This window comes from Aestuariivirga sp. (assembly GCF_047602625.1).
GTDB lineage: Bacteria > Pseudomonadota > Alphaproteobacteria > Rhizobiales > Aestuariivirgaceae > Aestuariivirga.
The window spans coordinates 333,751-388,486 of the sequence record NZ_JASGGV010000002.1 but is presented as its reverse complement, the minus strand read 5'-3'; the positions used below and the strand labels follow the sequence as shown (position 1 = coordinate 388,486).

The 54,736-nt window shown below is 61.0% G+C and carries 63 protein-coding genes, 1 tRNA gene and 3 pseudogenes (2 of these 67 running past the window's edge); 21 read left to right on the top strand and 46 right to left on the bottom strand.

The window, feature by feature from the left end; translation table 11 throughout:
- A protein-coding gene (locus QM694_RS06710) for an Nramp family divalent metal transporter (RefSeq protein ID WP_415006173.1) crosses the window boundary here: on the bottom strand, positions 1–411 show its 5' portion. 921 nt of this gene lie to the left of the window's left edge; 411 of the gene's 1,332 nt are visible here — the first part of the coding sequence; it begins with the start codon at positions 409–411; the stop codon falls past the left edge of the window.
- Positions 412–469: 58 nt separating this feature from the next.
- On the opposite strand from QM694_RS06710, the gene mntR reads away from it, so the two are divergent.
- A complete protein-coding gene (gene mntR / locus QM694_RS06705; RefSeq protein WP_415006172.1) occupies positions 470–901 on the top strand; it encodes a manganese-binding transcriptional regulator MntR in 432 nt (143 codons plus the stop codon).
- A 584-nt stretch (positions 902–1,485) separates the two neighbouring features.
- Here the strand turns inward: mntR and QM694_RS06700 are convergent.
- From QM694_RS06700 to QM694_RS06675, 6 genes and pseudogenes are all read right to left on the bottom strand, one after another.
- The gene (locus QM694_RS06700) at positions 1,486–2,223 is read right to left on the bottom strand and encodes an SDR family NAD(P)-dependent oxidoreductase (RefSeq protein WP_415006171.1); all 738 of its coding nucleotides are present in this window, start codon (positions 2,221–2,223) and stop codon (positions 1,486–1,488) included.
- A gap of 5 nt (positions 2,224–2,228) precedes the next feature.
- Positions 2,229–3,689, bottom strand: a complete 1,461-nt coding sequence (gene purF / locus QM694_RS06695; RefSeq protein ID WP_415006170.1) for an amidophosphoribosyltransferase — start codon at positions 3,687–3,689, stop codon at positions 2,229–2,231.
- Positions 3,686–4,366, bottom strand: coding sequence for a CvpA family protein (locus QM694_RS06690; RefSeq protein ID WP_415006169.1), 681 nt, complete (start codon positions 4,364–4,366; stop codon positions 3,686–3,688). Before QM694_RS06690 ends, purF begins: the two co-directional genes overlap by 4 nt.
- 251 nt (positions 4,367–4,617) lie before the next feature.
- A pseudogene (gene radA, locus QM694_RS06685) lies at positions 4,618–6,010 on the bottom strand (DNA repair protein RadA).
- A gap of 200 nt (positions 6,011–6,210) precedes the next feature.
- Positions 6,211–7,476: a sensor histidine kinase gene (locus tag QM694_RS06680; RefSeq protein WP_415006168.1), complete on the bottom strand. Its 1,266-nt coding sequence runs from the start codon at positions 7,474–7,476 to the stop codon at positions 6,211–6,213.
- The gene (locus QM694_RS06675) at positions 7,476–9,185 is read right to left on the bottom strand and encodes an amidohydrolase (protein ID WP_415006167.1); all 1,710 of its coding nucleotides are present in this window, start codon (positions 9,183–9,185) and stop codon (positions 7,476–7,478) included. The genes QM694_RS06680 and QM694_RS06675 overlap by 1 nt, the downstream gene beginning before the upstream one ends.
- Before the next feature lie 157 nt (positions 9,186–9,342).
- Here QM694_RS06675 and QM694_RS06670 point away from each other — a divergent pair, with 157 nt between their 5' ends.
- On the top strand, positions 9,343–9,684 hold the full coding sequence (locus QM694_RS06670) for a hypothetical protein (protein ID WP_415006166.1): 342 nt from the start codon (positions 9,343–9,345) through the stop codon (positions 9,682–9,684).
- A 273-nt stretch (positions 9,685–9,957) separates the two neighbouring features.
- Here the strand turns inward: QM694_RS06670 and QM694_RS06665 are convergent, their stop codons facing one another.
- From QM694_RS06665 to QM694_RS06655, 3 genes are read right to left on the bottom strand one after another with little or no spacing between them, the layout of a single operon-like run.
- Positions 9,958–10,242, bottom strand: a complete 285-nt coding sequence (locus QM694_RS06665) for a DUF3303 domain-containing protein (protein ID WP_415006165.1) — start codon at positions 10,240–10,242, stop codon at positions 9,958–9,960.
- Positions 10,243–10,262: 20 nt separating this feature from the next.
- Positions 10,263–10,907, bottom strand: coding sequence for a DUF3011 domain-containing protein (locus tag QM694_RS06660; protein WP_415006164.1), 645 nt, complete (start codon positions 10,905–10,907; stop codon positions 10,263–10,265).
- Positions 10,904–11,389 (bottom strand): hypothetical protein, encoded by a 486-nt coding sequence (locus QM694_RS06655; RefSeq protein WP_415006163.1) that lies wholly within the window; start codon positions 11,387–11,389, stop codon positions 10,904–10,906. Before QM694_RS06655 ends, QM694_RS06660 begins: the two co-directional genes overlap by 4 nt.
- Positions 11,390–11,649: 260 nt before the next feature.
- Here QM694_RS06655 and QM694_RS06650 point away from each other — a divergent pair, with 260 nt between their 5' ends.
- Entirely contained in the window at positions 11,650–12,006 is a 357-nt protein-coding gene (locus QM694_RS06650; RefSeq protein ID WP_415006162.1) for a mannan-binding protein, read from the top strand.
- A 43-nt stretch (positions 12,007–12,049) separates the two neighbouring features.
- Here the strand turns inward: QM694_RS06650 and QM694_RS06645 are convergent, their stop codons facing one another.
- The 5 genes from QM694_RS06645 to alr are packed head-to-tail and all read right to left on the bottom strand — an operon-like array spanning position 12,050 to position 15,519.
- Positions 12,050–12,391: a DUF6717 family protein gene (locus QM694_RS06645; RefSeq protein ID WP_415008584.1), complete on the bottom strand. Its 342-nt coding sequence runs from the start codon at positions 12,389–12,391 to the stop codon at positions 12,050–12,052.
- A gap of 24 nt (positions 12,392–12,415) precedes the next feature.
- A complete protein-coding gene (locus tag QM694_RS06640) occupies positions 12,416–12,835 on the bottom strand; it encodes a hypothetical protein (RefSeq protein WP_415006161.1) in 420 nt (139 codons plus the stop codon).
- Positions 12,832–13,605, bottom strand: a complete 774-nt coding sequence (locus QM694_RS06635; protein WP_415006160.1) for an ABC transporter ATP-binding protein — start codon at positions 13,603–13,605, stop codon at positions 12,832–12,834. Before QM694_RS06635 ends, QM694_RS06640 begins: the two co-directional genes overlap by 4 nt.
- A gap of 4 nt (positions 13,606–13,609) precedes the next feature.
- Entirely contained in the window at positions 13,610–14,353 is a 744-nt protein-coding gene (locus tag QM694_RS06630; RefSeq protein WP_415006159.1) for an MlaE family ABC transporter permease, read from the bottom strand.
- A 26-nt stretch (positions 14,354–14,379) separates the two neighbouring features.
- Positions 14,380–15,519 carry an alanine racemase gene (gene alr, locus QM694_RS06625; protein WP_415006158.1) on the bottom strand — a complete coding sequence of 380 codons (1,140 nt, stop codon included), beginning with the start codon at positions 15,517–15,519 and terminating at the stop codon, positions 14,380–14,382.
- Between the two features lie 172 nt (positions 15,520–15,691).
- Here alr and QM694_RS06620 point away from each other — a divergent pair, with 172 nt between their 5' ends.
- From QM694_RS06620 to QM694_RS06610, 3 genes are read left to right on the top strand one after another with little or no spacing between them, the layout of a single operon-like run.
- Positions 15,692–17,155, top strand: a complete 1,464-nt coding sequence (locus QM694_RS06620) for a hypothetical protein (protein WP_415006157.1) — start codon at positions 15,692–15,694, stop codon at positions 17,153–17,155.
- 49 nt (positions 17,156–17,204) lie between these two features.
- The gene (locus tag QM694_RS06615) at positions 17,205–18,449 is read left to right on the top strand and encodes a M10 family metallopeptidase C-terminal domain-containing protein (protein ID WP_415006156.1); all 1,245 of its coding nucleotides are present in this window, start codon (positions 17,205–17,207) and stop codon (positions 18,447–18,449) included.
- 52 nt (positions 18,450–18,501) lie between these two features.
- Positions 18,502–20,253, top strand: coding sequence for a chloride channel protein (locus tag QM694_RS06610; RefSeq protein ID WP_415006155.1), 1,752 nt, complete (start codon positions 18,502–18,504; stop codon positions 20,251–20,253).
- Between the two features lie 219 nt (positions 20,254–20,472).
- On the opposite strand, the gene QM694_RS06605 is transcribed toward QM694_RS06610, so the two are convergent.
- From QM694_RS06605 to QM694_RS06590, 4 genes are all read right to left on the bottom strand, one after another.
- Positions 20,473–21,447 carry a CorA family divalent cation transporter gene (locus tag QM694_RS06605; RefSeq protein ID WP_415006154.1) on the bottom strand — a complete coding sequence of 325 codons (975 nt, stop codon included), beginning with the start codon at positions 21,445–21,447 and terminating at the stop codon, positions 20,473–20,475.
- Between the two features lie 79 nt (positions 21,448–21,526).
- Complete coding sequence (locus tag QM694_RS06600) at positions 21,527–22,831, bottom strand: esterase-like activity of phytase family protein (protein ID WP_415006153.1); 1,305 nt, start codon at positions 22,829–22,831, stop codon at positions 21,527–21,529.
- A gap of 74 nt (positions 22,832–22,905) precedes the next feature.
- Positions 22,906–24,129: a glutamine-hydrolyzing carbamoyl-phosphate synthase small subunit gene (carA, locus tag QM694_RS06595; RefSeq protein WP_415006152.1), complete on the bottom strand. Its 1,224-nt coding sequence runs from the start codon at positions 24,127–24,129 to the stop codon at positions 22,906–22,908.
- 51 nt (positions 24,130–24,180) lie between these two features.
- Entirely contained in the window at positions 24,181–24,762 is a 582-nt protein-coding gene (locus QM694_RS06590; RefSeq protein WP_415006151.1) for a hypothetical protein, read from the bottom strand.
- Between the two features lie 15 nt (positions 24,763–24,777).
- On the opposite strand from QM694_RS06590, the gene QM694_RS06585 reads away from it, so the two are divergent.
- Genes QM694_RS06585 through QM694_RS06575 form a run of 3 tightly spaced genes read left to right on the top strand, consistent with a single transcriptional unit; the run spans position 24,778 to position 26,731 of the window.
- On the top strand, positions 24,778–25,008 hold the full coding sequence (locus tag QM694_RS06585; RefSeq protein WP_415006150.1) for a hypothetical protein: 231 nt from the start codon (positions 24,778–24,780) through the stop codon (positions 25,006–25,008).
- Between the two features lie 42 nt (positions 25,009–25,050).
- The gene (locus QM694_RS06580) at positions 25,051–25,506 is read left to right on the top strand and encodes a GatB/YqeY domain-containing protein (protein ID WP_415008583.1); all 456 of its coding nucleotides are present in this window, start codon (positions 25,051–25,053) and stop codon (positions 25,504–25,506) included.
- 16 nt (positions 25,507–25,522) lie between these two features.
- Positions 25,523–26,731 carry a class I SAM-dependent methyltransferase gene (locus QM694_RS06575; RefSeq protein ID WP_415008582.1) on the top strand — a complete coding sequence of 403 codons (1,209 nt, stop codon included), beginning with the start codon at positions 25,523–25,525 and terminating at the stop codon, positions 26,729–26,731.
- Here QM694_RS06575 and QM694_RS06570 read toward each other — a convergent pair.
- The 4 genes from QM694_RS06570 to QM694_RS06555 form a co-directional block, all read right to left on the bottom strand.
- Complete coding sequence (locus QM694_RS06570) at positions 26,723–27,121, bottom strand: VOC family protein (RefSeq protein WP_415006149.1); 399 nt, start codon at positions 27,119–27,121, stop codon at positions 26,723–26,725. The two genes, QM694_RS06575 and QM694_RS06570, sit on opposite strands and share 9 nt — an antisense overlap.
- A gap of 71 nt (positions 27,122–27,192) precedes the next feature.
- Positions 27,193–28,083 carry a DMT family transporter gene (locus tag QM694_RS06565; protein ID WP_415006148.1) on the bottom strand — a complete coding sequence of 297 codons (891 nt, stop codon included), beginning with the start codon at positions 28,081–28,083 and terminating at the stop codon, positions 27,193–27,195.
- 60 nt (positions 28,084–28,143) lie between these two features.
- A complete protein-coding gene (locus QM694_RS06560; protein ID WP_415006147.1) occupies positions 28,144–28,869 on the bottom strand; it encodes a VPLPA-CTERM sorting domain-containing protein in 726 nt (241 codons plus the stop codon).
- Between the two features lie 89 nt (positions 28,870–28,958).
- Positions 28,959–29,489, bottom strand: coding sequence for a GNAT family N-acetyltransferase (locus QM694_RS06555; protein ID WP_415006146.1), 531 nt, complete (start codon positions 29,487–29,489; stop codon positions 28,959–28,961).
- A 106-nt stretch (positions 29,490–29,595) separates the two neighbouring features.
- Between QM694_RS06555 and QM694_RS06550 the strand changes: the two genes are divergently transcribed.
- From QM694_RS06550 to QM694_RS06535, 4 genes and pseudogenes are all read left to right on the top strand, one after another.
- Entirely contained in the window at positions 29,596–30,081 is a 486-nt protein-coding gene (locus tag QM694_RS06550; protein WP_415008581.1) for a GFA family protein, read from the top strand.
- Between the two features lie 69 nt (positions 30,082–30,150).
- Entirely contained in the window at positions 30,151–32,097 is a 1,947-nt protein-coding gene (gene dnaG, locus QM694_RS06545; RefSeq protein ID WP_415006145.1) for a DNA primase, read from the top strand.
- A gap of 119 nt (positions 32,098–32,216) precedes the next feature.
- On the top strand, positions 32,217–34,307 hold the full coding sequence (gene rpoD / locus QM694_RS06540; RefSeq protein ID WP_415006144.1) for an RNA polymerase sigma factor RpoD: 2,091 nt from the start codon (positions 32,217–32,219) through the stop codon (positions 34,305–34,307).
- 1 nt (position 34,308) lies between these two features.
- A pseudogene (locus QM694_RS06535) lies at positions 34,309–35,141 on the top strand (DNA adenine methylase).
- Positions 35,142–35,163: 22 nt separating this feature from the next.
- Here the strand turns inward: QM694_RS06535 and QM694_RS06530 are convergent.
- Both QM694_RS06530 and QM694_RS06525 read right to left on the bottom strand, forming a co-directional pair.
- Positions 35,164–35,991 carry a hypothetical protein gene (locus QM694_RS06530; protein ID WP_415006143.1) on the bottom strand — a complete coding sequence of 276 codons (828 nt, stop codon included), beginning with the start codon at positions 35,989–35,991 and terminating at the stop codon, positions 35,164–35,166.
- Entirely contained in the window at positions 35,988–36,941 is a 954-nt protein-coding gene (locus tag QM694_RS06525) for a ParB/RepB/Spo0J family partition protein (RefSeq protein WP_415006142.1), read from the bottom strand. Before QM694_RS06525 ends, QM694_RS06530 begins: the two co-directional genes overlap by 4 nt.
- Positions 36,942–37,056: 115 nt before the next feature.
- On the opposite strand from QM694_RS06525, the pseudogene QM694_RS06520 reads away from it, so the two are divergent.
- Positions 37,057–37,680: pseudogene (locus QM694_RS06520) on the top strand (sigma-70 family RNA polymerase sigma factor); the annotation flags it as partial.
- Positions 37,681–37,747: 67 nt separating this feature from the next.
- Here QM694_RS06520 and QM694_RS06515 read toward each other — a convergent pair.
- The gene (locus QM694_RS06515) at positions 37,748–37,987 is read right to left on the bottom strand and encodes a DUF2798 domain-containing protein (RefSeq protein ID WP_415006141.1); all 240 of its coding nucleotides are present in this window, start codon (positions 37,985–37,987) and stop codon (positions 37,748–37,750) included.
- A 227-nt stretch (positions 37,988–38,214) separates the two neighbouring features.
- On the opposite strand from QM694_RS06515, the gene QM694_RS06510 reads away from it, so the two are divergent.
- From QM694_RS06510 to QM694_RS06490, 5 genes are read left to right on the top strand one after another with little or no spacing between them, the layout of a single operon-like run.
- A complete protein-coding gene (locus tag QM694_RS06510; RefSeq protein ID WP_415008580.1) occupies positions 38,215–38,589 on the top strand; it encodes a thiol-disulfide oxidoreductase DCC family protein in 375 nt (124 codons plus the stop codon).
- A 5-nt stretch (positions 38,590–38,594) separates the two neighbouring features.
- The gene (locus tag QM694_RS06505) at positions 38,595–39,014 is read left to right on the top strand and encodes a secondary thiamine-phosphate synthase enzyme YjbQ (protein WP_415006140.1); all 420 of its coding nucleotides are present in this window, start codon (positions 38,595–38,597) and stop codon (positions 39,012–39,014) included.
- 58 nt (positions 39,015–39,072) lie between these two features.
- A complete protein-coding gene (locus QM694_RS06500; protein WP_415006139.1) occupies positions 39,073–39,897 on the top strand; it encodes a phytanoyl-CoA dioxygenase family protein in 825 nt (274 codons plus the stop codon).
- A gap of 12 nt (positions 39,898–39,909) precedes the next feature.
- A complete protein-coding gene (locus QM694_RS06495) occupies positions 39,910–40,704 on the top strand; it encodes a class I SAM-dependent methyltransferase (RefSeq protein WP_415006138.1) in 795 nt (264 codons plus the stop codon).
- A gap of 54 nt (positions 40,705–40,758) precedes the next feature.
- A complete protein-coding gene (locus QM694_RS06490; RefSeq protein ID WP_415006137.1) occupies positions 40,759–41,040 on the top strand; it encodes an HlyU family transcriptional regulator in 282 nt (93 codons plus the stop codon).
- A gap of 3 nt (positions 41,041–41,043) precedes the next feature.
- Here QM694_RS06490 and QM694_RS06485 read toward each other — a convergent pair whose 3' ends face one another.
- Positions 41,044–41,664 (bottom strand): TIGR02466 family protein, encoded by a 621-nt coding sequence (locus tag QM694_RS06485; RefSeq protein ID WP_415006136.1) that lies wholly within the window; start codon positions 41,662–41,664, stop codon positions 41,044–41,046.
- A 20-nt stretch (positions 41,665–41,684) separates the two neighbouring features.
- Here QM694_RS06485 and QM694_RS06480 point away from each other — a divergent pair, with 20 nt between their 5' ends.
- Positions 41,685–42,158: a hypothetical protein gene (locus QM694_RS06480; protein ID WP_415006135.1), complete on the top strand. Its 474-nt coding sequence runs from the start codon at positions 41,685–41,687 to the stop codon at positions 42,156–42,158.
- Positions 42,159–42,203: 45 nt separating this feature from the next.
- Here QM694_RS06480 and QM694_RS06475 read toward each other — a convergent pair whose 3' ends face one another.
- The 3 genes from QM694_RS06475 to QM694_RS06465 form a co-directional block, all read right to left on the bottom strand.
- Positions 42,204–43,151 (bottom strand): hypothetical protein, encoded by a 948-nt coding sequence (locus tag QM694_RS06475; RefSeq protein ID WP_415006134.1) that lies wholly within the window; start codon positions 43,149–43,151, stop codon positions 42,204–42,206.
- Between the two features lie 63 nt (positions 43,152–43,214).
- On the bottom strand, positions 43,215–43,928 hold the full coding sequence (locus QM694_RS06470; protein WP_415006133.1) for an SIMPL domain-containing protein: 714 nt from the start codon (positions 43,926–43,928) through the stop codon (positions 43,215–43,217).
- Between the two features lie 72 nt (positions 43,929–44,000).
- Positions 44,001–45,458: an AMP nucleosidase gene (locus QM694_RS06465; RefSeq protein WP_415006132.1), complete on the bottom strand. Its 1,458-nt coding sequence runs from the start codon at positions 45,456–45,458 to the stop codon at positions 44,001–44,003.
- Between the two features lie 53 nt (positions 45,459–45,511).
- Between QM694_RS06465 and QM694_RS06460 the strand changes: the two genes are divergently transcribed.
- Positions 45,512–45,587 (top strand) — tRNA-Ile (locus tag QM694_RS06460).
- 24 nt (positions 45,588–45,611) lie between these two features.
- Here the strand turns inward: QM694_RS06460 and xerC are convergent.
- The 16 genes from xerC to QM694_RS06380 all read right to left on the bottom strand — a co-directional run.
- Positions 45,612–46,682, bottom strand: coding sequence for a site-specific integrase (gene xerC, locus QM694_RS06455; protein ID WP_415006131.1), 1,071 nt, complete (start codon positions 46,680–46,682; stop codon positions 45,612–45,614).
- The gene (locus QM694_RS06450) at positions 46,682–46,831 is read right to left on the bottom strand and encodes a hypothetical protein (protein WP_415006130.1); all 150 of its coding nucleotides are present in this window, start codon (positions 46,829–46,831) and stop codon (positions 46,682–46,684) included. The genes xerC and QM694_RS06450 overlap by 1 nt, the downstream gene beginning before the upstream one ends.
- Positions 46,832–46,866: 35 nt before the next feature.
- Entirely contained in the window at positions 46,867–47,475 is a 609-nt protein-coding gene (locus tag QM694_RS06445) for a hypothetical protein (protein WP_415006129.1), read from the bottom strand.
- 1 nt (position 47,476) lies between these two features.
- Positions 47,477–47,857: a hypothetical protein gene (locus QM694_RS06440; protein WP_415006128.1), complete on the bottom strand. Its 381-nt coding sequence runs from the start codon at positions 47,855–47,857 to the stop codon at positions 47,477–47,479.
- A complete protein-coding gene (locus QM694_RS06435; RefSeq protein ID WP_415006127.1) occupies positions 47,850–48,038 on the bottom strand; it encodes a hypothetical protein in 189 nt (62 codons plus the stop codon). The genes QM694_RS06440 and QM694_RS06435 overlap by 8 nt, the downstream gene beginning before the upstream one ends.
- Positions 48,035–48,595: a hypothetical protein gene (locus QM694_RS06430; RefSeq protein ID WP_415006126.1), complete on the bottom strand. Its 561-nt coding sequence runs from the start codon at positions 48,593–48,595 to the stop codon at positions 48,035–48,037. Before QM694_RS06430 ends, QM694_RS06435 begins: the two co-directional genes overlap by 4 nt.
- Positions 48,592–48,897, bottom strand: a complete 306-nt coding sequence (locus QM694_RS06425) for a hypothetical protein (RefSeq protein WP_415006125.1) — start codon at positions 48,895–48,897, stop codon at positions 48,592–48,594. Before QM694_RS06425 ends, QM694_RS06430 begins: the two co-directional genes overlap by 4 nt.
- A complete protein-coding gene (locus QM694_RS06420; protein WP_415006124.1) occupies positions 48,894–50,576 on the bottom strand; it encodes an ATP-binding protein in 1,683 nt (560 codons plus the stop codon). Before QM694_RS06420 ends, QM694_RS06425 begins: the two co-directional genes overlap by 4 nt.
- A gap of 31 nt (positions 50,577–50,607) precedes the next feature.
- Positions 50,608–51,369 carry a DNA cytosine methyltransferase gene (locus tag QM694_RS06415; RefSeq protein WP_415006123.1) on the bottom strand — a complete coding sequence of 254 codons (762 nt, stop codon included), beginning with the start codon at positions 51,367–51,369 and terminating at the stop codon, positions 50,608–50,610.
- A 1-nt stretch (position 51,370) separates the two neighbouring features.
- The gene (locus tag QM694_RS06410) at positions 51,371–51,670 is read right to left on the bottom strand and encodes a hypothetical protein (RefSeq protein WP_415006122.1); all 300 of its coding nucleotides are present in this window, start codon (positions 51,668–51,670) and stop codon (positions 51,371–51,373) included.
- 11 nt (positions 51,671–51,681) lie between these two features.
- Positions 51,682–52,398: a hypothetical protein gene (locus QM694_RS06405; protein WP_415006121.1), complete on the bottom strand. Its 717-nt coding sequence runs from the start codon at positions 52,396–52,398 to the stop codon at positions 51,682–51,684.
- A gap of 130 nt (positions 52,399–52,528) precedes the next feature.
- Positions 52,529–52,891, bottom strand: coding sequence for a hypothetical protein (locus QM694_RS06400; protein ID WP_415006120.1), 363 nt, complete (start codon positions 52,889–52,891; stop codon positions 52,529–52,531).
- Positions 52,892–52,979: 88 nt separating this feature from the next.
- Positions 52,980–53,279, bottom strand: coding sequence for a hypothetical protein (locus QM694_RS06395; RefSeq protein ID WP_415006119.1), 300 nt, complete (start codon positions 53,277–53,279; stop codon positions 52,980–52,982).
- Entirely contained in the window at positions 53,276–53,671 is a 396-nt protein-coding gene (locus QM694_RS06390) for an HNH endonuclease signature motif containing protein (RefSeq protein ID WP_415006118.1), read from the bottom strand. Before QM694_RS06390 ends, QM694_RS06395 begins: the two co-directional genes overlap by 4 nt.
- Positions 53,668–54,414 carry a 3'-5' exonuclease gene (locus tag QM694_RS06385; RefSeq protein WP_415006117.1) on the bottom strand — a complete coding sequence of 249 codons (747 nt, stop codon included), beginning with the start codon at positions 54,412–54,414 and terminating at the stop codon, positions 53,668–53,670. The genes QM694_RS06390 and QM694_RS06385 overlap by 4 nt, the downstream gene beginning before the upstream one ends.
- On the bottom strand, positions 54,411–54,736 hold the final stretch of the coding sequence (locus QM694_RS06380; RefSeq protein WP_415006116.1) for a recombinase RecT. 703 nt of this gene lie beyond the right edge of the window; 326 of the gene's 1,029 nt are visible here — the last part of the coding sequence; its start codon lies beyond the right edge, outside the window; the stop codon is at positions 54,411–54,413. Before QM694_RS06380 ends, QM694_RS06385 begins: the two co-directional genes overlap by 4 nt.

Here is a 54,736-nt window from a genome sequence, read left to right as displayed (position 1 = left end):
GATGGCCGTGCCCACCACCTCCGCAATGTCGGTGGCGATGATGGCGATTTCGGCGAAGGCCCACAGCGCCCACGCCACGGGCCGGGGGAAGGCATCGCGGCAGGCCTGCGCCAGGTCGCGCCCCGAACCGATGGCGAGCCTTGAGCAGAGCGATTGCAGGATGATCGCCATGATGTTGGAGAGCAGCGCCACGAACAGCAGCGCGTAGCCAAATTGCGCGCCGCCGGCGATCGAGGTGGCCCAGTTGCCGGGGTCCATATAGCCCACGGCGACGAGATAGCCCGGCCCCACGAAGGCCAGCGCCCGCCGCCACAGGCTTCCGCCTGGTTCGACGCGCACGGTGCGGAACACATCGGCGAGGGAGGGCTCGCCGGGCGCGCGCCGCCAGGCACCTAGGCTTTCGTCTGACATAGGAAAAGTTTAGCATTGGCTAAACTATAGTCAACAGGCTAAGTTCGGGGCCATGACCATGGCGGCGCGCAAGAAGCATTCGGCCAAGATCCGCTCGGCGGCGTTCCGCCGCGTGCGCGCCGATCACCAGTCGGAGCTGGCGGAGGATTATGTCGAACTCATCGCCGATCTGATCGACGAGAAGGGCGAGGCGCGCGGCACCGATGTTGCCATGCGGCTAGGCGTCGCCAATGCCACGGTGGTGAAGACGCTGAAGCGCCTGCAGGATTCGGGGTTGGTCACGCAGGAGCCCTATCGCGCCATTTTCCTCACCGAAAAGGGCTGGGAGATGGCCGAGGACGGCCGCCGCAAGCACCGCATTGTCGAAGGCTTCCTGCTGGCGCTGGGGGTGAGTGCGGACACGGCGCGCATCGATTCAGAAGGGATCGAGCATCACGTCAGCGCCGAAACCCTGCGCGCCATGAGCCGCTTTCTCGCGCGCGGGGGATGAGTTTACTTCCCTCCCCCGAAGCGGGACGTTCTATTTGTAGATCGCATAGCTGCCGGTTGCGGCCGCTATGACCGGTGCCGGATAAGCTATATTTACCGGAAGAGCTCTAATGGTTTTGTAACAAATGGAGTTTCTAAGTTTATTGGAGCGTCAGTTTCTGGCGGAGGGGCCTATAAATGCCGTATGATCCCTCTGCCACGATCGGCGGTCGGAGAATGAGTGCCGTATTATGTTAAAAATGGCTCAGAGGATTTTTTTTAAAATTGTGGCATGGGCATTGATTGCCAGCGTGTGGTTCTATTTGTCCTTGGACAGTATATATTTCGGTTATACGAGAGTATAAGAATCCCGCATCAGGCAGCGTAATACCTTACGAAATAAAGGGAGTTGTTGTTTATCTTACAAATGAACAATACCGATTGGCCAATTTTGGCCTGTATAGTATTGGGGTTTGGCTTGTAGTGGCTTTCATCTGCCATTTGATCAATCTCAAATGGCCTTTACCTGAGAAGAAAAAACAAGGACTCAAGTTTTCGTCGTTGAATGAGCATCACCCTCCCCGCGAAAGGGGAGGGAAATCGTAGTCATACACCCGCGAACTGCTTGAACAGCCCTTCCGGCGCATATTTATACACAGCGCCATTGTCGGTAAAATCAGGCGCGCACATGGGAACGATCTGCGCCGCCACCTCTTCGGCGGTGGGCAGCGACATCGGGTCTTCGCCGGGCATGGCGGAGGCGCGCATGTCGGTGCGGGTGGCGCCGGGGCTGAAGCAGTTGGCGCGGGCGGGCGTGGTGGCGATTTCGCCGGCATAGGTTTTCACCATCGCCTCAAGTGCTGCCTTGGAGATCGAATAAGGCCCCCAATAGGGCCAGCATTTGTGCGCGAGGCCCGATGTCACGAACACCGCGCGGCCCGCGTCGGACAGGCGGAGCAGGGGATCGAGCGAGCGGATCAGCCGGTAATTGGCGGTCACGTTCACCGCCATCACCTCGTCCCACACCTTCTGGTCGAGATGCGCCATCGGCGTGAGCTTGCCCAGCACGCCGGCATTGCCGATGAAAATGTCGAGCTTTTTCCAGCGCTCGAAAATCGCCGCGCCCAGCCGGTCGAGGGCGGGGAGATCGGTCATGCTCACCGGCACCAGCGTGGCTTCGCCGCCGATGGCCTTGATCTCGTCGTCGAGGTCCTCAAGCCCGCCTTGCGTGCGGGCCACGGCGATCACATGCGCGCCCGCCTTCGCCAGATGAAAGGCGGCGGCGCGGCCAAGGCCCCGCGATGCGCCGGTGACGACGGCGACCCGTCCCTTGAGATCGGTCATGCCGGTTAGCCCGCTTCCGCCAGAAGGGCGAGTTTCTGCTTGCCACGCTCACCGTTCAGATCGGTGAGGGGTGTCGGATAATCGCCGGTGAAGCAGTGATCGGTGAATTGCGGGCGCACCGGATCGCGGCCCTCGAAGCCCACCGCCTTGTAGATGCCGTCGACGGAGAGGAAGGCCAGCGTGTCGACTCCGATATATTCGCGCATCTCCTCCAGCGTGTGGGTGGCGGCCAGCAGCGATTTCTGCTCCGGCGTGTCGATGCCGTAGAAATCGGGGTGCGCGATGGGCGGGCTGGAAATCCGCATGTGCACTTCTTTCGCCCCCGCCTCATACATCATGCGCACGATCTTGACGGAGGTAGTGCCGCGCACGATCGAGTCATCGAGCAGCACCACGCGCTTACCCGCCACCACGGCGCGGTTGGCATTGTGCTTGAGCTTGACGCCCAGCGAACGGATGGTCTGTGTCGGCTCGATGAAGGTGCGGCCCACATAATGGTTGCGGATGATGCCAAGCTCGAAGGGAATGCCGGTCGCCTGCGAGAACCCAAGCGCGGCGGGAACGCCCGAGTCGGGGATCGGCACGATCACATCGGCCTCTACAGGCGACTCGAGCGCAAGCTGGCGGCCCATGGCTTTACGCACTTCATAGATCGAGCGGCCGCCCAGCATGGAATCGGGGCGGGAGAAGTAAATATATTCGAAGATGCAGGGGCGCGCCTGCTGCTTGGGGAAGGGCCTGAGCGACTCGATGCCATCTTCGGAGATCACCACCACTTCGCCGTTCTCCACCTCGCGCACGAATTTGGCGCCGATGATGTCGAGCGCGCAGGTTTCGGAACAGAGAATGTAGGCGCCGTTCAATTCGCCGAGGATCAGCGGGCGGATACCCAGCGGATCGCGCGCGCCGATCAGCTTCTTGTTGGTGAGCGCAACGAGCGCATAGGCGCCTTCGAGATGGCGGATGGCGTCGATGTAGCGCTCCACCATGCGGTTCTTCTGCGAGCGCGCCACGAGATGCAGGATCACCTCGGTGTCGGAGGTGGACTGGCAGATCGCCCCCTGCGCGATCAGCTCCTTGCGAAGCGTCAGGCCGTTGGTGATGTTGCCGTTATGCGCCACGGCGAAACCGCCGGAGGCGAGTTCCGCGAACAGCGGCTGCACATTGCGGAGGATGGTTTCGCCGGTCGTCGAGTAGCGCACATGGCCGAGCGCGAGAGAACCTTGCAGCCGGTCGATGATCTTGCCGCTGGAAAAGTGATCGCCGACGAGGCCGAGGCGGCGCTCGGTCTGGAAGCGTTCGCCATCGAAGGAGACGATGCCCGCCGCTTCCTGCCCCCGGTGCTGCAGCGCGTGGAGGCCCAGCGCCGTCAGGGCCGCCGCGTCCGGGTGGCCGATGATTCCGAACACGCCGCACTCCTCGCGCAGGCGGTCGGCTTCCAGTTCAAGATCGATGCCGGTCATCATTGTGTGTCACCCTGGCCGTCGCTTTGACCCATTGCCGGTTGCTGCGCGGTGCCGTTGTTGGTCACACCGTTCGTCAGATTGTCGAGGCCCTGCTGCTCGCTCTTGCTGTAGCCCTCGGTATCGCTCTTGCCGTCGGTGGCGGGCGTCTGTTCGGGCGATTTGCTCAAGGCCGTGTTGGTCAGCGTCTCGGCGATGTCGGGCGGCATCAGGGCCAGAAGTTTTTCACCCGCATATTTGATCAGCGGCAGGCTCTTGGCATCGCGCACCCAGGGCTCCTGCCGGTCGACGGGCAGCAGCCAGCCGTAGAAGAGATAGGCGATGGCCACCAGCACGAAGCCGCGCGCCAGCCCGTAGATGAAGCCAACCGTGCGGTCGAAGCCGCCCACCGCCGAATCGACCACCCAGTCGGAAATCTTGACGCTGATGACCGAGACGACGATCAGCACGATCAGGAAGGCGATGCCCCCCACCGCGATCTGCGCCAGCACCGGCTTGTCGACATAGGGCATCGCCATGTCGATCAGATTCTGCTGCTTGATGGCGAAATAGGCGGCAATGGCCGCAAGGCCCCAGGCCACCAGCGACAGCACCTCGCGGGTGAAGCCGCGCATCAGCGCAAGAAGGCCCGAGACCAGCATAATGCCGATCAGGATGATGTCGAGAATCTGAAAACCCATGAGCCGGTCCCAAGCCGCCAATGAAACGCCCCATATAGGCGGGATTCTCCCGCCATGCCAGTGCTGGCGGAAAGCGTTTCAACAGGGGCGAAAGAGTTGTCTTCTCCCGCGCAGCGGGAGAAGAAGGGACCCGCTGCGTAGCAGCGGGGAGATGAGGGGCCTTGGAGTGTGCCGGGAAGACCCTCACCTCCACATCGCGTTGCGATGGGCCTCTTCCTCTCCCGCGCAGCGGGAGAGGACGATTTCGTGCCTCACGCGATCCGCCTGCTGCCCTTGTCCTGGGCGGCGCTCCAGGCCACGAGGTCCATGATGGTTTCGAGCTGTTTCACGCGGATGCCTTTCACCGAGGGTTGATCGGCGGTTGAGGCGATCACCGCGTCCTTGAGGCCGAGTTTCTGCGCCTCCTTCAGCCGCGCTTCCGTCTGGCCGACGGGGCGGATGGCGCCGGACAGGGCGATTTCGCCGAAGATGGCGGTGCCATGGGGGATTACCGTATCGGTGAGCGAGGAGAGAAGTGCCGCCGCCACGGCCAGATCGGCGGCAGGTTCGCGCACCTTCAGGCCACCCGCTACGTTGAGATAGACGTCATTGTTGCCGATGGTCACCCCGGCGCGCGCCTCCAGCACGGCGAGGATCATCGACAGACGGTTCGAATCCCAGCCCACCGTGGTGCGGCGCGGCGTGCCGAGCGGCGAGGGCGAGACCAGCGCCTGCACCTCGATCAGCAGCGGCCTCGTGCCCTCCATCCCGGCGAACACGGCGGTGCCGGGGGTGGGCCGCTCGCCCGACCCCATGAACAGGCGTGAGGGGTTGGTGACCTCGCTCAGTCCGCCGTCTGACATTTCGAACACGCCGATCTCGTCGGTGGGGCCGAAGCGGTTTTTGACGGCGCGCAGGATGCGGAACTGGTGCCCCCGGTCGCCTTCGAAATAAAGCACCGTATCCACCATGTGCTCGATCACCTTGGGGCCGGCGATCTGGCCTTCCTTGGTCACATGGCCCACCAGCAGCATGGCGGTGCCCTTCTGCTTGGCAAAGCGCACCAGCGCTTCCGATCCCGCCTTCAGCTGCGACACGGTGCCGGGCGAGGCGTCGATATTGGGCGACCACAGCGTCTGGATCGAATTCGATCACCGCCACGGCGGGAGGTGCTCCCTCGGCCAGCGTCGCCACGATGTCGGAGACATTGGTTTCGGTGGCCAGCAGCACGGCGCTGTCATCAAGCCCCAGCCGCTCGGCCCGGAGCCTCACCTGGGCGATCGCCTCTTCGCCGGAAATATAGACGACGCGCTGGCCGCTGCGGGCCAGCGCCGCCATGGCCTGCAGCAGCAGCGTGGACTTGCCGATGCCGGGATCGCCGCCGATCAATACGCCCGAGCCCGGCACGAAGCCGCCCCCCGCCACGCGGTCAAGCTCGCCGATGCCGGTGATGATGCGGGGAGGCGCCGCGTTCTCGCCCTTCAGCCCCACGAGCCTTGTGGCGCGGCCTTTGGGCAGCGAGGCCCCGCGCGCGCCCGCGAGCGGCGTTCCCGCCTGTTCCTCGATGATGGTGTTCCAGGCCTCGCAGGCATCGCAGCGCCCCGACCATTTGGACGAGGTGGCCCCGCAGGACTGGCAGACATAGGTGATCGCTGATTTGGCCATGCCGCCCAGATATGACTGGAACGATTAGAGAACGCAAGCTGTTCGTGCATCCCTCTCTGCGCAGCGGGGACGGTGGACGCGGAGAGCGGACGGGTGGGGTGCCGGCATCACGCGAAGGCCCCATCCGTCTCGCGCGGAAGGCCGCGCGATCCACCTTCCCCGGGCGTTGGCCGGAGAAGGAGAAGAATTTCAGCAAGCCCTCAGCCCCACGGCAGCGTGAGGGTGGTGATAACGCCGGGGCGGGGTGCGCCGCGATGGGCGGCTGCCGTTTCGAGTGTGCCGCCGAGGGATCGGGTGAGAAGCTGCGTCACGCTGCTGCCCAGCCCGGTGCTTCCACCCTCCATGCCCTTGCCGTCATCCGCTACGCTGAGGCGCAGCTTGGGCGCGCCATCTTCTCCCACGATCCTGTGCAGCGAGACTTTTACCGTGCCGCCGCTGTCGGGGAAGGCGTGTTTCAGCGCGTTCACCACCAGTTCGTTGATGAGCAGCACATAGCTCACGGCGTCCTTGCCGGGCAGCCTGATGTCGCCCACCTCGGTTTCGATCCTGATGCCGCGCGTCTCGGCCAGCGGGCGGATGTCGGCGAGGAAATTGTCGATGTAAGGCCCTGCCGTCACCGTGTCGGAATCGGCATCCACCTGCAGCCGGCGCTGGCTGGCGGCGATGGCGCGGATGCGGCTCACGCTGTCCTCCAGCGCCTGCTTCACATTCTCGTCCGGTGAGCGGCGCGCCTGCAGATTGATGAGCGCCGAGGCCATGTTCAGCGTATTGCCGACGCGGTGGTTCACATCCGCGAGGAAAGCCTGCACGCGCAGCTTCTCGCGTTCGAGATCGCGGGTGCGTTCGGCAACCATGAGGTCGAGCCTGGCATTTTCATCGGCCAGTTCGCGCGTCAAATGGCGGGCATGCAGCGCCTCGCTTGCCACCAGCGCCGCCATGACGGCGAGCAGCGCGGCCATCGCCAAAAGTGAGAAGAACTGCTGGTTATCGAGATCGGTGCGGCGCACGGCCAGAAGCTGGTTTTCATCGGTTTCAAATGCCGCCACGCCGGCGCGCACCTGATCCATCTGCTGCTTGCCGGTGCCGAGCCGCAGGATGTCCACCGCATCGCCATGCTTGCCGGCTTTTTCAAGGCCAATGCCGGCTTCGAGCGTGGCCAACCTGTCGCTCGCCGAGGCGCGGATTTGCCCGAGCTTCGCCACCTGACCGGGATTATCGGCCACCAGCGCGTTCAATTGCGCGAAGGAAGCGTCGATGGTCTTGCGCGCGTCGTTGTAGGGCGCAAGAAACTTCTCATCGCCGGTCAAGAGGAAACCGCGCTGCCCCGTCTCGGCGTCCACCAGTTCGCGCAGCAGGCGCTCGGCCACATTCTGCGCCTCGATGGAATGGCTCACCCAGCCCGAACTGTGGAGCGCGCTATAGCCCAGCCAGCCGATGGCAATGATCGCCAATGCCAGAATGGTCATCAGCGCATAGCGCCAGCGCGGCAGAACGGCGGCGACGATGCGCTCAGGACTTCATGCGTCACGCGGCCGCCGCAGATGGTGACGGCGGGCTTCACCTCGCCTATCGCCCCGGGCGCGGTCTTTTCCAGATCATGGCCGAGCACCACTACGTCGGCCAGATACGTCTCGCGCAGCATGCCCTTGCGGTCCTCCATGAACTCGCAATAGGCGCCGCCCAGCGTGAAGGCGTTGAGCGCATCGGTGAGCGTTTGCGCCTGCGGCGGGCAGTCGGGCGTCAGCGGTTTCTGCGTCATTGCCGACTGCATGCCGAGAAACGGGTCGAGCGGTGACACCGGCCAGTCGGAGGAGAAGGCCACATGCGCGCCCGTGTTGCGTAGCGTCTGCCATGCGTAAGACCAGGGGAGCTTGGCTCCGATGCGCGTCAGGCAGGGTTCGAGAATGGCGCCCGGCACGCCAAGGCCGACGATGGGCTGCAGCGACGCGATCACGCCCAGTTCCTTCAGGCGCGGCACGTCGGCGGGGCTGATGACCTCGATGTGTTCGATGCGGTGGCGGGAATCGCGCGGGCCATTGGCCTTGCGCGCCGCCTCATAGCCATCGAGCGTGCGCCTCACGCCGCCATCGCCGATGGCGTGCGTCGAAATCTGCAGGCCGTATGAGTCGGCCTTCACCGCCACGGCGTTGAATTGCTCTGCGGTGAACAGCGGAGCGCCGCGCTCGCCGGGGAAGCCCGGATAATCGTCCAGCATCAGCGCCGTCAGCGATTCGAGCACGCCGTCCATGAACACTTTCACGCGGCCGGAATGCAGCATGTCGCCCTGATAGCGCGCCCGCATCTCCACCGCCTCGTCGATGCGGTCGAGGCCGAAGAAGTTCTTCTGGTGGAAAGGCACTTCCACGCGGGCAATCAGATCGCCCGCCTCCAGCAGACTATGCAGAAGTTCGAGCTGGTAGAAATTTCCGTCCATGTTGTGGATCGAGGTGATGCCCAGTGATGCGCAATATTTGAGGCCCTGTTTGATCACCTCGGCGTCCATGGCGCGTTCGGCCCGGGTCGCGGCGGGCTGGGGATCCTCGCCCGTCGTCATGCCCAGCCACTCGCGCCCGCCGGTGGGGGTGAGCGCCAGCACGGGATTGAAGGCGGCGGCTTCGCGCAGTTCTCCCGTCGCCAGCCCGTCTTTTCCCAGCACGATCTCATTGCCGGGCGGAAGGGCACGGCCCTTCATCAGCCCCGCCGCTTCCAGCGCCTTCGTATTCGCCCAGACGGTGTGATGATCGAAACAGATCATGATCAGCGGCCGGTCCGGAAGCACGCGGTCAAGATCGTGGCGGGTGATGCCGCCAGCCTCGCTCAGCATGGTGTGATAGCCGCCATTGGCGACGATCACCCGGTCATTCAGGCGTGCCGCCGCATATTCACGCACTGAATCCGTTAAGGCCTGCAAGCCCTTGATCTGATTGACATGCAGGCTGTCCAGCTCCACGCTTCCGCCAAACAGATGAATATGGCTTTCGATGATGCCGGGGATCACCGTCTTGCCCTGGGCGTCGATCACCCGCGTATGCTTCGCCTTGAAGGGAAGAACGTCCGCCATTGTCCCCACGCGCAGGATGCGATCCCCCGCAATGGCCAGGGATTCGGCGCGTGGCTGCTGCGGATCCACCGTCAGAATGCGCGCGTTGGTGATGAGAATGTCTGCTGTGGTCATGGCCCCTCCGTGAACCATGATGGAAGGCCGTGGCAATTCCCGCAAGACGCATCTTCGCCAAGCGTGCTATAGTGCACAGTGCTGGAAGGCCGTCTCAATTCCGGGGGCGGGTGGTGCGGGCTTTCCGGCAACGTCAACACCCGAAAGGAACCATCATATGATGAAGAAATTTATCGCGCGCGGCCTAATGGCTGCAAGCCTGGCCCTGTCGGCTGCGGTCATCGCGGCTCCCGCTGCTGAAGCCAAAGTCAAGGTATACATCGGCGTCGGCGGTTTTGGATATTGGAATGGCCCTGGATATTACGGCGGCAAATATTATGGCTACATGGGCTGCGGCCATGGCGCGGCCATCGTTGATCACAGCGGCTACGGCAAGGTCAGCGCGATTGACTGCAGCCCCCGTTACTATGCCTATCGCGCCAAGAATAATGGCATGTGGTACAAGGTGCGCCTCGATTCATGGACTGGCGCCATCGTCGGCGTGAAGCCCTGGTACTGATTAAGGCTTGCGATCACCGCCGGTCGTGACATACTGGCTTCAGTGTCAACAGCGAAAGGAGGTGATCCGATGTCGAGTGAGTTCACAGGTGAGGCTTCCGTCGCGCGGATCGTCAGGCTTGCGGGAGCGGGCGTCTGACGGACAGTGATCGGAGAGAGGCTTCGCCTTCATCTCACGGAGGGCCGCCCCACGGGGCGGCCCTTTTTGTTTCAACGAAACCTGTCACCCCTGCGCTTGCCGGGGGCAGATTTCATCTCGCAGGAATGCTAAAATTTACGTCCCGCCCAGAAACGGCGCAATCAATTCGCGCGTCTCGCTGGATTTCACTACGGGGATCACCTCGAAGGTGGCGCCGGTGCCGCGCCAATGCAGCACCCATTGCTGCATGAGGCGAAGATCATTGCATTCCATGATCTGGAAGCAGCGCGCGAAACTCGCCTCGATCCATGAATCGACATAGGTCACGCCCTCCGGCACGCCGCGCCCTCTCTCGAAGAAGCGCCGGTAGATCGGCACCATGTCGCCCTTTTCGAACGTTTCGATGACCATGAACAGCATGGTTGGAAAAGCCTCTCGCGTCAGTTGTCCGAACCGCCTTCATCATCCGGCGTGTCCACATCACAGCCGACGCCGTGGCAGCCAATATATCCGCCCTTGGTATCGAAGTTGGGCTCGCCGTTCTTGTCAAACTGCGGGCGGGTGTCGATCTCATCATCGCCCTGGCTTGGGCTGTCGACGCCGCAGCCATTGCCGTGGCAGCCGATGTAACGGCCCTTCTTGTCGAAGTTCGGCTCGCCGTTCTTGTCGAATTGCGGACGGGTGTCGATGCCGGGGTCCTTGTATTTCTTTCCGCATCCCGCGCCGAAGCAGCCGTTCAGCACGCCACTGTTGCGGTAATAGCGCGGGGGCACGGGCGGCGGCGGAGCGTAGACCTGTCCCACGTCGGCAAAAACACCCGAACACCCGCCCGCAACCCAGATTACGCCGGTGGCCGCATTGTAGCCCCACGATTGGTTCTGAATGCACCGGCCCGAATACTGTTTCTTGAGAACCGGCCAGCCCATCGCCCCAGCAAAGCATTCGGCATATTTCCCGTTCGGCGAAGAGCAGGTGATCTTGTGTTTCGCGCTCGCCTCGCCGCTGCCGCCGCAGAGAAAGGCCGCCAAAGCAAACGCGCACAGGAGGGCTTTCGCCTGTGACGAAGGGCTGAAGATACGCATCATTGATTTATGCCGGTAATAAGAACCGTGTTGCTGCTGCCGACGCCGGAAAACCACACCTCGCCATCGCCGATCATCACGCCCTGATCGCGCGCGAAGAGCGTCTCATAGGTTTGGTGTTCGACGGCGGATTTCACCTTGGCGGTGATGATCTGATCGTAGCTCGCCACGAAATGTGCGGCATCATGCAGCGTAACTTTCTTGCCGCCCACCATCGTCTGCAACGGATAGCTGATCATTTTTGAAACAGCGGTTTTGTTGTCGGCTTTCACCGCAGCTTGCAACGCATTGAAAAAATCATGATAGGGCTTGTGAGCGCCATAGAGCTGGTCAAGCGTCTGGTCCATCTGGGCGGCGGTCTGCGCCCACGCCGCGCTTTGGGAAAGGCAGAAAAAGGCAAAAATTAACGCCACAATGCGCGCGGCCATCATTATATTTATCCTTCCTTCTTGCAGGCGTTCTGTTCTGTGAATGGACGAGCCCATGTGCAATTGTGATGGCATCACACATGCCCGTCACAAAGCTTGTTCAACGCTCTTTGGCCGATCTAGCAAATTATTTTCCTGTGTCAACGGCGCTCCATATTGTGAAACCCCGAGGTAATCGGTAAAAAGCGGAAACTGGAAAAATTGCCGGGCATACCGTCTTGCTTTTGGGGGACAACATGCATTCACTCTGGCATTCTTTGCGGGCATTTCTCCTTGTCAGTCTCATTGCATGCGCCTCATCGATGGGCCTGTCAGGCATGGCGATTGCCAAGGACTTCAATGCTGGCCCCATCTGGAACAACGCCGACGCCAACAGCAAATGCCCGCAGGTCTGCGCCAGGAACAACCGTGTCTGGAACGGCAACTGGCACACAACGGTGCAAGGATCGATGTCGGTTTGCACGTGCAAGAAATCGGCCGGCGGTTTTTCAGGCAATGGAAGCCAGCCTGCCGCGGGCGGGGGTGCGGTAACATCCTGTTCCGCGCCCGCGACACAGGCTTGCGAAGGTTGCAGCGCCTCCTGCACGGGCGGCAAGCAGGCCTATTGCAGCGGCGGGCAGGACACCAGCGGCACCCCCATGTGCTGGACCCACCCGAAATGTGAATGCAGATAGGGAATAGCTTTCAGAACTCGCTAGGGGACCTCTAAGGTCTTCGTCAGGACTGCGGGTTGGCTTCCGCCCGGCAATAGATCCTTGGCGGTGCCGATGGAAAATACTTGAAAAGCGCCGGGCACAGCCAGCCTTCGGCGTTCAGCTCCGGCCAGCGATACCAATTCCCCTCATATTCTTCGCGCACCCATTCAAGTTCTGCCGTGTAGCCGGGAAATGGCTTGGCGGAAAAATAGAGCTTGAAACCATCGCGGGCGCCCGGGATGCCGCTCACGAAGTTATTAATCATTTCAGGCATACCGAAGACGAAAGGTTCTCGCTTCAATCCGGCTGCTTCGTCATCGAACACCCAGTCGCCGTGATCAAAATAGGGGTGAATAACGAACATGGCGTTCACGTTGCACGCTCCCATCTATGGCTTCAGCAAACCGATCACGTCTTGCAACTGAACAATGCTGTCGGCAATCGTGATGGGATCGAACATTTGTTGAAACCGGACGGCCATGCAACCTGTCGGATACTGAGCGAATTGATAGGCGCGCAGCTCGCCTTCAAACCTCAGATGCCCAAGCGGCTGTGCCAAAATATTGAGCGAAAAATCTTCCGTTTCAAGAGACGCGCGGCCGGAGAGCGTCTGACTGACAGCAGATAGTTCCGCTGAAAAATGCTTCAATGCATTGCGGCCGTCGGCGGTTGACGCTGTAAAGGACAGGTCCGTGTGGCGCAATTCCACGCGGAATTCGCGATGACTTGAAAGGCTCTCGTCGAATAGCAGGGCGAGTATGAAACCATCGCCGTTTGGACCGAACGCCACGCGCCGAGGCGCGGTCATGGCTTCAGCACGTCCATCTGGATCGGGCCTTCGGCGCTGCCGTGGATGAACTGCTCGACATAAGCATTGCCGCTTTCGTCGATATCCTTCGCAGCGCCTTCCCAGATGATCTGGCCCTTGTAGATCATTGCGATGCGGTCGGCGATCTTGCGGGCCGAGGCCATGTCATGGGTGATCGAGATGGTGGTGGCGCCCAGCCGCTTCACGCAATCGACGATCAGGTTGTTGATGACATCGGCCATGATGGGATCAAGGCCGGTGGTCGGCTCGTCGAAGAAGATGATTTCGGGATCGGCGGCGATGGCGCGGGCAAGGCCCACGCGCTTCTGCATGCCGCCTGAAAGTTCGGCCGGATAGAGCTTCGCCACATCCTCGCCCAGCCCCACCTGGCCCAGCTTCTCGATGGCGATGCCGCGCGCTTTGGCCCTCGCCATGCCGCGCCCTTGCGTGAGGCCGAAGGCGACATTCTCCCAGACGCTGAGAGAATCAAACAGGGCGGCGCCCTGGAACAGCATGCCGAAGCGCTGCAGATAGGCGTCGCGCGCCGGGCCTTCGAGGCCAAGCGCATTTTCGCCGCCCACGGTGATCGATCCGCTCTCGGGGTGCAAAATGCCGAGGATGCATTTCAGCATCACCGATTTGCCGGTGCCGGAGCCGCCGATCACCACCATGGACTGGCCCTTGGGCACCGAAAGGCTCAGGCCGTTCAGCACTTTCTTGGGGCCAAAGGCCTTGTGCACGTCTTTCAGGATGATGTGATCGTCCGCCATCGGATCAATTCTTGAACAGCAGCGAGGTCAAGGCGAAATTCGCCGCGAGGATGAGGATGGCGGAGGAGACGACCGCGTTGGTGGTGGCGCGGCCCACGCCTTGCGCGCCGCCTTTTGAGTTGAAGCCGTGATAACAGCCCATCACGGCGATGATGAAGCCGAACACCGCTGATTTGATGAGGCCCGAGGTGATGTCGGTCATCACAAGGAAGTCGGCGGTGTTGCGGATATAGGCCGCGCCATTGAAGCCCAATGAGCGCGTGCCCACGATATAGCCGCCCATGATGCCGATCACATCGGCGATGCCGACGAGAATAGGCAGCGTGACGACGGCGGCGATGATGCGCGGGCCGACGAGATATTTGAAGGGATTGGTTGCCAGCGTCACCAGCGCGTCGATCTGTTCCGTCACGCGCATGGTGCCAAGCTCGGCGGCAATCGATGCGCCCACGCGGCCCGCCACCATCAGCCCCGCCAGCACCGGCCCCAGTTCGCGGGTGATGCCCAGCGCCACGATCGAGGCCACGAGGCTTTCGGCGTTGAAGCGCGAGGATCCCAAGTAAATCTGCAGCGCCAGCGCGCCGCCGGTGAAGAAGGCGGTGAGGCCCACGACCGGCAGCGAGAAATAGCCGATCTTCAGCATCTGTTCGCCGATCTGGCGGGGATAGAATTTCGGCGCCAGGCCTTGCGAAAGACCGTCGCGCAGGAACATCGCCACGCGGCCCACCTCGGCGCAGAGGGCGATCACGGCGCGTCCGATATGTGCAAAAATGTTCAAACCTGCTGTTCCGATTCGATCCCGGCGTAGAGCCTTGCATAGCGGCTGCCGAGACGGGTGAGCAACTCATAGGAAATGGTGCCCGCCCATGAAGCCACGTCATCGATGGCAATATTGGGGCCGATCAGTTCGGCGCGCGTGCCGCGCACCACGGAATGCGGCGTGAGATCGGTGATGTCGATGGCCATCATGTCCATGGAGATGCGGCCGATCACTGGGCAGCGTTTGCCGCCAATGAACACCTGCGCCGGGCCATTCACGCTGCGGGAACTCAGCGCGCGCGGCACGCCGTCCTTGTAGCCCGCTCCCAAAATGGCGATGCGGCTCGGGCGCGGCGCGTCCCATGTCGCGCCATAGCCCACGGGCTCGCCCTGCTTCACATGGCGCACCTGCATGACGGCGCCTTCGAGATGCGCGACGGGCTTCATGGGATTTTCCGAGCCGGGCAGGGGATTGCCGCCGTAGAGCGCAATGCCCGGCCGCACGAGGTCGTGCGTGAAGTCTTCGCCTAAAAAAATCCCGGCCGAATTGGCGAGGCTTGCGGGGATGCCCGGCAGCAACGCGCGGGCTTGCGCGAAAGCCTCGCGCTGCCTTTCATTCAGCGGATGGCGTGGCTCATCGGCGCAGGCGAGATGGCTCATCAGAAGGGTGACGTTCAGCCCTTCCATGGTGAAATTGTCGGAGAGCAGCGTCTCGAGATCGGCGAGCGAGAAGCCCAGCCGGTTGATGCCGGTGTCCACATGCAGCGCGCAGGGCAGCTTGCGGCCATACACCCTGCCGAAGGCCGCCCATTCCTGCGCCTCTTCAATGGAGATCAGCGCCGGCCGCAAATCATGGATGGCGTAGAATTCCGCCTGGCCGGGGAACAGCCCGTCCAGCACATAGATGACAGCTTCAGGGAGAATGGCGCGCAATTCCTCGCCTTCAATAGGCCGCGCCACGAAGAAGCTGCGGCAGCCCGCATCCCACAGCGTGCGCGCCACGGGTGCGATGCCCAGCCCATAGGCATTGCCCTTCACCGCAGCGCCCGTTTCGGCGGGCCTGGCCTTCTCCGCCAGCAGTTTCCAATTAGATTTCAGCGCCTCAAGGTCGATGGTGAGGATGGCGCCTGCGAGATGTTCCGGAACCCGTGTCATGGCCGGGTTGAGTAACGGCAGAAGGGGGCGGGATCAAGATGAAGGATTTGTAATCCGGGCGAGACAGGCCCGGAAAAATCTGCCTATAGTCGGGATGGACGGGGGCGTCCCACGGCGCGGTGAAATTTCCGCGCCGCCATCGTGCATGCCCTTCCAATTCAGGAGCACGTCCATGCCCGTCATTTCCACCGCCACCACCACCGGCGTTACACTGGCCACCAATGATTTCCTCGCCGTCACGCCAAGCGGCAGCATCGTCGCACCATCGGCATCGATTGATGGCACCAGCGGCACCGGGCAGACGGTGTCGATCGCCGGATATGTGGAGGTTCTTTACCTGTGGATGGGCGGGGCCAACACCGTCAACATCAGCCAGTCCGGCGTTTTCTATGGCCACGGGCTGGGCACGGATCTTTTTATCGGCCGGGATTTGAACAATGTGATGACCGGCGGCTCGATGCTGAACAATGCAGGCATGATTGTGTCGGAGGCCAATGGCGTCAGGATGTTCGGCGATGGCAATCTGCTTCAGAACACCGGCACCATCACGGCGGAGCTTGGAACCGTCACGTTCTCCGACGGCATCAACTCTCAGATCATCAACGGCGGCAGCATCACGTCGCGCGCCAGCATTGCCGTGGGCCTTTATGGGGATGGCGACAGCATTCTCAACACGGGCCTCATCTCATCCTATAACGAGCGCGCGATCTTCGCGTCAGGCGTCAATGTCCGCGTCGAAAACGAGGGCACGGTGTCTGCCTCCGCCGGAACGCTGGCGGCCATATGGGAGCAGGGCGCGAATTTTTCACTGCGAAATGGCGGCCTCATCGATGGCGGCACGGCGCGCGGCGTCTATGCGGCAGGTCACGACGGTTTCGTCATCAACAGCGGGACCATCCGCGGCGAAGCCGAAGGCCTGGTGCTGGCCGGTTTTGACGGCGGCATCGCGCGGAATTCCGGCGAAATCACCTCCGCGCACGGCACGGGTGTCGTGTTCTCGGAGGATTCCTCGTCGGGCACGGTGACGTTTTTCAATTCCGGCACCGTCAGCGGCGCAACCGTCGCCATCTTCGGCAATGCCGGACTCGAGACGGTCACCAACACCGGCGCGATCCACGGCAATGTCGCACTCAATGCGGGCAACGATGTTTTCGACGGGCGCGGCGGCACGGTCATCGGCACCATCGACGGCGGCGACGGCAATGACACGCTCACCGGCGGCATCTCCGATGACGTGCTGCTCGGCGGCGTGGGCAATGACTTTCTGCGCGGCATGCTCGGCGAAGACACATTGCGCGGCGGCCTCGGCAAGGACCGGCTGGCCGGCGGTGCTGACGCCGACACGTTCGTGTACGGCACCATCGGCGAAGCCGGCAAGGGCACAGCCGGCGACATCATCCTGGATTTCCAGCGCGGCACGGACATCATCGACCTGAGCCTGATCGACGCCGACGCCACGCTTGCCGGAAACCAGGCCTTCACCTTCGTGACGGGCGCGTTCACGGCGGCGGGGCAAATCCACTTCATTGCCGGAACCCACATCCTCGAAGGCAACATCAACGGCAATCTCGCGGCGGATTTTCAGATCACCGTCAACTCCGTCAGTACACTGACGGCCACGGATTTCATCCTGTAAGCCGCGCCACCGATCAACGCCAAGACAAGGGAAAGGCAAGAGACGGCATATGACCAGCTATGCATATAACGGCAGCCTCATCACCACCGGCACAATTTATCCGCTGGCGAAGGACGACAGCCTCTATCTGGGCCCGCAGGGCACGCTCATTTCAACCGAGAACCCGGCGATCGTCGCCAATGGACAGAATTTCATCACCATCGCCGGCGCGGTGTCGGGCTCCGGCAATCCGTTCAGCGGTGAATATGGCATCCGGCTCGGCCCCACCGATTCCGAGGCGGAAAACCCCGGATACAATGTGGTCAACATTCTGGCGGGCGGCAGCGTCACCGGCTCCGGCGGCTATGCAGGCGGCATCGGCGTGTTCAGCGGTTACGCCATGATCAACAATGCCGGCGCCATCAGCGCCAACAACGGGATCATGGCGTATTATGATGGCTGCAGCGTTACCAACAGCGGATCGATCCTCGGAATCAACTACGGGATTTATGTCCAGGCCAACAGTTTCACGCTGTCCAACAGTGGATCGATTGCAGGTTCATCGCTGAGCGGCAGCGGCGTCTCTGCGCAGGGCACTGGCATCACCATCACCAACACCGGCACCATCTCGCACAATTCAGGCAGTTCATCCTATGCCGCCGTCGAACTGATCACGCTCCATGCCGCTGACAGGGCCTCGGTCACCAATGGCGTGACCGGCCATATCGTGTCGCCCGGCATCGCGATCAGCGGCGACATCGGCATCGAGACGGTGGTGAACCGCGGCGAGATCATCGGCAATGTCGTTCTCGCGGGCGGCAATGACAGTTTCGATGGCAAGGGCGGCACGGTGATCGGCACCATCGATGGCGGCGCCGGCAATGACGCGCTCACCGGCGGCATTTCCGATGACACACTGCTGGGCGGCGTGGGCAATGATTTTCTGCGCGGATCGCTGGGCGAGGACATTCTGCGCGGCGGAGCGGGCAGGGACCGCCTGGCGGGCGGCGCCGATGCCGATACCTTCGTCTATGGCAACATCGGCGAAGCGGGCATCGGCACGACGGGCGACATCATTCTGGACTTCCAGCGCGGTACCGACGTGATTGACCTTAGCCTCATCGATGCCAACGTGTCGCTGGCCGGCAATCAGGCCTTCACCTTCGTCACCGGAGCCTTCACGGCGGCGGGGCAAATCCACTTCATCGCCGGAACCCACATCCTCGAAGGCAACATCAACGGCAACCTCGCGGCGGATTTCCAGATCACGCTTAATGGCATCGGCGCGCTCGCCGCCACCGATTTCATTTTGTAGCGCCGCCCGGAATCGTTTGACAAAGAGAGCGGCATTCCCTGATTTGCGGGGCATGCCGCGCTGGTTCACACAAGGAGCCGCAGCCCGTCTGCTGCGGCGCTTCATCACCGAAAGCCGCCTGCTGGGTCTTATCCTCGCCTGCCTGACGGGTGCGGCAGGTGGCCTTATTGCATCTTACATGGGCCTTGCCGCCATGGCCTTGCACTGGTGGTTTTTCGGCGTGCCCTTCACCGAGCGCCTCAGCGGCGATTTCGTGCCCGATCTCGGGATGGTGGCGATTTGCCTCGTCGCTGGCGGCTTTCTGGTGGGCTTGAGTAACCGCATCTGGCGTCTCTATGTGAAACTCGACATTGCTGACCCCATCGAGGCCAATGCGCTCTATGGCGGGCGGATGACATTCCGCGGCTCGCTCTTCGTGGCGGGGCAGGCGATTGCCTCCAATGGCGTCGGCGCATCGGTGGGGCTCGAAGGCGGCTTCACGCAGTTGGGCTCCGCCGTCGGCTCATGGCTGGGCCGCGTCCTGAAGCGCCCGCGCGAGGATATGCGGCTGCTCGTCGCCTGTGGCGCGGCAGGGGCAATTGCCGGGGCATTCGATGCGCCCGTGGCGGGGCTGGCCTATGGATTCGAACTGGTGCTCGCCGCCTATTCGCCGCTGGTGCTGGCCCCGGTGGCGCTGGCCGCCATCTGCGGAAAATATGCCGCCGCCTTTTCGGCGGGCCATGGCTATCACATCATCATCAACAGCGGGCTCGTTGGGGCCAATGCCGCGCCCGCCGGGGCCTGGAGCATCGGCATCGGCATCGCCTGCGGGCTCCTCGCCATCGGGCTGATGCGCGGCGTCACCTGGCTCGAACATCTGATCCAGCTCACCCGCCTGCCGCGTTTCGTGGCCACCACCTTGGGCGGCGCTGCCATGGCGGGCATGGCGCTCATCTCCTCGCATGTGCTGGGGGCGGGGCACGGCGCCATCGACGTCATCTTCGCGGAGCCACAGACGGCCTCCGTGCTGGCAGGGCTGCTGCTGCTCAAGATCGCCGCCTGCGTGATTTCCATCGGCTGCGGATTCAGGGGCGGCCTGTTTTCGGCCTCGCTTTATCTCGGCGCATTGGCGGGCGGAGCGGCGGGCCTTCTCGTCACCGGGGCGGGCTTCATGCAGCCCGAGGCGCTGGCGATGATGATGGTGATCGCCATGGCGGCTTTTGGAGCGGCGGTGGTGGGAACGCCGCTTGCCATGGCCATTCTCGCCGCCGAGATGACGGGGCAGGTGGGCATCATTCCCGATGCGCTGCTGGCGGTCATCGCCGCCACCCTCGTTGTCAGGGCGCTGTTCGGTTACTCCTTCTCGATCTGGCGGTTGCATGTGCGGGGTTCGCCGGCGCGGAGTGCCGAGGACATTGCCTGGGCGCGCACTATCCAGATGAAGGAAATCATGCGCCCCGATGTGCACAAGGCACCCGATACCATCACCTGCGCGGAACTTCTGGCTCTTCACCCGCCGGGCTCCACCAAGCGCGTGGTGCTGACCGATGCAGCGGGCCGCTATCGCGGGCTGTGCGACCCGTCGGAGATCGCCTTCAGCGCCAAGGACATGAGCGCTCCCGCCGAAGGCTTCGCCAAGCAGAAGGATGAATTCCTCACCCTCGCGCAATCCCTCGACGACGCGCTGCACTGGCTGGAAAAACTGGGCCGCGAGTCGGTGATCGTCGTGCGCTCGGAGAGCGACCCGCAAGTGATGGGCGTGGTGACGGAATCCTACGTCCTCAAACGCTACGCGCAGGAACTGGAGCGGCGGAAGGCGGCTTGACTTCTCCCCCTCTTATGCCGCCCAAGTTGATATCCACATCGGCGTTTCAGCCCGATGGCCAATTTGTGAGTTTTCTCCGCGAAATCGATGAAGAATGGGCCGGCCGGAACCAGGCGGCGGAAATGAAACTGGCCTTTTGGAAGCAGCCGGAATTGCACCCATAGCTGGCCTCCTGCGACGTCATCCGCTGCCGTAGCGCGCGTGCGGTCTCGTTCGCCGCTATCTTCTATTCAGCGCCCAGAGCAGCAGCCACACGATGCCGGAGGAGAGCAGACAGAGCCCCAGCACCACCCAGAATCCGTGTGATTCCTCCGACCACGGAAGATCCTTCACATTCATGCCGAAGATTCCGGCCACGAGGGCGGGCGGCAGGAAGGCGGCGGTGAGGATCGACAGGATATAGAGCTGCCGGTTGGTTTCAGCGGCAAGCTTGGCGTCGATCTCGTCATGGAAGAAGCGCGCCCGCTGCTCCAGCGCATCGAAATCCTGGTCCAGTTGCGAGAGCCGGGTGGTGACGGCGGGAAGCCCCGCCGGAAAACTCTCCAGCGCCCGCTCGCCATTGGAAAGCGCACGGCGCAGCGCCCGCATGTGGCGGTGAAGCTGCGCCGTTTCGCGGCGCACCAGCATCAGCCGCCGCCGCTCATCGCGATGACGGTCATCGAGAATGTGATCCTCGATCAGTTCCAGTTCATCCATCAGCCGGTGCAGCACGCCGTCGAGCGTGTCCGGCGTGTTGGCGAGGAGGGCGGAGAGAAGCTGCGCCGGTTCGGCAAATGCCAGCCCACGCGCGAGATCGCGCCGCAGCCGCTCAGCGGACTGCACTGCCGCCGTGCGGCCCGTCACCAGCACGCGTGGCCCCATCAGCACGTGAAGCCATGCGAACTCGGTCGAGTCGGCATCGAAATCCTGACGGAGATCACCCATATGCCCCAGTAGATAGCCGCCCATATGGCCCAGGAATTGCCGCGTGGGCGGATCGGCGAAGGCCTGAGTTACGCCCCCCGGCAGGCCCAGCTTCGTCTCCAGCCAGCGGGCATTGCGCCGGTCGGTCAGATTGAGATGCAGCCAGAGCCATCCAGACCCGGTTTGCGCTCCCAGCACCTCGCGTTCCGCCAGAGCGCGGGGCTCTGCGCCGTTTTCAAACAGAAAGGCGCAGAGAAACCCCGGCACATCCATGGCGCGCAAGTCCTGCACAAACGGCTCCCGAACAGACATCCGCGAGCCGGTTATGACTATCGCATGACAGTCGCGTGACGAACCCGCGCGGCGTGTCTTATTTCAGGACCGGTTCCGAAAACGTGATACGGCGGATTTCGGTGGTGTCGCCTTCAATGCCGAAATCGGAATCGGCCAGCACGATCATTTCGGTTGGCGAGAGAACGGCCACGCCTTCAATCTTCTTGGGCAGGCCCTCGGTGTCATCCGAATCGAGCACCAGGGTCTTGGCCAACGGCTTGAGGCCTTTTGCTTCGAGATCGGCGAGGCTCGTCTGCTCGAAGGAGGGCGAGGTGGTCTTGTCGTCGTAAACGGCATCAACCGGCGTGCCGGACTGCAAATCCACGAGATAGAACTTCGTGCTCTTGCTGATGCGTTCCAGGACCAGCAGGCGATCGGGGCCGACGGCCACCATCTCGCTCATGCGCACGGCGTTCTGCTTCTGCGCTTCCTTCTTGTTGTCGGTGCGGAAGGTGTCGGGCTTGTCTTCCTCATAAAGATACTCGCCCAGCACCTTGCCGGTGGCGCGCTCGATCTTCCATAGCCTGGTGTTGGCGCTCTTCTTGTAAGCATCGATGTCGGGGTTGGCGAGCGGGCTCTGCATCAGCACGTACAGGTAGGCTGCGTCGGGCGAGAGCGCCACGTTTTCGATGCCGCGGTTCAGCATACGCTTGGCGATGATGGCGGGCAGGCCCGGCGTGACCTGATAATCCGCATCCTTCAATTCGCCTTCGAGGCCCACCGGCACGATGCGCTTCGTCACTGTGCCATCGGCGGCGATCTCCACCAGAGAGGAGCCATATTCCTCGCCGGCGATGAAGCTGCCATCGGGCAGGCGGGCCAGCGTTTCGGTGTCGAGGCCCGAGGGATTGCCGGCGATCGGCTTGCCGTTCGCATCATAAGCGGCTTCCAGCGCCAGCGCGCCGGAGGAGAAGGGCAGGCCCGTGACCGGCTTTCCGGACTTGCCTTTGAGCGGCAGGGTTTCCAGAACCCTGGCCTTGTTATCAGCGCCGATTTCCAGCTTGGTGATGGTGGGCGTGAAATCGGGCAGGGGGAAATTCTTGGCTGTCTTGTCGCCGCCGCAGGCCTTGTCGAGCGTCACGCCCGCAACATCCTCAATCTCCGAGCAATCGATGTTGGGGCCACGGTCGGTGATGGTCCAGATCACGCCCGGCGGGTCTTTCGGATCGCGCCATGCACCCGAGCCGATGCCGAGATTGAGGGTCAGCGTCTTGCCGCCGGGATAGGCCGCTGTGCCCAGCGGAAGATCGGGCACGCCGATCTTGGTGACGGTCACCACAGGATCGGCAAAGGCGGCAGAGGCCATCAGTGCAAAGGCGAACGGCAGCATGATGCGGCGCATGAAACACTCCTCTTTCTTTCAGAAGGAGTGAGCGGTTATGGCCCCGCCATTGCAGTTGTGTGACGGCCCGCCTGCTAGCCCTTCAGGTTCTGCATCTGCTCGACGAAGCGCTTGAACAGATAATGGCTGTCCTGCGGGCCGGGGGAGGCTTCGGGGTGATACTGCACCGAGAACACCGGGCGGCCTTCGAGCGCGATGCCGGCGTTGGAGCCGTCGAACAGCGAGACATGCGTTTCCACAACGCCGGGCGGCAGGCTGGCGCGGTCCACCGCGAAGCCGTGGTTCATCGAGGTGATCTCCACCTTGCCGGTCGTGAAGTCCTTCACCGGATGGTTGGCGCCATGGTGGCCCTGATGCATCTTGTGGGTTTGCGCGCCCAAAGCGATGGCCAGCATCTGGTGGCCGAGGCAAATGCCAAACACCGGCTTGCCCGAGTTGACGATCTTCCTGATCTCGGGCACCGCATATTCTCCTGTGGCCGCCGGGTCGCCGGGACCATTGGAGAGAAACACGCCATCAGGATTCATCGCCAGAATATCTTCAGCCGCCGTAGTGGCCGGCACCACCGTCACGTCGCAGCCCGCACTGGTGAGGCAGCGCAGAATGTTGCGCTTCAAACCATAGTCGACGGCCACCACCTTGAAGGTGCCGCCTTCGGCAGTGGTGTAACCGTCCTTCCAGTCCCACAGTTTCTCGTCCCACTCCATGCGCTGGGTGAGCGATACGTCCTTGGCAAGGTCCAGCCCGACGAGGCCGTGCCAGTCCGCGGCGAGTTTCTGCAGCTTCGGGATGTCGAACTTGCCTTTGGGATTATGGGCGATCACGCCATTGGGCATGCCCTTCTCGCGGATCAGCACGGTCAGGGCGCGGGTGTCGATGCCTGACAGCCCGATGATGCCGCGCGCCTTCAGCCATTTGTCGAAATGCCGGTGTGAGCGGTAGTTGGCGGGATCGGTGATCGGCGCCTTGACGATGCAGCCCACCACGCCCGCCGAAGCCGCGAGGTTCGTGGTCTCGATGTCATCGTCATTGGTGCCAACATTGCCGATGTGCGGGAAGGTGAAGGTGACGATCTGCCCGGCATAGGAGGGATCGGTCAGCACCTCCTGATAGCCCGTCATGGCGGTGTTGAAGCACACCTCCGCCACCGCTTCACCCTCGGCGCCGAAGCCATGGCCTTCGATCACCGTGCCATCGGCCAGCACCAGAAGGCCGGTGATGCGCGGCGTGTCCCAGTCTCCAAAGACGGGCGCGCGCGCGGGCGCTTTGGCCTTGGCAGGCTTTTTCGGGCTTTTCATCTCACGACTCTCCGGGAATTTGAGGTGAGTTAGGGGAGCAGGTCTGTTCCGTCAAGGCTCGGGACGCTGGTGCTGGAACGCGGCCTCTGCTGCCTGATCGATGGCTCTCCTGAAATCCTTGATGAGCCCTGATTTCAGATATTTTTCCGCTTCTCCTGATCCCAATTGCCGGGCCTTCAGAAAACAGGCCGACGCAAACAACAGATCGGACTCGGGCAGATAGCCCTGGCGGTTCCAGCTCCACCCGGCGGATATCCCGTCCGAGAACTGCTGATAGCGAAAGCGCGTATTGCACAGGAAGATTCCAAACCCCAGAAAAACTGCGGTCAGATCGGTCAGGAATTCCATCTCCTCCTGCGGAACGGGCCATTTGCTCTTGGACGAAAACAGCAGGTAGTGAGACAATTCGTGCGCAAAAGTCGCAACCAGCCCATGCGGGTCCTTCAGCAACTTGGCTGAATAGGTGATGATGACGGTTTTCGTCTCATCGACCGAAAATGTGCCGGCTGCCCCGGATTCGAAAACGGGACGGATGAGATTGGTGCCCTCATAGTCACCAAAGTCATTGTCGTGCGCGGCAATTGTCGCGGGCCATCCGGCGAGGCCTGCTTTCTCCTTGACCTGCTCGAACACATGGACGGCCAACTCATGGCCTTTCAGGCCGCCGGTCTGAAAACTGTCCGGCGTTGGCAAAATGAGCTGGCGCTGAAAAAATGCCGTGCGTTCGCCGAATTCCCCAATCAGCCAGCGAAAATTCTCAATGTGCCAATCCGCGGTTTCGGCATCGAGAAGGGGTTTTTTAGCGAATGGCCACATTGGGATTCCCGGGGAAAGGCTTGCTCGGTTTTGCCTCTTTCAAACACAATTTCCAGAGTGTAGGAACGCCTGAACTCTTGCAACTCTGGGTGAAATACAGTGAGCCTGCGCGCCAGCCTGACCGAAGCCATGAAGGACGCCATGAAGAGCGGCGACAAGCGCCGCCTCTCCACCATCCGCCTGATGAACGCGGCCATCAAGGACAAGGACATCAACAGCCGCACGGATGGTCATGACTCGGCCCTGACGCCGGATACAGGGCTCGTCGAACTGTTTGCCAAGATGGTGAAGCAGCGCCAGGAATCGATTGCCGTCTACGAGCAGGGCGGGCGGCCGGAACTCGCGCAGCAGGAGCGCGAGGAGATCGCCGTCATCCAGTCCTTCATGCCGAAGCAGATGACGGATGACGAAGCGAAGGCCGCCGTGGCCGAGGCCATCAAGAGCGTTGGCGCCGCAAGCGTGAAGGACATGGGCAAGGTCATGGCCGAGCTCAAGGCCAAATACGCGGGCCAGATGGATTTCGCCAAGGCGGGCGCGGTGGTGAAGGCGCTGCTGGGGTAACCGCGCTGCCATGGCCATGCTGCTGCTCGACCGCGCCATGCGCTCCGTCATCAAGACGGGCACGCTGCGCGTCATCGACGCCGATGGCCAGGCGCATGAGTATGGCGGAACGCCCGGCCCCCGCGCCACGGTGCGGCTGAAGGACAAAGCGCTGCATCGCGCGCTGGTGTTCAACCCCGAGCTTCGCGCTGGCGAAGCCTATATGGATGGCACGCTGGTGCTCGAAGAGGGCACCATCCGCGATCTGCTCACCCTTTATGCGGTGAACCGCACGCGGCTGCGCGGCCAGCCCTCGCAGCGGGTGCTGCGGGGCAGCCTAAAGAAAATGCGCGGGCTGTTCCAGCGCAATGTGGCGGCACGCTCGCGCAGCAATGTCGCGCATCACTACGATCTCTCGAACGATCTCTATAAATTGTTCCTCGATGACGGCCTCAATTATTCCTGCGCCTATTACCGCTCGCCGGATGACACGCTGGAAACCGCGCAGCGGAACAAGCTGCGCCACATCGCGGCGAAGCTTGATCTCAAGTCCGGCCAGCGCGTGCTGGATATCGGCTCGGGCTGGGGCAGCATGGCGATCTATCTGGCAGAAGCCGCGCAAGTTGATGTCACCGGCGTCACGCTGTCGGTCGAGCAGCATGCGCTGGCCACTCAGCGCGCGGCGGAGCGCGGCCTTTCCGACCGCGTCCGTTTTGAACTCAGAGATTACCGCGATGTGAAGGGGCCGTTTGATCGCATCGTGTCAGTCGGCATGTTCGAGCATGTGGGCATCAATCATTTCGATGCTTTCTTCGGCAAGGTGCGCGATCTCCTGACGGAGGACGGCGTGGCGCTGCTGCATTCGATCGGCCGCAAGGGTGGGCCGGGCGTCACCGGGGCATGGTTCCGCAAATATATTTTCCCCGGCGGCTATTCCCCCGCGCTGTCCGAGACGCTCTCATCCATCGAGCGCGCGGGCCTGTGGGTGACGGATATCGAAATCCTGAGACTCCACTATGCTAAAACGCTGCGTGAATGGGAGCGCCGCTTCCAGGCCAACCGCGCGAAGATCGCAAGCCGTCTCGATGAACGCTTCTGCCGCATGTGGGAGTTTTACCTGATCGCCAGCGAGCTGAGCTTCAGCTACGGCAAGCACATGAACTTCCAGATCCAGCTCACCCGCAAAGTCGATGCGCTGCCGCTGGAGCGGATTTACATGTGGGAGAGTGAGCAGCGCCTATCGTGAACCAAACCGCTGTTTGGCCGCCTCTGTCACGGGCGTGAACAACGACACAGCGGTGCCTTCCGGATCGCGGAACTGCGCGGTGCGATTGCCCCACGGCATGGTCTTCGGCTCGTGCACGATCGTAACCTTGTCCTTCAGCCGCGCGAATTCCGCATCGACGTCCGCCACCATGAATTCCAGAATGGCGGTGCGGTTGTGGCCCGCCTCGGCGCAGCCTTCCTTGAACATGGCAACAGTGTCCGTGCTGCCAAAAGCGAGGGTGGCTGATGGCGTCACGATTTCGGCAAACACCGGAGCCAGCCAGTCGGCGGTCTGGCCGGTCACCGTTTCGTAAAAGCTCGCCATGGATTTGATGTCGGCGGCGATCAGGCGGGTGGAGGCGAATTTCATCGGCGTAGTTTCCTGCTTTGCGATGAAATTCCATAACAAGCTCCCACTGACAGCATGATGTCAGGAACAGATCATTGCGCAGGCTTCGGTGTCCGGCTGGCAATCGCCACGCCAATCGCCGCCAGCGCGAAACCCAGCCAGCCCAAGGGTGGCATGGCCTCGCCCAGCAGCGGCCAGGCGATCAGCGCCGAAATGGGCGGCACCAGATAGAACAGCGATGACACGCGGCTCACCTCTCCCGCACGGATCATGGCGATCAGCAGCGACATGGCGATAATGGAATTGCCGATCACCAGATAGGCAAGCGCGCCCACGAAGGGCAGGTTCCACTCGAACGTGAACGGTTCCAGCGCCAGTGCAAAGGGGAGCGTGGTGAGAAGCCCCGCCGCATATTGCACCATGCTGGCGGGCACCGGATGTGTCTTGCTGCCGAAGCGCTTTTCCCACAGCGTCCCGGCGGTGATGCCGATCAGCCCGCCCACGGCAGCAATCAGGCCCCAATGGTTCTCGGCCTTCACTTCGGATTGCGCGAGGATCACCGTGGCGGCCCCCGCCAGCCCCAGCGCCAGCCCGATCCAGCGCATCACGCCCACGCGCTCACCTGCGAAATGGGGAGCGATCAGGCCAACGAGAATGGGCTGCAGGCAGACGATGATCGCCACCGCGCCCGCCGAGACGCCCAGCTTGAAGGCCACGTAGCAGAGGCCGAAATAGATCGTCTGGATGAGAACGCCGACGATGGCGAGATGCACATAGGCCATCGGCCGCTTCGGCCATTCCGGGCGCAGCGCCAGCACGAAGGGCGCCATCAGCACCAGCACCAGCGCATAGCGGAGCGCCAGAAAGCTCCACGGATCGGCATGGCGGATGCCCAGCTTCGCCACCGAGAATCCACCAGACCACAGGAGAAGGAAAATGACGGGCGCTGCGATGAGCCAAAGCGGCTTTGAAGAGGAAGACATGCCCACCCCTCTATGGGGTGAAGCTCATCGCAACCAGTGCATTTCCCGCATGGCGGGGCGTCAGGCGGCCTTGCGTTTCCGGCGGCGCAACAGGGCGAGACTGCCAAGGCCCGCCGCCATCAGGGGCAGCGCACCGGGCAGGGGCACGGGCGAGACATCGGAAATGACCACCTGGAAGCCTGTCGAGTCATACAAATAATTGCCGTCATTGTTGACGGCGAAACTCAGCTTGTCACCCGCCGCCAAAAGCACCGAACCCATGAACGTGATCATGCTTCCGGCGGTCAGCGTTGTTGCGTTTGCGGTTGTTCCGCCAAACTCCTGGGAAAACAGCTGGGTGCCGTTTTTATAGATCAGGCCGATCACGCCGTTTGATTGAACATAATCCAGCACTTCAAACAGGCCGGAGTAGCTGTAGGTGCCAGCCGTGGGGGCTGTAAATTGCACGATCACGTCACTGTTGGGGCCGGGGTGAATGTCCAGCACGTCATTCGGAAACACCACGGTGGGATAGGCAAAGCTGGACCCTGTTGTGTTCTTGATGACGGCGGGCGCGCCCAGGCTGGGGTTTGTCGTCTGCCAGTAGATCACCTGCGATGTGGTGACCTTGTTCACGAAAGGTGTGAAGGTGCTGCCGGCCGTTCCTTCGCCATAGGACCAGGCCCCGTTCGGGTTGGTGGCGATTGAGAAATCGTCGAATGCGTTCCAGGTTTCAGCTTGCGCGGAGGCCGCGCCAAGAAACAATGCAAGAGATGTTGAAAGCGCAAACAACTTGGGAGAAGTCACGGGCCGTCCTCCTCGATCAACAGTTGCAGATTTTAACGAATTTTTAATAAATTTGAAATTGCAGGACGTGTCAAGAGCAACCCTTGCTTTCAGGCGTCCAGCATCAGCACCATGTGGGTTTTATCGAATTCCAGCCTCTGGTGGATCACGGCGCGGGGCTCCGTGCCATAGGGTATGAACCCGCAGCGGAGATAGAGGTCTTCGGCGCGCCTGTTGCCTTCGGTCACCTCAAGATGGATTTGCAGCAGGCCATCGATCTTCCGCGCTTCGGCGATGAGGCCGCGCACGAGGGCTTCACCCACACCCCGCTGCTGATAGTCCGGGTCAACTGCCATGCCAAACAAGGTGGCCTTGTGACGGTCGCTTGCGCGGGTGAAACGCTCAAGCCCCGCCATGCCGCAGAGCGCCGCTTTATCAAACGCTCCCAGAATGAAATCGTCCGGCCGGGCCTTGTCAGCAATACGGTCCCGGTACCACGCCACATCCCGCGCCCCGGCCTCGGCGAGGGTGGTCGTGAAGGCGGCGGGGTAGAGCGCCAGCATTTTGAGGCGGAAGGCGCGATAGGCTGGAGCGTCTGCGGAGTTTAGCGCACGCAATCCCAAATTGTTTGCTTGCTCCATGAAAGTCTCCAGAACAGAGTTCCCGGCATAGGTTTTTCCAATGGCCTGACACCGCTTGTCGCTTCTGGGAAACAGAACTGTGACGGCTATTCATGTCGCGCCGAGAATGTATCAGTGCGCATTTGGCGGCTTCCCGACTGGCAGTCGCGATCAGAATAATGCTTTTGCAGGGAGATTTCCAATGCGCGGCCATTGTTTGTGTGGTGCCGTCACGTTCAAAATAGAAGGCCAGTTCCAGTCTTGCGTGACGTGCCATTGCGAGAGCTGCAGGAGGCAATGCTCTGCGCCGATGACAACTTATATCGGCGTACTGGATAGCCAGTGGAAATGGACGGGAAGGCGGCCAAAAATCTTCAAGTCCTCTCCGGGTGTTGAGCGCAGCTTCTGCGCCGAGTGTGGTTCGCCGATTTCATTCCGTTCACTAAAAATGTCCAATGTCATGCATTTCTTTGCGTCAGCAATGGATGATCCGGAACAATGCATACCGACGATGCACGTCGCGATCGAGGAAAAGCTTCCCTGGCTCAAGCTCGCCGATGGCCTGCCGGTTTTTGTGGGGCCGGACTACACGCAAACCAGCTGCGCTCCCTGATTGAACTTGGAGTAATGCAAGGTTCAATGAGCTGTTTGGATATCGCCGAAAAGCGGCCTAGATGGTGCCATGCGCTTCCCGCCCTCATTCCTGGACGATATCCGCGCCCGCGTACCGATTTCCTCGGTGGTCGGGCGGCGGGTGGCGTGGGACCGGCGCAAGACCAATGTGGGCAAGGGCGATTACTGGGCCTGCTGCCCCTTCCATGGCGAGAAGTCGCCGTCCTTCCATGTCGAGGACCGCAAAGGCCGCTATCACTGTTTCGGCTGCAAGGTCTCGGGCGACATCTTCACCTTCCTAGTCGAGAAGGAGGGACTGAGCTTCCCCGAGGCTGTGGAGCGTATGGCGCAGGAAGCGGGCCTCCCCATGCCGCGGGTCTCCGAGGCTGATCAAAAGCGCGAGGAACAACGCGCAAGCCTCTATGACATCATGGAAATCGCCGCGAAATTCTTCGAGCGTGAGCTGCAGTCAGCGAGAGGCGCAAAGGCACGCGGCTATCTGGCTGACCGGCAGCTTTCCCCCGCCATCCAGAAGGAATTCCGCTTGGGCTATGCGCCCGATGACAGGAGCGCGCTCCGACAGGAACTGGCCTCGGCCAATATCAAGCTGGAGGAGATGATCGAGGCGGGCCTCGTCATCAAGGGCGAAGACAATCCGGTCGCCTATGACCGCTTCCGCGACCGCGTGATGTTCCCGATCCGTGATCCGAGGGGCCGCGTCATCGCCTTCGGCGGCCGGGCGCTGTCGAAGGACGTTCCGGCCAAATACCTGAACTCGCCGGAAACGCCGCTCTTCCACAAGGGCCATGTGCTCTACAATCTGGATAAGGCGCGGGGGCCCGCGCATGATCTGGGCGCCATCATCGCGGTTGAAGGCTATGTCGATGTCATCGCCATGCACCGGGCGGGGCTGGCCCATGCGGTGGCGCCGCTCGGAACCGCGCTCACCGAAGACCAGCTGGCGCTTCTGTGGCGGGCCGCGCCCGAACCTGTCCTCTGTTTCGATGGCGACAGTGCGGGCCTCAAAGCCGCCTACCGGGCTCTGGACTTGGCTTTGCCGCTTCTCAAGCCCGGCCATTCCCTCAAATTCGCCCTATTGCCCGAAGGCCAGGACCCGGACGATCTGCTGAAGGCCGAAGGGCCGGAAGCGGTTAAAGCCGTGGTTACAGCCGCGCAGCCACTGTCAGAGGTGCTGTGGCAGCGGGCGCTGGCCGGAAATGACCGATCGACGCCCGAGCGCAAGGCCCAGTTCGAGCGCGATTTGCGGAATTTTATCAATACCATCGGCGATGATGCTGTGAAAAAGCATTATCAGGTTGATGTGGCGGAGCGGCTGAAGGCGTTGTGGGGAAGTAGCGGAAGCAGCGGCTGGCGCGCACCCGGCCGTAAGCCGCCCCGCGCCAAAACCCAATATGCGGGACGCTATTCGCCCAATATCCGCCCCTGGGATATTCCCGCCCCGCCATCCCCACAGCTCAAGGCGCTGGCCTCCGGCAACATTGCGCGGCAGGGCATCGAGCGGCGGGCGCGGATGATCATGCTGTCGCTCGTCAATCATCCCGGCCTGATTCACGAGTTTCTGGACGAGATCGCCCATCTCGAAATCGAATCGCGCGAGCTTGACTCGCTCAGGGCCCGCATCATAGATAGCGCCGCTTTGGGGGTGGACCTTGACGGGCCTGCCCTCCGGCACCATCTGGACCTTCAGGGTTTGGGGCCGGTTCTGAACCGGCTGGAAACCCAGGCGAGACGGCTGAACGAATGGTTTCTGGGGAGCGGGGCTGCGCAAAATGACGCCCGCACCGGCCTTCGTCAGATGATCGCCCTCCACCATAAAACCGTGACCCTCGAGCGGGAGCTGCGGGCGGCGGAAGCCGCCTTCGCTGCCGAACCGACGGAGGAGAATTTCACCGCCCTCAACGCGGTGCGCGCGCAATTGTCGTCGCATGCGGGATCGGAAGCCCTGATTGAAGGCTTCGGCCAGGCATCAAACCGGCAGGGCAGCGGCATCGCCTGAGCGCCTGCGGACGCGATGGGTTAAGCGGCAATTAACGCCGTTTTACCTAGTTTCGCCCGCGAATCACTGTAGACCGTGCGGGCGAATCACTTTCGCCCGCAGAACCCAAGGATCCCGCCATGGCCCGAGCCCAGGTGCGCGCACCGCAGACCGAAGACCAGGACAACCAGAACGCCGCCGACGAGCCGGATGCCCCCGAGGCTGCCGCCGAAGGCCAGGATTCACCTGTTCTCGACCTCTCCGATGCCGCCGTGAAGCGGATGATCAAGCTCGCCAAGGCGCGCGGCTATGTGACGCTGGACGAGCTGAACGCGGTCCTCCCCTCCGATGAAACCTCGCCCGAACAGATCGAGGACATCATGGCGATGCTCAGCGAGATGGGCATCAATGTGGTGGAGAGCGAGGAGGAGACCGAAAACCTCGCGGCCAAGGTGGAGCAGGAACAGGAGGAATCCTCCGAAACCGCTGTCATCAAGGTCGAAGCTGCCAAGACTCCCACTGACCGCACGGACGATCCGGTACGCATGTATCTGCGCGAGATGGGGCAGGTGGAGCTTCTGTCGCGCGAGGGCGAAATCGCCATCGCCAAGCGCATCGAGGCCGGCCGCGAGGCGATGATCTCCGGCCTCTGCGAAAGCCCGCTCACCTTCCAGGCCATCATCATCTGGCGCGACGAACTGAACGAGGGGAAGATTCTCCTCCGCGACATCATCGATCTCGAGGCCACCTATGCGGGGCCGGACGCCAAGAACAAGTCGATGGCGGTGGCAACGCCGGCCCCCTACGTGCCGCCCAAGGAAGAGGTGAAGAAGAAGGCCGAGGCCAAGCGGCCGGAGAACCGCCGCATGCAGGCGCGCCGCGCCGATGACGAATTCGGCGACGTGCTTTCGCCAGAGGATTTCGACAAGCCCACCGTCGAGGATGACGACGACGATGAGGGCGACGATCTTGGCGTTTCGCTCTCGGCCATGGAGGCGGAGCTCAAGCCCAAGGTTCTTGAGGTCTTCGATTCAATCGCACGCCAGTACAAGTCGCTGCGCAAGCTGCAGGACCAGGAAGTGGCTGAATCTACCGAGCTCTCGCCCTCGCAGGAGCGCCGCTACAAGAAGCTCAGGGACGACATCATCCATGAGGTGAAGTCGCTCTCGCTCAACAACGCCCGCATCGAGGCGTTGGTCGAGCAGCTTTACGACATCAACAAGCGCCTCAACTCGCTGGAAGGCCGCCTTATGCGGCTGGCCGAAACCTACAAGATTCCGCGCACCGAGTTCCTCAAGGAATATCAGGGCGAGGAGCTCAATACCGAATGGCTGAAGCGCGTGGCGCGTCTCGCCAAGTTCGGCTGGAAGAAGTGGGTGAACGACGAGAAGGAATTGATCAAGGTCATCCGCGACGAAATCTTCGAACTCGCCACCGCCACCGGACTGCAGATTCCGGAATACCGCCGTATCGTCGCCATGGTGCAGAAGGGCGAGCGGGAAGCCCGCATCGCCAAGAAGGAAATGGTGGAGGCGAACCTCCGCCTCGTCATCTCCATCGCCAAGAAATACACCAACCGCGGCCTGCAGTTCCTGGACCTCATCCAGGAAGGCAACATCGGCCTGATGAAGGCGGTGGACAAATTCGAATACCGCAGGGGCTACAAGTTCTCGACCTACGCCACATGGTGGATCCGGCAGGCGATCACCCGGTCGATTGCCGACCAGGCGCGCACCATCCGCATCCCCGTGCACATGATCGAGACGATCAACAAGATCGTGCGCACCTCGCGCCAGATGATGCACGAGATCGGCCGCGAGCCGACGCCGGAGGAACTGGCCGAAAAGCTCTCCATGCCGCTCGAAAAAGTGCGCAAGGTGATGAAGATCGCCAAGGAGCCGATCAGCCTCGAAACGCCGGTGGGCGACGAGGAGGATTCGCACTTCGGCGACTTCATCGAGGACAAGAACGCCATCCTGCCCATCGACGCGGCGATCCAGGCGAACCTGCGCGAAACGACGACGCGGGTTCTCGCCTCGCTCACGCCGCGCGAGGAGCGCGTGCTGCGCATGCGCTTCGGCATCGGCATGAACACCGATCACACGCTGGAGGAGGTGGGCCAGCAGTTCTCGGTCACCCGCGAACGCATCCGCCAGATCGAAGCCAAGGCGCTCCGCAAGCTGAAGCACCCGAGCCGGAGCAGGAAGCTCAGGAGCTTTTTGGATAATTAAGATGCAAGACGTACGGGGAGAATTTCCAATAACATCCCCATTCTTGAAGTGGGCTGGATCAAAACGACGCTTTCTGGACCAAATAAGAGAATACGTACCTGTAAAATTCGGAAAGTACTTCGAACCCTTTTTGGGCGGGGGATCGCTGTTCTTTGCGTTATCTCCAAGAACAGCAGAGATATCTGATGCGAGTTCGGCCCTCATCGAGACTTACAAGGCACTGAAGAAGGATCCTCGCGGCATTTCTCAATTTGTTATGCGGTTGACACCTACGCGAGAGGATTTTGACCGTGTCAAGCGGACTAATTATAGACAACCTACGAGCAGGGCCGGGGCATTCATCTATCTGAACAAAACTTGTTGGAACGGCCTATATAGAGTGAATTCAGAGGGAAAATTCAACGTCCCATTTGGTCAACCGAGATCGGACTACATTAGTGATATTGAAACATTAAATAAATGTTCGAGAGCTTTGAGGAGGCGCGGTGTTTCGATTAAACACCAAGATTTCGAAAGTATTGAATCACGCGTATGCGAGGGGGATTTTATATTTTTGATCCACCCTATGTGACGAGCCACAATACGAATGGCTTCGTTGACTGGAACGAAAAGCTCTTTTCATGGAAGGACCAAGAAAGGCTTGCGCGGCTTGCGAAAAGACTTGTAAAAAAAGGTGCAAATGTTCTAGTCACCAACGCCGATCATGAAAGCGTATATTCCCTCTTTGACGAATTTGGAAAGTCCAAAATCGAACGATTTTCGACGCTTGCCTCGGATAGCAGCAAGAGGAGAAAAACTTCGGAGGCAATCTTCTTTGCCGGACCTAGCTATTGACCTTAATCAACTCTAAGTTATTTTAGACATTTAAATATCGAGGAAATAAGCCAATCCACTTTGCGTGGTTGGCGTGGAGAATCGGAATGGAGTTGTTCGGTGTTTTATGGCTCAATACATAGAGCAATCCACATTCCCCGAATCCTTTCGGGTTTCTTTTGTCTGCAATTCTGCAATATGCGAGTATTCTTTCCTTTTCTTTCGAACTGAATATATCGCACCCGGCATCGAAAATATTTTTGTTATTTTTGATGACTTTTCCGACCACTATCTTCAGCCTTTTTATTTTTGAAACTCGATTTTTCGCCACTGTCGTCATCGCCGTTAGAATTAAATAGCACTTGGCTTCAGAAGCAATCAGCTCCTCAAGAACAGGCCAAACCTCTTGTATCTGCTTCCCGCTCCCGGAAAAGTCGTCCACAAAAATTACATTGTCAAATGCCGTGAGTAACTTTCCTGGAAGTTCGCTGGCTGCGCAAAAGAGGTGGTCGAATTTCTTATTAGAAAGACCATTGGCCTCTCTGAACAATCGAACCATCGCATCGCCGCTTTCTCCAGCTTTTCCGAAGCCGACAATGAACGTCCTGCTTCCATTGTTCTTCTTGATCGAACTCCAGCCCGGGATTTTGGAAGCGCAAGATTTGTAGGCCTTTTGGATTTCAATTTCCGAGACTACCTCAACGTGATCCAACATACGACACGCGACGTCTCGATCTTTTTTGCCGAAACGTAGAAGCCAGCTTGAAATTTCCCCGCTGTTTGGCGGATGACGATAATATCTAAACCGCTCAGCCCACCCAGAAAGTTGCGCTGCATCGCAACCGCAATCTTCCACGTCTTGATCGATCATTTTATACGCCGATCCGCCAGTCCAAGTGTGCGTGCCAAAGTTTTCTCAAGTTTTTCCAATGACACCCAGAGCTCTTCTTCACCGGCATAATTATCAACTTCAAGGTTTGTTAACGTCTCACTAAGTAGGTCTACCATCTTCGTTAGTTTTGATGCTTCTTTATGTATTTTCGCAAGATTTATATCAAGGTACTCAATTTCTTTTCTATCGCTAGAAACATACTCCTCGAATTTTTTTAGAACTTCTGCTTCATGGTCGCTCGCGCGCGCGGCAGTCAAAGATTGTTTAATTTTTCTGAAGTCCGTGACGGATTTTATGCCAGATTTTCTATGTTCGTATTTGTCAACAAACGTTTCTATTAATTCCGAAGTCTTCAACAGTTTCGACTTCTTAACAGTGCGATCATTTATTATGGGGTGAAGTTCAATAAAGAAGTCTGCTTTGATGCGATCTTCAGGTCTGGCATAGAGCATTTTCTCCTGCCAAGCCGTCGAGAATGACAATAGCTTCTTACAACGAACTACGACGGCAACATCCAAACCCGTGAGTTCAGCCAATTGCCGGTCCCTTCTTTCATCTAACTCATTCATCAAAACTTGAAGCTTCAAAGCCGTTGGCATTAGTTCCCAATCGAGCCGAAGCTTATGGATTTGAAACATCGTGACGATATTCTGGGCAACCGATGGCTCCCCTACCTCATTAATGGGTACTTCTCGCAACCCTATATTTCGGGCACACATCCATCGTCGTTGTCCGTCAAGAATAGTGTATTTGTCTGAACCGCTTGCGCGAAAAACTACAATGGGGACCAATATGCCCACGCGCCTTATGGACTCTTCAAGCGTCTTGAGGGGAAGCTTGTCAAACAACAGACGTGGGTTGTGTGGGTTCGGCTGAAGTGAATCGGTGCGAACTTTGGCTGGGCCAAGGATGCTTCGCGGAGTAGCCATGATTTCCCTTTAACCCCGCGGATCGGTCTGGATGGCGGGCAATAGTAGACATGTTATGCCAACATTTTCTATTTAATCAATAGACTGTCGGCTGCTCTTTTGATGCTATAATTTAGATGGATCGTTCGGCCTGATGAAGGCGCTGGACAAGTTCGAGTATCGCCGTGGCTACAAGTTTTCGACTTACGCCACGTGGTGGATCCGGCAGGCGATCACCCGTTCGATTGCCGACCAGGCGCGCACCATCCGCATCCCCGTGCACATGATCGAGACGATCAACAAGATCGTGCGCACCTCGCGCCAGATGATGCACGAGATCGGCCGCGAGCCGACGCCGGAGGAACTGGCCGAAAAGCTTTCCATGCCGCTCGAAAAAGTGCGCAAGGTGATGAAGATCGCCAAGGAGCCGATCAGCCTCGAAACGCCGGTGGGCGATGAGGAGGATTCACACTTGGGCGACTTCATCGAGGACAAGAACGCCATCCTGCCCATCGACGCGGCGATCCAGGCGAACCTGCGCGAAACGACGACGCGGGTTCTCGCCTCGCTCACGCCGCGCGAGGAGCGCGTGCTGCGCATGCGCTTCGGCATCGGCATGAACACCGATCACACGCTGGAGGAGGTGGGCCAGCAGTTCTCGGTCACCCGCGAACGCATCCGCCAGATCGAAGCCAAGGCGCTCCGCAAGCTGAAGCACCCGAGCCGGAGCAGGAAGCTCAGGAGCTTCCTCGACAACTGATCTTGCTGTTTCAGGGATTATCAAAAAAGCCCGGCAGGATTTGCCGGGCTTTTTTGTGGATGGTTCGTTACGCCGGATGCACAAGCGCCCGCACGATGCGGCGGGTGAGGGGAAGCGCCATCAGCAGGGTGGGAAAGGCAATCACCCACGACATGACCCAGGCTGACAGCCAATGGTAGGCAAAGCCGTCGTGGAGGCCGAGGTTTTTCACCGTGGCGACGGCGGAGACCACCAGCGTCATGATGATGGACAGGATGAGCGGCATGAGAAGGCCCGCGGCGCGCGCGGGCAGGCGTTTACGTGACATGGAATTTTCCTTGACCGGGACCGTGGCAGGCATTGGCATCCAAAACCCTTTCGAAATGTCCATGGCCGGACGATCCCGCAGGTTGAACGCGTTGCCTCACGTAAACGCTTACGGCCAACAAGGTCGGCGGCCGCCTCCTAGCCAAATGATAAGCCGGATGCAATCGAAATTCGCAGCGGCGCGTTGCACTTCCTGTTGCGGCTGCCGGGAGATAGGATTTGCCCATGATGCCCCGCCTCACCGTCTGGTACAACACGCTCTGCCCGGTGTGCGATGCAGGCATTCGCGGTCAGAAGCGGCGGCTGGTTGATCTCGTGAAATCAAAGCAGGTTGAATTCCGCGACATCAACCTTGAACCCGATGCGCTCGCGGATTTCGGCGTGGGCGTGAACGACGTGCGGCGCAGGCTTCATGCCACGGATCAGGATGGCAACCTGATCACCGGGGCCGATGTCGCCATTGCCCTGTGGCGCATCACCCCCGGCCAGCACTGGCTCGCTACATTGCTTGGCAACCGCGCCATGCTGCCACTCACGCGCTGGAGCTATGACCGCTTCGCCGGCATTCTATATGCTTGGAACCAGAGAAAAGGCAGATGGTGAGCAGCATGCGGCAGCACATTTCTGAGCTTCACATCGCTACGCGCGGGCAGGGGCTTTATGACATTACGGGCGAGGTGAAGAAGGCCGCGCGGGCCAGCGGGCTTTCGCAGGGGCTCGTCACCGTGTTCTGCCGCCACACCTCCTGCTCGCTGATCATCAACGAGAATGCCGATCCCGATGTGCGGCACGATCTCGAACATTTCCTGCGCCGCCTCGTGCCCGAGAACGATCCGGCTTACGTCCACACCATCGAAGGGCCGGACGACATGCCCGCCCACATCAAGACGGCGCTCACCTCAACCTCGCTCGGCATTCCGCTGATGGGCGGGGCGCTGGCGCTCGGCACATGGCAGGCGGTCTATCTCTTCGAGCACCGGAGCGCCCCCCACAGCCGCCACATCATCGTTCAGGCGATGGGAGAGTAGGCGCTTGTCCTCCCTCCCCAAAGCGCGCAGATTGCGGCGCGTTTGAGGGAGACTGACGATGGACAAGGCCCTGTCGCAATCAATCGAAGCCGATGCCGCCACGCTTTCCCGCGATGGCATCGTCGGAAAGCCGGGAGCCTTCTCGGCTGCCTTCGCGGATGCCATGCGGGCCGACATGATGACGGCGTTTTTCGCGGCGCTGCAAATCCCCGGCAATGCCATCGGGCGGGGGCCAAAGCGCTGGTATGTGGAAATCCATCCCGAGCAGTTTTCAGGCTTCATCGAATTGGCCACCCACCCTTGGGTCACCGCCGTGTGCGAGGCGGTGCTGGGGCCTCACTACAAGATCGTCGAACTCGGCCTCGACGTGCCCTTCGAGGGTGCGATGAACCAGCCGTGGCACCGCGATTTTCCGTCACCACCTGAAACATGGCGCGACCGGCGCATCACCTCGCTCGCCTTCAATCTCACCGGCGTTGACGTGACGCCCGACATGGGGCCGTTCGAGGTGGCGCCCGGCACGCAATATGAGGATGGCCGCGCGTGGAAGCATGAGATGTTTCCGGCGAAAGAGATATGGCCGGAGTTCGCGGGGCGGGGCGTGCGGAAGTTTCCCAAGCGCGGCGATATCTCCTGCCGCTCGGCGCTCACCCTTCACCGGGGCACCGCGCATGGTTCGATGATCCCGCGCCCGGTGCTGGTGCTCGGCGTCGATGCACCGGGTGCGGGCCATGACAAACTGCATGATCCGCAGGTGACTCAAAGCTATTACGACGCGATGCCGCAAACGCTTCGCGATCATTTCACCTGCCGCGTGGTGGAGAAGCCGCAGCCGGTGCTGCAGAAGCACGATATTGAAGGACTGGTGATGGGCGAGGCCTGAGGAGGGTTGAACATGAACCAGCAGCCGCAGATCGTTTTTGATGATGGCGCTGCCTATGATGATTTCATGGGCGTGTGGAGCCGCAGCGTCGGCGAGACATTTCTCGCGTGGACGCGCCCTGCAAAAGGTCTCGACTGGATTGATGTCGGCTGCGGCAATGGCGCGTTCACCGAACTCATTGTGCGCAGCGCCGCGCCAAAATCGATTCTGGGTGTCGATCCATCCGAAGGCCAGCTCTCTTTCGCGCGCGAACATCACACGGCTGGTATCGCGCGCTTCGAGAAGGCGGGCGCGGAATCCCTGCCGGCCGCCGATCATTCCTTCGACGCCGCCGTCATGGCGCTGGTGATTTTCTTTGTGCCCAATCCGGCTAAAGGCGTTGCCGAGATGCGGCGGGTGGTGAAGCCCGGCGGCCAGATTTCCGCCTATGCGTGGGACATTCTGGGCGGCGGCTTTCCGCTCGACGTGATCGGGGAAGAGTTGATCGCTCTCGGCATCCCGGCGCCGCTGCCGCCCAGCGTGGAAGTCGCACGCCTTGATGCGCTGAAAAAACTCTGGAGTGACGGCGGCCTCACCGATGTCGAAACCACCGCCATCACTGTCGAGCGCACCTTCCCGGATTTTGAAGCGCTGTGGCGCATCAATCTGAAAGGACCGCGCCTCGCGCAAACGACGAAGAGCGCAGCGCCTGATGTGCTGACAAAGGTGAAAGCCAATGTGAAGGCGAAGCTTTCGCCCGATGCCTCCGGACGCATCACATGTCAGGCACGGGCCAATGCCGTGAAGGGCTGGGCGCCTGCGCATTGAAACCGGCCATCCGGCTCCCTAATATCGCTAACTCATCATCAAGGAGTTCGCCGCATGTCATTTCTCAAAAAACTGTTTGGCGGCGGCAGCGGCGCTGCGGCAGAGAAGCCCGGCAAATCCGTGGAGCACAAGGGCTTCACCATCACCGCCGCGCCCTATGGCGAAGGCGGGCAGTTCCAGACCTGCGGCGTGATCTCGAAAGAGATCAATGGCGAGAAAAAGGAATACCGCTTCGTGCGCGCCGACCGTTTCACCTCGCAGGATGAGGCGGCGGAGTTTTCACTCTCGAAGGGACGCCAGATCGTTGATGAGCAGGGCGAGCGGGTATTCGGCTGAAGCCTATTCGCTCCCCAGACAATAATTGAAGCTCACGCTGATGCGGTTTCCCTCGGCGCGGTTCAAGGGCACTTCGTGGCGGAGCCAGCTTTCCCACAGCAACAGCGAACCGGGCTTCGGATATTCGCTCACATGCGCCTTGAATTCGCGCGGCGCATTGTCCTTGCGGGGCGGGGCGGCCATCATCATCGCGAGGCGCGGGTCTTCATAGACGATCGGCCCCGCGCCATCCGGCACCGCCACGTAGTACGTTCCGGAGATCACCGAATTGGGATGAATGTGCGAGGTGTGGGAGCCGCCCTCCGGCATCACATTCACCCACAGCGAGTCGCACATGGGCTTCGTGCCGCGCAGATCCCAGTGCAGCGCCCTCGCGAAAGCCAGCGCATGGCGGTCGATCACTTTTACGAGACGCGAGAATTCCGGGAAGCGCCATGCGAGATCGTTCAGCGAGGCGTAGGACGTATAGCCGGGATAGCCATGCTTTTCCGCCCAGCGGAGGCCCGCCCGGTCATCCATGGCGAGCGACATGGAGACGGCCTCAAGGTCGCGGTTCATCTGCCCGGCGCGCGGCACTTCGGCGCGGTACAGGAAAGTCGGGAAAAGTGTTGTGATAGTGGACATGATGGCCGTTCCTGTAGCAAATGCCGGGCGGCAAAGGAAACAGCCCTGTGAGACATCTCTTCGTATTTGAAAGCAAGTCCCAGCCGGTAGCCCCGCGCTCGGTCTTTTACCGGCGGCTCGGCCGCAACGGATTGTGGGCGGCGGGGTTCATCCTCATCGGGCTTGCCATCGGCATGGCCGGTTACATGTGGTTCGAGAGCATGAGCGCGATCGATGCCTTCGTGAATGCGGCCATGATCCTCGCAAGCATGGGCCCCATGGGCAATCTGTCGACCAGTGGCGGCAAAATCTTTGCGGGAATTTATGCCATTTTCAGCGGCCTGCTGATCTTTGCGATAGCCGGCATCGTGCTTGCGCCGCTGTTACACCGTTTCCTGCACCGTTTCCATGTGCAGGATGATACGCCGGAAAAAACGCCGGCTCGTCATCAAAACGTCACGCCAGCCGGGCAAAAGGACATCAAGTCAAAGAGAGCCCCCGGTTCGCGCAAGTAAGGTCGCGTGTCTCCGGGGGGCAGGTTTGAAATGCGCCGCGATTGCTTATGCAGTCCGGCGCATTTCCGTTTCGGGCGGCAGAAGCATACGCTCCGGCGGAAAAGCGGAGGCGAGCATGCGGCGCGCCTCCAGCCCCGCCTCAAGGCAGGTGGCGTTCACGATGCCGATGCGGAAGCCGCCGGGCGGCATGGCGTGATGCTCCGGATCTTTCCCTTCGTGAAAGCTGATCTGCAGGCTCTTCACGCCCGGCATGGCGCGGATCTGCTGCTGTAACGCCATTGGCGGATGGCGGAAGCCTTCGCCATGGGTGGCGAAGAGGGGCACGGAATAGCCGTCGCGGCGGTTGCGGTCGTCAAAATCCCAGGCGCCCTTCGCATAAAGGCCGATCAGCGCCTCCACCCAGCCCTCGCCATAGAGATCGCACCACTGGTCGGCGAAGCGCAGATGCGCCTCGATGATCCGGCCGCCGATGGTTTCAAAATTCAGCATGCCGCAATAGGTTCGGAGATGCCGGCCCACCCAGTTGGCCAGATAGTCTTCAAGCGCAGGCTTGGTGGCGGCCTCGATGGTCCAGTGGCGGAAAGTGCCGCCGTCGCCGCTCACCCCCGTGCAATGGCGCATCCATAAAATGTCTCCATGGCACACCGCGCAATCGGTGGAGACATGCGGGCCTTCCAGCAATTCCATCCAGAAATGTCCGGGCTCATAAAATTGCTCGAACTCCGCCCGCGAAAGAATAGCGCGGCTGCCCACGCCCATGCCCTTGAGGTTGATCATGGGCTTGGAGAAGACCGGAAAACGGTCCGGCGTCACGCCATGGGGTGCGGAGCGCAGCTTTTGGCTCTCGGCGATCTTCAGCTTGTCATAGACCCAGCGGTGGCGCGGATAGAGCTGCCAGGAATCTGGATCGTCCGTGGGGATCACCACGTCTTCCGGGCAATCATGGCCGGTGAAGAACTGGAAGCGCCACGGGTCTCGTTCAAGGATCGGCATGTGCTCACCGCTACCACAGCCCTGATGACAGGCAATGGCAGCAGCATCACAACCTGATCAGAACTATTTGATTTCCCACGTGATGCTAACATCGACGGCCAAGGTTTGTTCCCCCTCGGCGATGGGCGCGGGCGCTGCGTCGGCGCGCATCACCTTGGCCTGCATCATCACCACCGGCCGCGGGCGGAACACCGCCCCTTCCTCGATGGACAGGATATTGCCGATCGTCACATTGCTGGCCCCGGCATAGACCTTGGCCTTGCGCAGCGCGTCAGCCACCGCGTCTTTCCGTGCCTCGTCCATCGCCGCCTGCGGTGAGGAGGCATCGAAGGACACGCCCTGAATCTGGTTGGACCCGGCTTTCACAACGGCGTCGAGCACAGCGCCCAGCGTATCCAGCTTCTTTACGGTGATGGTGACATTGTTGGACACGTCATAGCCAACCAGCGTGGGAGCTGAGCCGTCATTGGGATAGTTATAGCGCGGCTGGACGCTGAAGTTGGATGTCTGCATGTCCTTCTCCGCGATGCCGGCGGCCTTCAATGCCGCGAACACCTGCTGCATGGCGGCGCTGTTGTCCTTCATGGCCTCGGCGGCGGTGTCCTTCTGGCTCGCCACGCCGATGGTCACGGTGGCGCGGTCGGGCGCCACGCGCACTTCGCCGTGGCCGGAAAGGGAAATGGTGCGGGGGGATGCCACAACGGTGTCAGCCATGGCGGGCGTCACCATCACGGCGGCCAGCGCAAGCGTGGAAGCGGCAAGAAGGGTGCGGAGCATTTTGGGTCGGGTTCCTTGATTGCATGGGCTCTCTTTGCTTTCAGATTGGGGCAGGGCAATGACTGGCCAGTGTCAGCGGAACGGCGGCTCGTCGAAACTCCGGAGCTTGCGGGAATGGAGCTGGGAAAGCTTGCCCCTGAGTGCCTCGACGGCGGCAAGGCCGATCATCAGATGCTCGCCCACCGCCCGGTCATAAAAGGCATTCGCCGCGCCGGGCAGCTTGATTTCGCCATGCAGCGGTTTGTCGGAAACACAAAGCAGCGTGCCATAGGGCACCCTGAGCCTGTACCCTTGCGCGGCCAGCGTTCCCGATTCCATGTCCACGGCGATGGCGCGCGAAAGATTGATGCGCTTCCTCTCCTGCGTCCAGCGCAGCTCCCAGTTCCGGTCGTCATTGGTCACCACGGTGCCGGTGCGCAGCCGCTGCTTCAATGCTTCACCCTGTTCGCCGGTCACGCTGGCCGCCGCTTCCTGCAAGGCCACCTGCACTTCGGCCAACGCGGGAATTGGAATTTCGGGCGGCACGATGGTATCGAGAATCCGGTCCTGCCGCAGATAGGCGTGGGCCAGCACATAATCGCCGATGCGCTGCGACTGGCGCAGGCCCCCGCAATGGCCGATCATCAGCCAGCAATGCGGGCGTAGAACGGCCAGATGATCGGTGATCGTCTTGGCGTTGGAAGGGCCGACGCCGATGTTCACCAGCGTCACGCCGCCCTGGCCGTCGCCCCGCGCGAGATGGTAGGCCGGCATCTGGAAGCGGTGCCAGGGCGAGCTTTCGGCAAGCCCCTTCATGTGCTCATGCTTGAGCGATGAGGTGATCACCTCGCCCCCCGGCAGGTACAGCGCCGTATAAGGACCGCCCGCCATCAGCTGCTCGATGCCCCAGGTCACGAACTGGTCGACATAGCGGTGATAGTTGGTGAGCAAAATCCACGGCTGCACCTTGCTCCAATGCGTGCCGGTGTAGTGCTGCAGGCGTTTGAGCGAATAATCCACGCGGATGGCGTCGAACAGCGCCAGCGGCATGTCGTGGCCGGGGCGGTGATCCCATTCGCCATCGGCGATTTCGTCCCCCACCTGCGCCAGCTTGGGCACCGGGAAATGCAGCGCCAGTTCGGCGGCGCTGATGCCTTCGCGGCCCAGGTCGTCGCCGCGGTCCAGCACGTAAGGGTAGGGGATCTGCTGCTCGGAGCGGTCCACCTCGATGGTGGCGCCATAGTCGCGCACCAGATAGGTCAACTGCTCCAGCAGATAGCGGCGAAAATGCGCGGGCTGGGTGATGGTGGTGGAATAGGTGCCCGGCCCCTGGAACTTCGCATAGGCGCGGGCCAGCGATGGCTGCAGCCCGCTCGCCTGGTATTTGACGATGAGCTCGGGATAGGTGAACAGCCGTGCCTCCTTGTCGGAAGGCGGCACGCGGGTGGTGAAATAGCGTTCGAGGCAGGCCTTGAGTGCCGCCACCGATTCTTCGTGAAGGGCAATCAGGGCATCGACGGCGGCTTCGGGCGTGAAAGGTTTTTTTGACATCGCAGGCGCTATAGCATGCCGCCGCGAATTGCTGTAGCCATCCCCGCCCATGGGGGCCCGTAGCTCAATGGTTAGAGCTGACGGCTCATAACCGTCTGGTTCCAGGTTCGAGTCCTGGCGGGCCCACCACGGCATTTCATTTTCCTCATGTTTTCAATCGTTTGCAGGATTTTTCCCCGCACCTTTCCGGGTGGTGCGGGCAAGTGAACGCGAAACTTCCTTCGCCATCCGGGCGCGATCCGCCTTCTGGATGTAGGTCGCGGACTCCCGGCTTCCGTGCGCCCAACCGAAGAAGGAATTCAACTCGGCTTCGGACTTGCCAAGCTCGGCGATTTCGCTCGCCAGCGCCTTCCGGATGCCGTGCGCCGATCCTGGTACGCCTGCCTCCACACATGCCGCCTTGAACCAGTTGCCGAACGCGGCCTTGCTCTTGAACGGGGTGCCGCGCGACGTCAGCAGAAACGTCATGTCGCCCACCTTCGTTGCGTCGATGGCGCGGCGGAGCTGGGGCAGGATGGTGCTTGTGACGGGCTGGCCGGTTTTCGACGTGCGCACCACATAGGTGTTCTTCCGGATATGCTGGCTGCCGAAGGCGTGTACGTCGCCACGGCGAAGGCCGGTGCAGCGGATGATTTCAAAGGCTAGCCGCTGCATGGTGCCGATGGGCCAGCGCTTCTCGAACGCCAGCATTTCATCCTCGGTCCATGTGTGGAAACCTTCTCCGGTGCCGGAGGTGGGCAGCTTCGCAATACCCTTGGCCGGGTTGCTGTCGGCCCATTCCTTGCTGATCGCAAATTCAAACAGCAGGTTTGTGGCGCGGACATATTTGTTGGCGTCGGACGGCGTCTTGTCGCGCGCATCCCGGCTTTCCAGTACGACGCGGCGTGTGATGTCGCTCAGCAGCTCATCGCCCGCGCGCTCCTTGATGCGCGTGAACTGATAACTCATCTGCTTGCGCGATTCCGCCGCCAGCCTGCGCCACGCCGGGGATTCCAGGTACTGGTCGATGGCCCAGCGCAGCGTGTAAGGCGTGCCGGACGCAGGCTTGGCGAGCGGCTGGCCGATGACGGCGGCGTGATACTCGGCCTTGAATTCCTCAGTGCCGAAAGTAGCGCGGATACGGATGCGCGGCCCCTTGCCGACGCGAACATACCAGACCCAAGCCCCGTGGCGGGTTTTCTCATGGAGCAGGCTGGGCCAGAGTTTCGGGGGCATGATGTCCATCACATGCGGATTTCCTTGCGCACGTCAACTGGACGCTTTTTCGGGGCCTGATCCGGGGTGTTCGGAACGACGCGCAACACACCGTCTGCCGTAACCTCGACAACCATATCGACGCCAGCCTGCTTCACGGCGCGAAGGGCGCGTGCCATGTCGGCCTGCGTGAACCTGGCTGGCGAGCGGGGCACTAGGAAACCCTCTCAAAGCTGATGGCGGCAACCCAAGGGTTTGCTTCCCATGCGCCGGGACCGTGAATGGACTCCCACAGCTTTCGGAACCCGCGACGGAATTTCTCCGTCGAACCGCCAACCCATTCTTCCATAAGCAGGACCATTTCCGCGCCCTCCGCCTTTGCATCCTCCTCGCCGATCTCCTGCAACCGCTGCACCCTGACTTCTGTCACCACGAGGGTAATGCGAGACGCCCAGCGCGGCATGTGGATGGAGGGTTTCCACTGCGGGATAGAGCGATCCCAGCCTTCAGCATAGATTGCGGCCCAATCTGGGTCGTTAGGATTGATCGTCTGCTGAACGCCTGCGCTCATCCGATAAGCCGTGGCGGGAACTATGGTGAATCTCTCGCGGACCCAAAGCCGGTCGCCGGTCCGGTATCGCACCGGCAGTTTTGCGTAGCGATGACCGGTCAAGGCATCTCCGGCGTACCAGACGCCGTCGTCGTTGAATATGGCGTCGAATGTCATCGGCGGCATATCGACCACGCGCCGCGTTTTCGTCTTGCGCCCTTCCAAGATGGCTCTGACCATCGGGCCGGAGAACAGGATTGGTTTCTCCGCCATATCACTCCCTCTCCGGGCTGGGGGCGGGGTCGCCGTTGCTGATCGGTTGACCGGCAAGCCGCCGTTCAGCCGCGCGTTGGCACCGATCAAGAATCCGCATCACTTCTTCCGATTTCAGATTAGCCCAAGCCACCTTGTGCGCTTTGTCGATAGCAACAATGGCGATGGGCCAGAGATCGTGTTCGTTTTCAGGGCAATCGATATTGTAAACACCTTGCCCATCTAGTTCGTGGATCACTGGCTTTTCACCGCGAACTAAAACTGCAACACACCCGCCATCTACAATGGTTATGCGTGCCCCATGGTGCGCGGTGGCTTTCGTAAGAATTGAGACGTTCGTCTTAAACCTTTTGGGCTGGCGCAGTTGTTTTACTTCACCCATCCTTCAGCACCTCATTGAGCCAGTCGCGCAGGCGGGTGGCTTCTTTGCGGGAGATGAAATTGTAAGCCGTGAAGCCCATTTCCTCGCGCGTAAAGCAAAAGCGGTACTCGTCAATTTCCTCAATGAGCATTGAGGACTGGCTTGGGCGGAAACATGCGCGCAGCTTGATCTTCTTCCTCATCCCCGCACCGCCTCTCCCAACGCCTCTGGCTTAAGCGGCACATGCTTGGCTGATGGGTTTCTGAGACCCATAACAGCGCCGATCCCTCCATCAAATTCAAAGTAATGAGCGTTCTCCACCCCAACCAAATCCATTTTTACATTTGGGAGGGCTGCGACGAGCGAGAGGTAGCCAGCGCGGACATAGGCGCGCGGAGCAATTTCGACGCTGATCGATTCAGTGATTAGCCCCGTTTCCTCGCAAGTTTCGCATGGCTCGTCATTATGACATGCCGGGCAAGTGTTTATGCCGGTGCCTCCGCATTCCCAGCACTCGATCTTGCTTTCTGCTGGAATGTCTTCGGGGAGAGAGCCAAGCGGGCCTGCTTCCGTCGCCGCCTTATCAAGCACCTTTTGAAGGTCTACCCTGAATTCCTCAGTTTCCGGTACATCCTGCCGCCGCGCCACGCGGATGCCAATATGCCCGTTGGTGACATAGGTATAATCACCCTTGCTCCAAGGGGCATTTAAGTAGGGACGTGTTTCGTCCTTTCCACAAAACGGCTTCAGGTCAATCATGTGCAGTCTCCGTTCATTGCCTCTTCCAGCGCGTCCACAGTCTTGAGCCACGATGTGCGGGCTGCGTCATAGGCAGCGCGGGCATCACGCTCCGCAGCGATGAGGGCGAAAATGTCGGGCTTGTCGTCGGTAGGCCATTCGGCGATGAGGTCGCACATCGGGTCGTTGAAACAATGCTGGCCGCTATTATCGTATAGACGCGATACTGCCATATCGATCCATCTCGTATGGGAATAGGGCTCCATCGGCCCCGCCTTCTTCCCGTCCCGCCTGCGGTAGTATTTCCCGGCCTCGATGATCATGACAAAAGCTCCTTGGCCCAATTCGTGACGGCCACGCGGCCCTGTGATGGGTAGTCAATCAGCCCCAATGTGCGCAGGCCGCCAAGCGCGTTTGCGAAGGATGAACTGTCGGGACTGTAGGCGGCACGAGCAGCAATCGTTGCGCGGTCAGCCTCGCCTTGAAGTGCACCATCCAGAATGCGCCGCTGCGGGCCAGTCAGCATGTTCCGCAATTGCATTGCAGCCTCTATGCCCATTGCAACAGGGTCGCTGGTGAATGTCCGCGCAGTCACGTTACCTGGGGATGGGTAGTCAATTGCTCCTGCAGTTTTCAGCGCGCCCAACGCATTCGCGAATGATGAACTGCTGGGGCTGTATTCCGCGATAAGGGCTACCTGTTCACGCGAAGGCGCTTCATGCCCGAGCGAGTGCCAGAACGCGAGCGAGTTGAGAATCCGACGCTGCGGCCCTGTCCATGCATTGTCTTCCGTCCGAACCGTGCGCACCGGCGCTGCGATTACCTTCGGCACCGGAGCCGCTGGCTTAGCTTTTTCGTCGGCCATGGCGCCCATGAACGTTCCAAAGCTGGCCAGCAAGCGCTTCGCACCTGCATGCGCTTCCTCTGCATCATGAAGCGACGCAGCGAGGCCGGATGACAGATTAGCAATGGCGCGAACCGCCTGCTGTTTTCCTTCCTCCCGCGCCGCATCAAGAGCCGCTGGATCGGGCACCGCCTGACGCTTGAGGGCTTCCTCCATCTGGCGTTTCAGCGAGGCGATCTCTGCCCTGAGCGCCTTCGGATCGTTCTGCTTGGCCTCCGTTTCAACCGTAGCCAGCCGGTCGCGCAACTTGCCAACGTCGAGCGGCACCAGTAAGGCCGCCTTGACCTTCTCGCCGCGCTTCGGCGTCCGTGAACTGTCAAACGTAATCTTGGGCGGGAACTGCGCGCTCGCCAGAACTCCGCGCCCCGGTATCCAGACAATCGCATTGCCGCGCTGCAATGTCGGCAGGCTGGCCCACATCCGCTTCCACTCGTCCTTGTCTGCCTGCCCCTGCACCCAATCGCCAATCGCGTCACGATCCTGCGAGGATGTGAGCTTGAACGCCACAAGTCCGTCAGCCTGGCTGAGAACGTCTTTCGACAGCACCGCTGGGCGCTGCGTGATGAGCCATGGAATAAAGCCCTTCACGCGGCCCCGTCGCACAATGGTTTCCATCATGCCTTGCAGTTTCGCGGCCTCGCCTTCCTTGTCGAGCAGGCGTTGCGGCGCCCACATATCGGCTTCATCAAAAATGATGTGGACCGGCTCGCCTTTTGTGGTGCGATAGAGCGCGGTGAGGAAAGCCAGCATGAAGCGGCGCTCCCCGGCCTTGGTGCCGATGCCGGAAAGATCGAGGATGCAGCTCTCCGAGATTCCGGCAACGGCCTCTCCGACGACCTGTCCCGCATGCTCGGTAATCGGCAAGTCGCCATGCGCTCCGCCGAAGATGACGGGTGCAATCTTGGCCGGGGCGCGCCCGTCTTCATAGAGGCGCAGGCCCCACCACACGCCGAGAGGGTCAATGACAATGACGCGATCTCCACGGCCGAGAATGGCTTCAACCGCCGTCCCCGCCGCATAGGTCTTGCCGCTGCCCGCCGTGCCGAGAATGGCAAGCCGGTCATCAAGCGCCGCAAATGGGATCGGATATGCCGTCATCCCGTCCTCCTGTTCCCTGTGGGGGTCATGGTTACATCACCGCCCTGATGAATTGCGCTGCCGGCCGCGGGTCGATGGCATTGCCAAAGGCGCGCAGCTTAGCCACACGGGCGGGTACGCCATGAGCCAGGAGACGAATTCCGGGTTCAACTGGCCGGGCTTTTCCATCGGCGCCGATGACCCATTCGAGATCGCCACCTCCAGCGCCTGGCGCGACAGTGGCCGACCTTTCGTCCCATAAATCTCGGTGCTGCTTTTCTGCGAGCGATCCGAGCGCCAATCCCTGCAAGCTGGCGTTGCCCAGGGCGACAAACCAGTATCGGTCCCGGAGGTGGAACGCACCCGCGCTCGCGGCTTGGACAGGCATTGCCCCCATGGCGTAACCCATGGCTTCCAGATCACTTCGCACAAGACGGAGCCAGTCAGTTGCGCTCGCAACCTGTTCTCCAAGGACCTTTGCAGGCTTTCGCTCGCGGACAAGTTCGCGCCAGACGGGCCAGAGGTGGCGTTCGTCATCGAAACCCTTGCGCTTGCCCGCGAGCGAGAACGGCTGGCAGGGGCATGATCCGGTCCAGACGGGCCGGTCATCCGGCCAGCCTGCGAGCCGGAGCGCATAGGGCCATCCGCCGATGCCTGCGAAGAAATGGCATTGCGTGAATCCTCGCAAGTCGTCTCCCCGAACATCGACAATTGACCGCTCATCGACTTCTCCATCTGGTATCAGTCCTGCGGCAATGAGGTTGCGCAGCCATTGGGCGGCGTAGGGATCAATCTCGTTGAAGTACGCCGCCACATCATTCCGCCGCGATCTGGAGGGGTTCGGCGGGGCCAAGCTGCAATGACTCAAGCTCCGTCACGTACCGGCGCCGGTTGGCGACAAGAAGATCAAACATCTCGTTCGCCTTTCCCGCATCGATGTCCGCCGTCTCATTGACGCGCTGGATAAGGGCCGTGCGGGAGTCCTCGATATTGTCGAGGGTCTGCTTGCGGGTGCGTTCCAGTGCGTCGATCTCGATCTGCTGCTGCGTACGCGCTTCGATGATCCGGCCTTCAAAGGCGGCGAGGTTGTTTCCAAGTGTTGCGATGTCGGTCATGGTGTGCGCTCCTATGCGGCTTCGATGAGACTGATGAGTTTGGTGGCCATGAGGACATAAGCCGACCCCGCCGACCACGCCGCCGACCTCGCCGACTCCGCCGCCGACCACGCCGCCGACCTCGCCGACCACGCCGCCGACCCCGCCGACCACGCCGCCGACCTCGCCAACTCCGCCGCCGACCACGCCGCCGACCTCGCCGACCACGCCGCCGACCTCGCCGACCACGCCGCCGACCACGCCGCCGACCTCGCCGACCACGCCGCCGACCTCGCCAACTCCGCCGCCGACACATCGACAGGCTCGCCTTTGGTCAGCGGCACCAACACATCGGCGCACTGCTTCACAGCGTCTTTAACAAGCGGAGCATTGATGCCGGGGTTGACCGTTTCATCCGTCAGCAGCCAGTGGAGGAACTGCCAGCCCACGCGCGACAAATCAGCCCCCGGTCTGATTGCATCCATGAACCTGACCGGCCATTCCTGCGCCTCAGCGTTCGGAAGCCCTTCAAAGATCGTATCTTCCAGCCGCGCCAGCATGACGGGAATCCCAAATCGCGGCTCGTATTCCATATGGTCCCGGCCATGGATGGTGCAGCCCACGGCGCACCCTTTGCCATTCTGCCAGTATTGGTCCTTGACGAGCTGATCTGCGGCGGCGTGACCGCGCAGTTGCGCAAGGATGCCGTCCTTGATCGATGGGTCGTTGTGATAAGCAATCAGTGTCATTCCCAATCCCCTAACTTGACATGCGTTGACGTGATGATGGTTCTGGCTAGCTCCGTGCCTTCTGTTTCGTCTGGCGGCGGCGCAAAGGCGGAGGGGCCAAACAGGTAGCGGAGAAGGCGGCGGAGAAAGGTCATGTCCGCGTCTCTGCCTCGGCAAAAACTTCCTTCGGATAGAACCAGTCGTCCTTGATGATGTGGCCGATGCCGTAGATCATGCCTTCGCGGATGTCGGCGCGCACAGTTTTCCCGGGAAGATCTTTCCACCGCGTGACGCCCGCTACTTCCATGACGCGCCAAATCCAGACCCCGGCGTAGTTGAATGACGCGCTCTGGGAGTTGTTCGAATATGATTTCGGCAGGTACAGGCAATATCCACCGAAGCCCTGATGGGCACCGCCGTAGTCAAGATCGATCATTGAGTTGAGAATGCCGCGATCTCCGTCATCAATGCTGGCAGAGCAGATGATCGCGTTGAGGATTTCCTTCTCCATCATTTCCAATCTCCCTTTGAAATCCTGCGCGGCCTCACCGCAGCATCTCCACACACCACAGCAGCGAGGAGGCAGAGGAGGGAGAGGAAGGTCATGGCTGGCGCTCTCGCATGACGTACTCAACAGCGTCCGCGTGCATTTTCTCCGCCTGTTCCCATGTGGCGCATCGCGTTTGATAATCATCCCTGTCGCCGTTGAAGATCATGGTTTCGAACAGGTGTTTTTCGCCGTTCTCGCCATGGTCCAAGCCAAGGAAGACGGTGCTGACGCGCGCCGTCCCAATGGTGGTTTTCGCCACGATGCGGTCTGCCGTTTCGAACCAACGCGCGGCCTTCATCAAGTCCGGCTCATAAACCGGCGTGTGTCCTTCCAGAATGTACCAGTCGCTCACGTCCATCTCTCCACTGTTCCATTCATGCGCTTCTCGAATCCGCGCGACTTGATGGGCCGCTTCGACTTCGGCCAAAGTCCCGCGTGTTTCAGCCTGATCCGCCGTTCCTTCGCCCCTGCCTGGTTCTCAAGCCGGGTCTTCTCCCGATGGCTCTGGCGCGTGATGATCTGGAGATTGCTCTCCCGGTTCTCGCCACCGTCCTTGAGGCGGATGATGTGGTCACAGTCCGCCATGCCCGCGAGGATCGGCTCGCCGGTGATGGCATCCTTGCCGCCCTGCCGCAGCAGCACGCGGTCCTGAACCGATTTCGGCGGCACGGAATCCGGCGTCCTGCCGATCCATTCCTTGACGGCGCGGCCATGCAGGCTGCCTGATGCAGCGATCTTCTTCACGCTGCTGCTTCCTTGGAAAGCTGTTCCCGGAACACGACGAGTCCGCGTTCGCGCATGTGGTTGAAGATCTTCACCGTCGCAGCGAGGTCAGCCTTTGCGTTGTGCGCATCGGGCAAGTCCTCATCGAGCAGGATCTTCAGGGCTTCAGCGAGTTTCATTCGCTTGCTTTGCCCGCAAGCCTTCGGGGCCTCGGTAAGAACGCAGAAGGTTGGGCGCTCGCCGTAGCGGTCGGGACGGCCCGCTATGCGCTGTTCGGCCCGGATCATCTTCTGGTCGAACGCCACGCCATAGGCCGCAATCCCGGTGCACTGATCCACCATGGCATCGTATTCCGCCAGCACATCCGCCACCGGCCTTCCTTCGGCGGTCAGGATGTCAATGGACAAGCCATTGACGGCAAATGCACCGCGCGCCTTTTCGATTACCTCGGGCAACCAGCCATCGGGGCGAACCAGACTGTAGAAGGACTGGACGATCTCGCCCGCGTCATTCACCAGCGCCGCAGCGATGGAGCAGAGCCGCGGCTGGCCCGGTGCATCGGCCGGCTTCTTGAAATCCGGCAGGCCGGTTGTCTCGCAATCAAAAATCAGGAACACGGGTTTCTCCCTTTTCGGTTCATGAGCCGGAGCGTCGTGGACGCGATCACTCCGGCCTTGTCCGGTTATTTCACCCGCTTCGCGGGCTTCTTGACCGGCTTCTTCGCTACCTTCTTGGCAGCGGCTTTCTTCGCCACGGATGATCACCCCCTTCCTGATTTGGCATTCGCAGCGATCTCGTCGTCACGCGACCGCCATCCTTCACCCCATGCATCAGCAAGGGGCAGGAAGTTCGGATTGTCCCGCCATTCCGGCGGCACGGCGCGGAGCGCCTTGTTGAGGTCGCGGTCCTTGCGCCCGCGTTCGTAAGCGTCGGCAGCGCCATAGGGGGCTTCATCCATTGATGTGCCGCCCTCGAGATCGCCGTTGGAAAGCTCGTCTTCCTGGACCGTCTCTGCTGACGGATTGTCGGAAGACGAGGCATCGTATTCCGCCGTATCTGACATCGCGGATGACGATGATTCTGGTG

Coding starts and splice junctions, on each gene's coding strand:
- mntR (WP_415006172.1), top strand. CDS start 470: ATGGCGGCGCGCAAGAAGCATTCGGCCAAGATCCGCTCGGCGGCGTTC.
- QM694_RS06700 (WP_415006171.1), bottom strand. CDS start 2,223: ATGACCGATCTCAAGGGACGGGTCGCCGTCGTCACCGGCGCATCGCGG.
- purF (WP_415006170.1), bottom strand. CDS start 3,689: ATGATGACCGGCATCGATCTTGAACTGGAAGCCGACCGCCTGCGCGAG.
- QM694_RS06690 (WP_415006169.1), bottom strand. CDS start 4,366: ATGGGTTTTCAGATTCTCGACATCATCCTGATCGGCATTATGCTGGTC.
- QM694_RS06680 (WP_415006168.1), bottom strand. CDS start 7,476: ATGACCATTCTGGCATTGGCGATCATTGCCATCGGCTGGCTGGGCTAT.
- QM694_RS06675 (WP_415006167.1), bottom strand. CDS start 9,185: ATGACCACAGCAGACATTCTCATCACCAACGCGCGCATTCTGACGGTG.
- QM694_RS06670 (WP_415006166.1), top strand. CDS start 9,343: ATGATGAAGAAATTTATCGCGCGCGGCCTAATGGCTGCAAGCCTGGCC.
- QM694_RS06665 (WP_415006165.1), bottom strand. CDS start 10,242: ATGCTGTTCATGGTCATCGAAACGTTCGAAAAGGGCGACATGGTGCCG.
- QM694_RS06660 (WP_415006164.1), bottom strand. CDS start 10,907: ATGATGCGTATCTTCAGCCCTTCGTCACAGGCGAAAGCCCTCCTGTGC.
- QM694_RS06655 (WP_415006163.1), bottom strand. CDS start 11,389: ATGGGCTCGTCCATTCACAGAACAGAACGCCTGCAAGAAGGAAGGATA.
- QM694_RS06650 (WP_415006162.1), top strand. CDS start 11,650: ATGGCGATTGCCAAGGACTTCAATGCTGGCCCCATCTGGAACAACGCC.
- QM694_RS06645 (WP_415008584.1), bottom strand. CDS start 12,391: ATGTTCGTTATTCACCCCTATTTTGATCACGGCGACTGGGTGTTCGAT.
- QM694_RS06640 (WP_415006161.1), bottom strand. CDS start 12,835: ATGACCGCGCCTCGGCGCGTGGCGTTCGGTCCAAACGGCGATGGTTTC.
- QM694_RS06635 (WP_415006160.1), bottom strand. CDS start 13,605: ATGGCGGACGATCACATCATCCTGAAAGACGTGCACAAGGCCTTTGGC.
- alr (WP_415006158.1), bottom strand. CDS start 15,519: ATGACACGGGTTCCGGAACATCTCGCAGGCGCCATCCTCACCATCGAC.
- QM694_RS06620 (WP_415006157.1), top strand. CDS start 15,692: ATGCCCGTCATTTCCACCGCCACCACCACCGGCGTTACACTGGCCACC.
- QM694_RS06615 (WP_415006156.1), top strand. CDS start 17,205: ATGACCAGCTATGCATATAACGGCAGCCTCATCACCACCGGCACAATT.
- QM694_RS06610 (WP_415006155.1), top strand. CDS start 18,502: ATGCCGCGCTGGTTCACACAAGGAGCCGCAGCCCGTCTGCTGCGGCGC.
- QM694_RS06600 (WP_415006153.1), bottom strand. CDS start 22,831: ATGCGCCGCATCATGCTGCCGTTCGCCTTTGCACTGATGGCCTCTGCC.
- carA (WP_415006152.1), bottom strand. CDS start 24,129: ATGAAAAGCCCGAAAAAGCCTGCCAAGGCCAAAGCGCCCGCGCGCGCG.
- QM694_RS06585 (WP_415006150.1), top strand. CDS start 24,778: ATGGCCTTTCAGGCCGCCGGTCTGAAAACTGTCCGGCGTTGGCAAAAT.
- QM694_RS06575 (WP_415008582.1), top strand. CDS start 25,523: ATGCTGCTGCTCGACCGCGCCATGCGCTCCGTCATCAAGACGGGCACG.
- QM694_RS06570 (WP_415006149.1), bottom strand. CDS start 27,121: ATGAAATTCGCCTCCACCCGCCTGATCGCCGCCGACATCAAATCCATG.
- QM694_RS06565 (WP_415006148.1), bottom strand. CDS start 28,083: ATGTCTTCCTCTTCAAAGCCGCTTTGGCTCATCGCAGCGCCCGTCATT.
- QM694_RS06555 (WP_415006146.1), bottom strand. CDS start 29,489: ATGGAGCAAGCAAACAATTTGGGATTGCGTGCGCTAAACTCCGCAGAC.
- QM694_RS06550 (WP_415008581.1), top strand. CDS start 29,596: ATGTATCAGTGCGCATTTGGCGGCTTCCCGACTGGCAGTCGCGATCAG.
- dnaG (WP_415006145.1), top strand. CDS start 30,151: ATGCGCTTCCCGCCCTCATTCCTGGACGATATCCGCGCCCGCGTACCG.
- rpoD (WP_415006144.1), top strand. CDS start 32,217: ATGGCCCGAGCCCAGGTGCGCGCACCGCAGACCGAAGACCAGGACAAC.
- QM694_RS06530 (WP_415006143.1), bottom strand. CDS start 35,991: ATGATCGATCAAGACGTGGAAGATTGCGGTTGCGATGCAGCGCAACTT.
- QM694_RS06525 (WP_415006142.1), bottom strand. CDS start 36,941: ATGGCTACTCCGCGAAGCATCCTTGGCCCAGCCAAAGTTCGCACCGAT.
- QM694_RS06515 (WP_415006141.1), bottom strand. CDS start 37,987: ATGTCACGTAAACGCCTGCCCGCGCGCGCCGCGGGCCTTCTCATGCCG.
- QM694_RS06510 (WP_415008580.1), top strand. CDS start 38,215: ATGCCCCGCCTCACCGTCTGGTACAACACGCTCTGCCCGGTGTGCGAT.
- QM694_RS06505 (WP_415006140.1), top strand. CDS start 38,595: ATGCGGCAGCACATTTCTGAGCTTCACATCGCTACGCGCGGGCAGGGG.
- QM694_RS06500 (WP_415006139.1), top strand. CDS start 39,073: ATGGACAAGGCCCTGTCGCAATCAATCGAAGCCGATGCCGCCACGCTT.
- QM694_RS06495 (WP_415006138.1), top strand. CDS start 39,910: ATGAACCAGCAGCCGCAGATCGTTTTTGATGATGGCGCTGCCTATGAT.
- QM694_RS06490 (WP_415006137.1), top strand. CDS start 40,759: ATGTCATTTCTCAAAAAACTGTTTGGCGGCGGCAGCGGCGCTGCGGCA.
- QM694_RS06485 (WP_415006136.1), bottom strand. CDS start 41,664: ATGTCCACTATCACAACACTTTTCCCGACTTTCCTGTACCGCGCCGAA.
- QM694_RS06480 (WP_415006135.1), top strand. CDS start 41,685: ATGCCGGGCGGCAAAGGAAACAGCCCTGTGAGACATCTCTTCGTATTT.
- QM694_RS06475 (WP_415006134.1), bottom strand. CDS start 43,151: ATGCCGATCCTTGAACGAGACCCGTGGCGCTTCCAGTTCTTCACCGGC.
- QM694_RS06470 (WP_415006133.1), bottom strand. CDS start 43,928: ATGCTCCGCACCCTTCTTGCCGCTTCCACGCTTGCGCTGGCCGCCGTG.
- QM694_RS06465 (WP_415006132.1), bottom strand. CDS start 45,458: ATGTCAAAAAAACCTTTCACGCCCGAAGCCGCCGTCGATGCCCTGATT.
- xerC (WP_415006131.1), bottom strand. CDS start 46,682: ATGGACATCATGCCCCCGAAACTCTGGCCCAGCCTGCTCCATGAGAAA.
- QM694_RS06450 (WP_415006130.1), bottom strand. CDS start 46,831: ATGGCACGCGCCCTTCGCGCCGTGAAGCAGGCTGGCGTCGATATGGTT.
- QM694_RS06445 (WP_415006129.1), bottom strand. CDS start 47,475: ATGGCGGAGAAACCAATCCTGTTCTCCGGCCCGATGGTCAGAGCCATC.
- QM694_RS06440 (WP_415006128.1), bottom strand. CDS start 47,857: ATGGGTGAAGTAAAACAACTGCGCCAGCCCAAAAGGTTTAAGACGAAC.
- QM694_RS06435 (WP_415006127.1), bottom strand. CDS start 48,038: ATGAGGAAGAAGATCAAGCTGCGCGCATGTTTCCGCCCAAGCCAGTCC.
- QM694_RS06430 (WP_415006126.1), bottom strand. CDS start 48,595: ATGATTGACCTGAAGCCGTTTTGTGGAAAGGACGAAACACGTCCCTAC.
- QM694_RS06425 (WP_415006125.1), bottom strand. CDS start 48,897: ATGATCATCGAGGCCGGGAAATACTACCGCAGGCGGGACGGGAAGAAG.
- QM694_RS06420 (WP_415006124.1), bottom strand. CDS start 50,576: ATGACGGCATATCCGATCCCATTTGCGGCGCTTGATGACCGGCTTGCC.
- QM694_RS06410 (WP_415006122.1), bottom strand. CDS start 51,670: ATGACCGACATCGCAACACTTGGAAACAACCTCGCCGCCTTTGAAGGC.
- QM694_RS06405 (WP_415006121.1), bottom strand. CDS start 52,398: ATGACACTGATTGCTTATCACAACGACCCATCGATCAAGGACGGCATC.
- QM694_RS06400 (WP_415006120.1), bottom strand. CDS start 52,891: ATGATGGAGAAGGAAATCCTCAACGCGATCATCTGCTCTGCCAGCATT.